The following is a 56,210-nucleotide window of genomic DNA, read 5'->3' on the forward strand; positions in this document are numbered from 1 at the left end:
CCGGAGTGATGCTCCGGTCGCCCTTTTGCTTTGAGGCCTTTGGTTACTTCACCACCGCCTCGACCCACACGACAATCCGCTGCGCCAGGAAAGCCGTGGTCGATGGCGACAGCGCGTCACCCGCAATGACGTGGTTGTCGGGGTCGCCGGTATCGTCGACCGGCACCAATTCATGTGCGGCGCCCCAGCGAGCCGCGATTTCGCGGGTGCGATCTGGTCGTACCACCTTGTCCGAATCCGAAAAGATGAACAGGGCAGGGATGGACGTCTTCTCCACCGGCGCGCCGTAGGCAAGCTCTGTCAGCGCCGCCATCGGCAATGTCGCGGCGATCGGGTAGCGTTAGGTCCAGAACCTTTCATGCAGCGCGTTGCGTGGCACGAAGCTACGCTCCTTGCCGGCGACGAGCTCGACGATCTGTCTGCCCCACGGTAGGGTCAGCAATTCGGCGCCGGAAGCCTTGACGCCGAAATTCGGCGAGATGAATGCGATCGCCGCGACGCTGTTCGATGCGCTTGGCTGCGTCGCGGCCCACGCCGCCAGCGAGCCGCCGGTCGAGGTGGCTATGACGATCACCTTGTCGCCGATCGCTCGGCCGATAGCGAGCGCTTCCTCGTAGTCGTTGATCCAGGCACCGACGCTGCCTTGCGTCATCGCGGCGCCATCCTGTCCATGTCCCCTCAGGCGCGTGTAGAAAAGATTGGCGTCAAGCTGGTCGGCCACCTCGTCGGGCAATGGACGAATCTCGCCCTTCGACGCAGAAAAACCGTGGATGTAAACGATCGCGAATGGCGTCTTGGCATGGACCATCGGGTCGGCCCAGATGATTTCCTTGTCCAGCCCGTCGCGGATGCCGGGCACGGCCGCCTCCTGGCGCGCCAGATAGGCCTGCGGATCGTCGCCGATCACTGAGGGATCGAAACGGATTGTGGTTTCGACGAGGACGCGCGGACCAAGCGCCAAGGCCAGGACAAGGATGAGGACAAGCCCCAGCACCGCAAGCATGATCCGTCGGCCCATCACGGATCCTATTCGACCGGTGGCTTGCGGTCGAAATTCAGCGGCCGCGCATTCCAGCGGGTGACCGTGCTGATCACCCATCGGCAGAACGGCCTCGGCAGTATCCTGAGCAGCTTCAGTGTCCAGCTCAGGCGGCGTGGGAAAGTGACTTCGAAGCCACCGCATTCGATGCCTCGCGCGATGCGGCGCGAGGCCAGATTGACCGGCATCAAGCCCGGCATCGGCAGGAAGTTCTTCTCGGTCAGCCGCGTGTCGACAAAGCCTGGATTCATCACCTGGATGCGGACGTTCATCTTGTCGAAATCATATTTCAGCGACTCGGCCAAGATATTGACTGCCGCCTTGGTGCCGCCATAGGCGGCGGTGGTGGGCCAGCCGAAATAGGCGGTGACCGAACCGATCAGCACGACATGGCCGCGCGAGCGCACGCGCATGCGTTCGATGACCGGCAGCAGGCCATTGATGATGCCGAAATAATTCACTTCGAAAGACCGACGGAAATTGCGCGCGACAAGATCCTCGCCCGGCGTTGCGATATAGCTTCCCGCGTTGAACACTGCCAACACGATCGGACCGAGATCTTTCTCGATCGCTGCAACCGTCTTTGCCATGCGTTTTTCGTCGGTCACGTCGCAGGGAAAGGCTACGACACGGCCCGCCATCTGCGCCGTTTCGACGATGAGCGTATCGATCGGATGGTCATCGGGCGCAGTCACTGCGACGACATAGCCCTGAGCGGCAAGATCCTTGGCCAGCGAACGGCCGATACCGCTGCTGCCGCCCGTAATCCAGGCGACGCCATGCTTCGGATTGGCCCGATAGAGTGTCATGCTGCGCCCCGCCGGCTCTTCTTAGCCTGTGCTCTAGCGGTGAAGAAATCGAATGAAAAGAGTGCTTTTCGGTACATGGTTGAAATGAATGCCGGCCGGGCGCTCCTGGCTGCAGCAATTGCAGTGTGCGAAATGCGACTGGACCAGGCAAATTCTTGCCTTGAAACCGAAGCGTCGGGTTTCTAGGGTTTCGCCGCACCCACAAAGGAATCTCCATGCCCCGTTCTGTGATCGACGTGATCGGCAACACGCCCCTGATCCGCCTCAACAAGGCCTCGGAAGCAACCGGCTGCGAGATTCTGGGCAAGGCCGAATTCATGAATCCCGGGCAGTCGGTCAAGGACCGCGCCGGCCTGTTCATAATCCGCGATGCGGAACAGCGCGGGCTGCTGCGGCCCGGCGGCGTCATCGTCGAAGGGACGGCCGGAAATACCGGCATCGGATTGACACTGGTTGCCAAGGCGCTCGGCTACCGCACGGTGATCGTCATTCCCGATACCCAGAGCCAGGAGAAGAAGGATACGATCAAACTGCTCGGCGCCGAGCTGATCGAAGTGCCAGCCGTGCCCTACAAGAATCCGAACAACTACGTGAAGCTGTCGGGCCGGCTGGCCGAGCAAATGGCGAAGACCGAGCCGAACGGCGCGATCTGGGCCAACCAGTTCGACAATGTCGCCAACCGCGACGGCCATATCCGCACCACAGCCGAAGAAATCTGGAACCAGACCGGCGGCAAGGTGGATGGTTTCGTGTCGGCGGTCGGTTCCGGCGGCACGCTGGCAGGCGTTGGCTTCGGGCTGAAGGCCAAGAACAGCCAGGTCAAGATCGCACTGGCCGATCCGCTGGGGGCTGCGCTCTATTCCTTCTACACCAGCGGCGAGTTGAAATCCGAGGGCAGTTCGATCACCGAAGGCATCGGGCAGGGGCGGATCACCGCCAACCTCCAAGGCTTTACACCCGATTTTGCCTTCCAGATCCCCGACGAGGACGCACTGCCGATCGTATTCGACCTGATCCAGGAGGAGGGACTTTGCGTTGGCGGTTCGACCGGTATCAACATTGCCGGCGCCATTCGCCTGGCGCGCGAGCTAGGCCCCGGCCAAACCATCGTGACCATGCTTTGCGACTACGGCACGCGCTATCAGTCGAAGCTGTTCAATCCTGAATTCCTGCGCGAAAAGAAGCTGCCGGTGCCGGGCTGGATGGAGCAACGGAGCACGATTTCGGTGCCGTTCGAAAGGGTCGCGTGATGGCGCACAAGACCGAAGCGCTGTTTCGTGACGACGCCTATCTGGGGACGGCCGACGCCACCGTCGTCGCAGTCAACGATCGCGGCGGCATCATTCTGGACCGGACCGTGTTTTACGCCACATCGGGCGGGCAGCCGGGCGACACTGGCAGCCTCGAACGCACCGACGGCACCGGCATTGCGATTGCCGCTACGATCACCGGCGAAACCAAGGACGAGATCATCCATGTGCCGGCGCCGGAGCAGGCGGTTCCACGGTTGGGCGAGCGGATGAGGCTCGCCATCGACTGGCCGCGGCGGCAGCTGCTGATGCGGATGCACTCGGCCTGCCATCTGCTTACCGTCGTCTGTCCGTTCCCGATCACCGGTGCCGCGGTTTCCGAGGACGACAGCCGTATCGATTTCGACATCCCGGATGCCGGCTTCACCAAGGAAGACGTGACGGCCAGGCTGATGGAACTGGTGCGGGCCGACCACCCGATCTTCACCCGGCTGATCTCCGACGAGGAGCTGGCATCCAATCCAAGCCTGGTGAAATCCAAGAATGTGCGGCCGCCGGCCGGCACGGGAAAGATCAGGCTGGTCTGCATCGGCGAGAATGCTTCGGTCGACAGCCAGCCTTGCGGCGGTACCCATGTGAGGAGCACCGGCGAAATCGGCGAGATCCATATCGGCAAGATCGAGAAGAAGGGCCGCGAGAACCGGCGCTTCCGCATTCGCTTTGGCCCGATGCCGCCAGCCTGATATAGGACTGGGACAGGCGGGACAGGAGAGAAAAGATGGCCGACGACAGTCCTTTCACCATCGATGCCGATTGGTTGCAGAAGCGGCTCGGCGAGCCTGGGCTGACGATCGTCGACGCGTCCTGGTATCTGCCGGCGCAAAAGCGCGACGCGCGCGCCGAGTATGACGCAGCGCATATTCCAGGCGCCCGCTTCCTAGACCAGGATGCGGTTTCGGACCCCGACGCGGCTCTGCCTCACACGCTGCCGTCGCCGCAGCATTTTGCCCAATATGTCGGCGCGATGGGCATTTCGGCCGACGACACGATTGTTGTCTATGACGGGCCAGGGTTCTTTTCTGCACCGCGCGCCTGGTGGTTGTTTCGCGTTATGGGCGTGTTCCAGGTCTATATACTCGACGGCGGTTTCGATCGTTGGAAAGCCGCCGGACGGCCGGTGACGGCGGAGCCGACGAAGATCGCGCCTTGCGTGTTTTATGCCAACTTCGATGCCGCCCGCGTCGCCAGCCTTGCCGACATGCGCCGGATCGTCGAGACGGGGGAGAGCCAGATCGCCGACGCACGCTCGCCTGGCCGTTTTGCCGGCACCGAGCCGGAGCCGCGCCCCGGCATCCGCTCCGGCCACATGCCGGGCGCGCACAACGTGCCGTTTTCGGCGCTTTCGGAAAACGGCGAATTGCTGCCCAAGGACAGGCTGCGCAAAGTGATCGAGGAGGCCGGCATCGATCTGTCGAAGCCGGTCGTCACCTCCTGCGGTTCGGGGGTCACCGCGGCAGCCATCACGCTGGCCCTGGAGACGCTTGGCCATGCCGAAAACAGGCTTTACGACGGGTCATGGACGGAATGGGGTGGGCTTTCCGACACGCCCGTCGTGACGGGCAAGGACCGACGGTGATGAAAAACGGAGCGCTGGAAGACATCGACGTCACCGTGACATTTCTCGAAATGCATGTGCCGCCTGCCTATTCGCCGCCGCTGCCGTACAACCGCCAGATCGCGCTGCTCAAGACCAAAGACATTCCGCTGCATTTCTACCGCTATTTGATGGATCGGGTCGGCCGCAAATGGCACTGGGTCAACGTGCTGAGACTGAATGACGAGGAGCTTGCGGCGGGCATCCATCGCGAGGACCGCGACATCAGGGTGCTTTATCTCGACGGCGCGCCGGCCGGCTTCTTCGACCTCAAGCCGCATCTGCCGGAGGAAGTGGAACTCGCTTATTTCGGCATGATGGAGCACGCGACCGGGCAAGGCATTGGCCGCTGGTTCCTCGGTGCGGCAATCGCCGCAGCCTGGGCGCACGGACCCAAGCGGGTGACGGTGCAGACCTGCACCCTTGATCACCCAGCAGCCTTGCCGCTTTATCAAAAACTCGGCTTCACGCCGGTGGCGCAAAAAAAGGAGGTCGTACATCCGATGCCTTTTGCCGAGCGCGCGGCCAGCGTCATGCGGCCCTGATTTTCAGGCTCGTTCATCCAAGCTTCAGCTAGTCTTTGCCATCTTGTCGGCATCACAATGCGGCCGAGGGCCGAAGGAGAAAAGACATGCTGACCCGACGCACATTTGCCGCCGTGCTGGTTGCGGCACTCGCCATGCCGACCCTTGCCGTTGCCCAGGCGACCACGCCTTCGGCCGCCACGATCGAGCGCCAGCTTGAAGCCGCGCCCCGGGTGAAGCTGCGCCCGAATCAGCGCGTCACCATCCGCGAATTCAAGAAGCGGCCGGACTTGCGGCGCATGGTCCGCTCTATCGATATCCAGTCGATCAATTTCGCCTTCGGCTCGGCTGCCATTTCCGAATCGCAATACGCCAAGATCGAAAACATCGCCGATGCACTTCAGCGCGTTCTGCGGCGCGATCCGGGTGCCCGCGTGCTGATCGAAGGCCATACCGATGCTGTGGGCTCCTTCCAGTCGAATCAGATTTTGTCCGAACAACGTGCCGCCTCGCTGAAGCGCACCTTGCTGCGTGAATTCGGTGTGCCGGGCTATGCGCTCGAAACCGTCGGCTACGGCGAGGAGTTCCTGCTCGTGCAGACGCAGAATGAGAACTGGCGAAATCGCCGGGTGACGCTGCGCCGCTTCGACGACTTCATCCGTTAAAATGATCTAGCCGTTCAGGGTCTGGATCAATATTCAAAGGCGAGCCCGACTTGAATGAGCCGGGCTCTTTCCATATCGCTGTCGTCTAAAAACCGATGGTGATGGAGGATCGCACGATGGCAATTCGCGTGGTAATGGCCGGCGCGACCGGTTGGGTCGGCAAGGCGCTGGTTCCGGCGATCGGGGCGCAAGGTGACATGGCGCTGGCCGGGGCTGTGTCACGTAGCGGCGCGGGGCAGGATTCCGGCCTGCTGGTTGGCATGCCGGCTAATGGTATCTCCGTTTCGGCCTCGCTGGCCGAGGCGCTGGAGGCGCCGTCGGACGTACTGGTCGACTTCACCAAGCCACATGTCGTGAAAGACCATGCGCTGCTCGCCATCGACAAGGGACGGCACGCTGTGATCGGCACATCGGGACTGGGTGCTGCCGACTATGCCGACATCGACGCCGCGGCGCGCGCCCACGGCGTCGGCGTCGTTGCCGCCGGCAACTTTTCCATCACCGCTACGCTGATGAAGCGGTTTGCACTTATGGCGGCAAAATACGTGCCGGATGTCGAGGTCATCGATTATGCCAGTGCAAAGAAGCCCGACGCGCCCTCCGGTACCGCGCGGGAACTTGCTGAAGCGCTGGCCGACATCCGCAAGGCTTCGACGGCAAAGCCGGTCTCCGAGGTCTCCGGCGTGCCGGCTACACGCGGTGCTGCGGTCGGCGCGGGCGAGGGGGTGCAAGTGCACGCGCTTCGCCTGCCGTCCTACATCCTGTCCTGCGAGGCGTTGTTCGGCCTGCCAGACGAGCGGCTGACCATCCGCCACGATGCCGGCTCGTCCGCGGCGCCTTACGTGGCGGGCACGCTGCTCGCCATCAGGCGGGTACAGCAGATCAAAGGCCTGGTGCGTGGTCTCGACGCGTTGATGGACTGATCCATTTGGCAGGAATCGGGTGGGAAGCTCTGTCTTGCGAGCATAATTTCCGGTCAACGACACCGGAGATTTAGCCATGACGCTAAAATTCAAAGCCTTGCCAACCGATGCGGTTCGCGCGCTTCAGCGCGGCGGACCTGATGCTTATGACCTGAAGCCAGAGCGGCAGATTTCGAACGGCGACGGCGTGCCTTGCCGCCACTGCCTGAAGAATGTTGCTGTGGGAGAAACCTATCTTGTTCTGGCCTATCGGCCTTTTCCTGAGCTGCAGCCTTATGCCGAAACCGGGCCGATCTTTCTGCATGCGGAAGAATGCGAACGCGCCGCCGAGGGGGAAACGCTTCCCGATATACTCGAAAGCAGCGATTACATCGTGCGCGGCTACGGCAAGGACGACCGCATCGTCTACGGCAGCGGCGGCGTCATTCCGACCGATGCCATCGCGGCACGGGCGGAGACGTTGTTCGAGCGCGACGACATTGCTTACGTCCACATCCGCTCTGCACGCAACAATTGCTATCAGTGTCGGATCGACCGCGTGTAATCGGATCGGCTGCACCGGCTTGAGGCTGTCGTACTCCCGTCGCATACCTGCGGTAGAAAGCGACTGTCGATCGATTTGCCGACCGCGGATGAACCGGCGGGAATTCTCGACAACCGAGGAAGCGGGGCTTTGGCTCCGCTTTTTTGTGCCTGCATCGTCTGCAAAGAAAAAACCCGCCGGGATTAACCGGCGGGCTCGAACGATTTGCCTGGAGGGCCTTAGTTGAATTTATACTTCGCACCGATGCGGACGGTATGGAAAGAAGGAGTGGTGGTGAGGACATCGCCCGGCCCTCCAAACTCCTCCAGAATATCCTTCTCGGCAAACTGCGAATAGCGATATTCGAGACCGACAGTTACGTTGTTGGTCACGGCCGCTTCCAAACCACCACCGACCGAGAAGCCGCTAGAGCCCCAATCGATGATGTCGCCGATGGGTGAAGATGCGTTCAGATCGAAATGCTGCCAGCTGTAGCCGCCAAGCACATAGGCGAGGGTCGATTCGTTGACTTTCAAACCGACCCGGCCCAGCACATCGAAGCCATAGTCTGTGTCCAGATTGATGGATCCGCCGGGCACTTCCAGCTCCGTAGTCATGCCGGAGTAGCGAGCATCCACCATGACTCCCGCAACCCAGCTGCCGAAATCATGGTCGTAGCCCGCGTTCAATTCGCCAAATACGCCTTCGCCGCCGATACCGTTGAATTCCAGGTCGCCAAGCGGCGGCACATTGATCTGATGCACCGACGCACCCGCGCCGCCCGCACCACCGATATAGAAGCCGGTCCAGTTGTAGGCAGGCGCTTCAAAAGACGCAACGCCGCCATTCTGGGCGCCAAAGCGATAGTTGGCGGCAACCTGGAACGTATGCCGCGATGTGTCGAGGTTGAGTGCGCCATCTGGTGCGCCGAACTCGGAGAGGAGATCATCGTTGGTGCTGAATTGGGTATAACGATATTCGGTTTTGATGGTCCAGTTGCTGTTAATGGCCGTCTCAACGCCGGCTCCGACGAAATAGCCGTTCTGGTCCCAGTCGAAATCAAAGCCTGCGTTCGTGTCGAATTTGTATTTCTGCCAGGAATAGCCACCAAGCACGTAACCCAAAGTGTTTGGCGTGAAGAGGTAGCCTGCCCGCAAGCCAGCGTCGAAACCATAGGTTTCTTTGACCGACGCGTCGAATCCGGCAACATCGAGCGTGGTCTCGATATTGCCAACATGAGCGTCCAGAAGTCCGCCGATCAGGAAGCGCGGCGCCACCATATAGTCGTACCCAACGGTGAGTTCACCGTACACGCCTTCGCCACCAATGCCGTTGAACGACACCCCAGGAATGAAATCGCTGCTCAACTCGTGGACATTGGCCCCGGCGCCAACACCAAAGCCGACATAGAGTCCACTCCAGTTGAAGCCCGCCGTCTCAACCAGCGGTTCGACCACGTCGGCGGCGTGAGCAACCGACCCAAGCGCCAGAATGGAAACTGCGCCAAGAAGAAGAGATTTAGCGGATTTTCTGCTGATCATTTGCCCTACCTTTAATAAACCCTGCATCTGCGTAGCATCGGCTCATTGTGGCGGCTGTAACAAAAAAGCCACAGAAAGAGCACATTGCATCAAACGGGCACCAGATGCGGGAAAAATCCGCTGTAGACCGTGAAAATTGCCTGTGAACAAGCAAGCCGCCGACGGCATCGGCGACTCATCCGGAAAGAACGGTTGGAAATCAGGCCGCGAGAACGGCCTTTGATTCGACCAGCTCATAGCCGAGTGCTTCGGCCACTGCGCGATTCGTGATCTTGCCCTTGTGGACGTTCAGCCCGTTGCGCAGATGGTGGTCGTCTACCAGCGCCTTGAGGCCCTTGTCGGCGAGCTGCAGGCCATAGTGCAGCGTCGCATTGTTGAGCGCGTGGGCCGATGTGACCGGCACCGCACCCGGCATGTTGGCGACGCAATAGTGGATAACGCCGTCGACCGCATAGGTCGGCTCGGCATGGGTGGTGGCGTGCGAGGTCTCGAAGCAGCCGCCCTGGTCGATGGCGACGTCGACCAGCACGGCGCCTTTCTTCATGCCCGAGAGCATTTCGCGCGTCACCAGCTTGGGCGCGGCTGCCCCCGGGATCAGCACGGCGCCGACGACGATGTCAGCCGAAAAACATTCTTCCTCCAGCGCCTCGACGGTCGAGTAGCGGGTGTGGACGCGGCCGCCAAAGATATCGTCGAGCTGACGCAGGCGCGGGATCGAGCGATCGATGATGGTGACGTCGGCGCCAAGCCCGGCAGCCATCCGTGCAGCATGCAGGCCGACGACGCCGCCACCGAGCACAGTGACCTTGCCGGGCAGCACGCCGGGCACGCCGCCAAGCAGCACACCGCGGCCGCCATTGGCCTTTTGCAGCGCCGTGGCCCCCGCCTGGATCGACAGGCGGCCGGCAACTTCCGACATCGGTGCCAAGAGCGGCAGGCCGCCGCGCTCGTCGGTGACGGTCTCGTAAGCTATTGCGGTGACGCCGGAGGCCAGCAGGCCCTTGGTCTGCTCCGGATCCGGGGCGAGATGCAGATAGGTGTAGAGGATCTGGCCGTCGCGGAGCTGAACCCATTCGTTGGGCTGCGGCTCCTTGACCTTCACGATCATGTCCGACTTGGCAAACACGTCGGCGGCCGTCTTGGCGATCGTGGCGCCGGCGGCGCGGTACGCGTTGTCGTCGGCTCCGATGCCGGCGCCGGCGCCGGTCTCGATCAGCACTTCATGGCCATGCGCGACATATTCGCGGACCGAGCCCGGTGTCAGGCCGATGCGGTATTCATGGTTCTTGATTTCCCGGGGGCAACCGACGCGCATCTTTTTTCTCCTGATCCGGCCCTTTTAGGGCCTGTTCCCTGTCTAGAGATAGTGAACCACGAATCGTTCGGTAAGTGTTTGCGAATGCGCTTGCCTAAGAGGCTACTGTTCGATAATCGTTGCGCGAAACAGTAGAATTATCGCAGGAACCCGCAAAAATGCCGCTCGACAGGATTGATATCGCCATTCTCGAGACATTGCAGAAGGATGGGCGGATACCCAATGCAGCGCTCGCCGAAAAGGTCGGCCTGTCGCAGTCGGCCTGTTCGCGGCGGCTGGACAATCTGGAGAAATCCGGAACCATCCGCGGCTATCACGCCCGGCTGTCCAACGCTGCACTTGGGCACCAGATGACGGCGATCGTGCATATATCGCTGTCCGGGCAATTCGAGAAGACGTTGTCGGATTTCGAAGCAGCGATAAAGCGCTGCCCGAACGTCCTGTCCTGCCATCTGATGTCGGGCGAGTATGATTACATCCTGCGCATCGCGGCGAAGGATCTCGTCGACTACGAACGCATCCACAAGGAGTGGCTTTCGGCAATGCCGCATGTGACGAAGATCAATTCGTCCTTTGCCTTGCGCGAAATCGTCGATCGCACGGCCGTTGGAATGAAGCCTGAGCTAGCCTAGGCCCCAAACTCGCCTAAACGTTGAATGACTCGGTCACCACACGGTCCATCGGAATATCGTGCGGCTGCGGGTAGATGGTCACGATGCGCTGCAACTCGTAGCCGACGCCGACGACCAGCGGCTTGAACGGCATCGCGGCAAGCGTGCGATCGAAGAAGCCGCCGCCATAGCCCAGGCGAAAATGTCCGGGATCGATGCCGACGATCGGCGAAATGACGATGTCGGGCAGTACCGGATCGCCCTCGGCCGGTATCGGGATATTCCAGACGCCCTTCTCCAGCCGGTCTCCGTGGGTATAGGCGCGAAAGATAAGCGGCCGGTCTTTCTCCACGACAACGGGCAGCGCCGTGCGGCCACCTCGCGCGTTAACGGTTTCCATCCACGGGCGCAGGTCCGGCTCGCCGCGAAACGGCCAGTAGAGGCTGACCATGCGCCCGGCGATGTCGCCGATCACCGCATCGAGACCATCGGCAATGCGCTGCGACATGGCTGTGCGCATGTCGGCGGAAACGGCAAGGCGGGATGCGATCAACCGCTCGCGCTCGGCCCTGCGCCAGCGCCTGACATCGGTCCATTCGGACAGCGGCGCTTGGAACTCCGGATCGAGCTCGTGCATAAAACAAGGCGGCGAGGCGTACTGCCCTGAGCCTTCATCTTCATCCTTAGCCATGATTCACCTGCAATATACTGTTCCGACCAAGCCCTATCCGGGACGTAGGCTATATCCGGGAATGAGTCTGCAGCATGCGTATTCACGACATCAGGCGACGAGTCCCAGGCAGGTGCAGCGCAGGCATTGCTGCACTGCACAAGGATACTTACATCAGCCTTGGCGAGAGGGATGAGTGAGATGAACACAGCCAACCATCACGTCGTCGTCGTAGGCGCCGGATTCGGCGGCCTCGAATTCACCCGCGCACTTACTGGCGCGCCGGTGCGCATCACCATGATCGATAGGCGCAATCATCACCTCTTTCAGCCGCTACTCTACCAGGTGGCGACGACGGCGCTGGCAACCTCCGAAGTCGCCTGGCCGATCCGCCATCTCCTGCGCAAACGCAAGGACGTGACGACGCTGCTTGCGACCGTGACTGGCATCGACCGCACCGGCAAGCGCGTGCTGCTGCAGGATGGCGGAGCGGTCGCCTACGACACGCTGCTGCTGGCCACCGGTGCGCGGCACGCCTATTTCGGCCATGACGAATGGGAGCCGTTCGCGCCGGGCCTGAAGACGCTGGAGGACGCCACCACCATCCGACGGCGTATTCTTTTGGCTTTCGAGCAGGCCGAGCGGGAAACCGATCCCGCCAAGCGCCAGGCACTGCTGACGCTGGCGATCGTCGGCGGCGGGCCGACCGGCGTGGAATTGGCCGGCACGATTGCCGAACTGGCGCATGACACGCTGCGCGGCGAGTTCCGCAACATCGACACGCGCGAGACGCGTGTGGTGTTGATTGAGGCCGGCGACCGCGTTCTTGCCAATTTCGCGCCGGAGCTCTCCGATTATGCAATGAAGGCGCTCGAACGACTCGGCGTGACCGTCGAACTCGGCCGGGCGGTTACGCGCTGCGATGCTGAGGGTGTCGTCTTCGGCGACAGGCATTTGCCGGCCAGGACAATTCTTTGGGCGGCGGGCGTCGCCGCTTCGCCGGCCGCCGAATGGCTCGGCGCGGCAGCGGACCGCGCGGGCAGGGTGCTTGTCGAGCCCGACCTCACTGTGCCGGGAAACCCGGAGATTTTCGTCATCGGTGACGCAGCACACGTCCTGCGGCCGGATGGCCGGCTGGTGCCGGGCGTCGCGCCCGCAGCCAAGCAGCAGGGACGGCACGTCGCCGCGACGATCAAGGCCAGGCTCGCCGGCGACACAACGGTACGTCCGTTCCACTACAGGCATGACGGCGATTTGGCGACGATCGGCAAGCGCGCCGCGGCCATCGATTTCGGCTGGATCAAGCTCACCGGCCGGCTTGCCTGGTGGCTATGGGGCTTGGCGCATATCTACTTCCTGATCGGCTTCCGTAACCGGCTTGCGGTTTCCCTGAGCTGGCTATGGATCTACTTCACCGGTCAGCGCAGCGCTCGGCTGATCACCCAGGGCGACGACGACAAGGGCTGATTGTTCGCTGCCGGACATTCATCAGCGCGTCACCTCCTCTTGATGGAATCGACTTCTGGACTCGGCTGGATTTCGGCGCGAAGCTTTGCTTCGGGCAGGACTTGTCACGTCGTGGAAGAAAGAGAAACGAATGTCCCAATTGCGCCACCTCGTCTCACGCCGCGATTTCCTCGCCGGCGTCGCCGCCGGCGGAGCGATGATCATGCTGCACCCGTTCTCCGCCCGGGCTCAAGCCAATCAGGCGCATCTGAGGATTATGGAGACGACCGACATCCACGTGAATGTGCTGCCTTACGATTACTACGCCGACAAACCTAACAACACGATGGGGCTGTCGCGAACGGCATCATTGATTGAAGCCGTGCGCAAGGAAGCAACCAACGCGATGCTGATCGATAATGGCGACCTTCTGCAAGGCAACCCGATGGGCGACTACATCGCCTACGAGAGGGGCATGAAGGACGGCGATCTGCATCCGGTGATGAAGGGCATGAACCTGCTCGGCTACGAATGCTCGACGCTCGGCAATCACGAATTCAACTACGGCCTGTCGTTCATGGACAAGGTGCTGGCCGGTGCCAATTTCCCGTTCGTCTGCGCGAATTTGATCCGCGGCACGGAGCTTGCCGCGAACCCGCGCGACGACAAGCTTTATCTCAAACCTTACGTCATCCTCGACAGGAAGATCAAAGACGGGTCGGGCGCCGAGCAGCCGATCAGGATCGGCATCATCGGCTTCGTGCCGCCGCAGATCATGGTCTGGGATCTGAAAAATCTCGAGGGCAGCGTCAAGACGCGCGACCTCGTCGAGGCGGCCAAGGCGTGGGTGCCGCAGATGAAGGAAGAAGGCGCCGACATCATCATTGCGCTCTCCCATTCTGGCATCGACGTGAAGCAAGGCGACATGATGGAGAATGCCTCCTTCTTCGTTGCCGGCGTCGAAGGTATCGATGCTGTGTTCACCGGCCACCAGCATCTGGTCTTCCCTGGCAAGAAGGACTTTCAGTCGCTGGAAGCCGTCGATACGGCGAAAGGCACGTTGCAAGGTAAGCCCGCCGTCATGGCCGGCTTCTGGGGCTCGCATATGGGGCTGATCGATCTGTTGCTGGAGCGCGACGGATCGACATGGAAAATCGTCTCGGCGACCTCTGAGGCCAGGCCTATCTTTGAGCGGGTCGACAAGACGAACAAGCCGATCGTCGCTGACGACCAGCGCATCGTCGATGCGCTCAAACAGGACCACGAGGCGACGCTTGCCTATGTGCGTCGGCCGGTCGGCAAAACCTCGGCGCCGCTCTATTCCTATTTTGCGCTGGTCTCCGACGATCCATCGGTGCAGATCGTCAGCCAGGCGCAGACCTGGTACTTGAAGGACATCCTGAAGAACACCGAGTGGAAGGATATGCCGCTGCTATCGGCGGCGGCACCGTTCAAGGCGGGCGGGCGCAACGGCGCAGACTATTACACCGACGTGCCGGTGGGCGATATCGCCATAAAGAACGTCGCCGACCTCTATCTCTATCCAAACACGGTGCGCGCCGTCGAAATCACGGGGGCAGAGGTGAAGGAATGGCTGGAAATGTCGGCCGGCATCTTCAACCGGATCGAGCCGGGCAAAGCTGACCAGGCGCTCATCAACACCGACTTCCCGTCTTATAATTTCGACGTGATCGACGGCGTCACCTACCGGATCGACCTGTCGCAGCCACCGAAATATGATTCGAAGGGCGGGCTGGTGAACGCCGGCTCGAACCGCATCATTGACTTGATGTTCGACGGCAAACCAATTGATCCCATGCGGAAATTCGTCGTCGCAACCAACAACTACCGGGCCGGCGGCGGCGGCAATTTCCCGGAGATCAATGCCTCGAAGATCATCTACGAAGCGCCCGACACCAACCGCGACGTGATCGTGCGCTATATCGTCAGCAAAGGCACCATCAACCCGTCGGCGGATGCCAACTGGTCGTTTGCGCCGCTGCCGGAAACCAGCGTCGTGTTCGAGACCGGCGCCAAGGCGAGAGAATTTATTGCGCAAGTGAAGTCGCTGAAGATCGAGCCGGCGGGCGAGGGCGAAGCGGGGTTTTCCAAATACCGCATCACTCTTTGAGGCGAGGATTTGAGCGTCGGCTCGAAACTGTCTCAGCGTTAAGATACTGTCCCGATACGGCCGATCCGTTTGAGGCAGGCAGCCTCTTCAGGCAGGTGGTGCGAAACGCCGCTTGACGGCAGGCATGACCAGATCCAGCGCATCCGTCGAAATCCCACCGGAATAATCGTCCGGCAGTTGGTCGATCGAGGCGGGGTCGTCGAGGCCTTGTGAAAAGCCGCCGCCGGAATAGGGACCGAGCAGGTAGACGCGGCTGCCGACGCTTTCCATACGGTCGAGAAAACGGGCGGGCCAGCCCCACATCCACTTTGCGACATTGACGGGGATGAGCAAGGTGCCCTGGCGGCAGGCATCCGGAACGTAGCCACTCCAGCCGAGCGCAGCATAGCGAAGAATGCAGCGCGTCAGGGATGCGCGGCTCAGCGTATGCATGTCCGGCAACGCTGCCTTCACTGCTTCTATAGGCCTGTCGCCGCCATAGACCGTCAGATTGGCGCGCTCGGCCGGCGTCAATATGGCGAGCCAGGCGGCCAGCATCTCGCCTTCCTTGGGATCGTTGCTTTTGATGTTGATATTGAAACGCCGGTTCGGGAAGCGCTGCAAGACTTCATCCAGCGACGGCATGATGCCGACACCCTTGCCGCGAAACGGAAAGGTCTTGCCGCCATCGGCAGTGTAGCCATAACCGATATCGAGCGTCTTCAATTCGGACATCGCATGGCGGCGCGTTTCTCCCTTGCCGTTGGTACGACAATCCAGCGTCCAGTCGTGGAAGACGGCGAACGTGCCGTCCGTAGTGGGATGGACATCGAGTTCGAGCGCGTCCGCACCGAGCGCGAAGGCGGCTTCCATCGAGGGAATCGTGTTTTCGAGGAAGGAATGGCGCGGCGTCAGCATGCGATCGGCCGTGCATGTTTCCGATCCGAGGTTCGTACGGTCGAAATCCTGAGCCAGGCCGCGATGGGCAAGCACCGAAGGGGTGCCGGCCGGCCGGCTCGACAGCAGCGAGGTGTTGTTGAGCCAGATGCCGCCTGCAGCGACAAGAATTGCAACGAGGGAGATCGTCCGTTTGCGCATGGTATGATTCCTGAAGCGGTCGTCGAAGCCGAGCGGGGTTATCTTTCCAAGCCGCCGGCAGCGGTATCGCCAGTTCGGCCAGCAAGCATTGCGGCAGACAGACCAAAGGCCGTTAAAATTCGGGAAGGGTCCCAGCAGGGCCGGAATCACTATGGTTGCAACCACCCATATGCGCTAGTTTTAGCCATGCGTTATGTCATCGTCATCACGGCCGTCACCTTTTTCCTGATCTGGGACGGCATTTACAACCAAGGCCGCTACCTCGACAGGACCATCAGGGAGGTGACGCGCGTCGTGCACTATGTAACCAGTATGGTGTAGTTTCTCTTCTTCGCCACGGTTCGCCGACGCGACATCCTGCCGATTGACGGCACGCTCCCGCTGACACAAAAGAACGCCGGTCCAACGGTCGAGGAGGCTGGGTTGATCCGGCATATCGTTTTCTTCAGCGCGCGTCGTAAAGTGGACGTCGAGGCAGTGCGTACGGGTCTGCTGGCGCTCGGCAAGATACCCCACTCGCGCCGTTTCGAGGTGACGCTCAACACCAAGGTCGACCCGCTCTCGGATGAAATCGATGTGGTCGTCTACGCCGAGTTCGAAGACGAGGCAGCGCTCGCCGCCTACAAGGCGCATCCGCTCTATGCAGAGACCACCAGCCGGGTAAAACCGCTGCGCGAATTGCGTTATTCGGCCGATATAGTGGCAAGTTGACCGCCCTAAGGCAGATTTCACGTCGCGGAGCGGGGCCGCGCCGCAGCCCGATTCATTCCGTCTGAGCCGCGGAGGTCTCGGTCGGATCGACGCCCGGCCGCTTTGGCGCGTTCCAGATCAGCACGGCGATAACTGCTATCGCAATAACGGCCAGGGCAATGAAAAGGTCTCTTCCCCTGGCAATGAGCTAGGATGATTTTTGACGGCGGCAAGTCGGCTCCTCGCGGCCGGGCACTGCGATCGCCGCCGAGGTGCCGGCTAAGCCCTTGAACCATTTTCAGGAATGAGGCACACCGCGCGGGACATGACCGAGAACACCCCCGCAAGCCCTCATCCGCTCGATCACCTGGTGTTGCCGACCGCGAGCCTCGATGTTGCGCGGGCGCGCTTGACCTTGCTCGGCTTTACCGTTGCGCCGACGGGTATCCATCCCTTCGGAACGGAAAACTGTTGTGTCTTCCTCACCGACGGTACCTATCTCGAGCCGCTCGCGGTCGCCGACCGACAGGCCGTGGCAACGGCGATCGCGAACCGCAATGTCTTTGTCGCGCGGGATCACACCTATCGCGAAAGAAACGGTGATGAAGGATTTTCTGCCGTGGTGCTGGGCACCGAAAGCGCCGCCGCGGACCACGCGCGCTTCATCGAAGCCGGACTGTCGGCGGGAGACATGCTCAGCTTTTCGCGCGCCTTCGCTGATGCGACAGGAAAGAGCGACACCGCATCATTCAAGCTTGCCTTCGCGGCTCTAGGCAAGGCAACGGACGCTTTTCTCTTCGCCTGCGAACGGATCAATGCGCCGAAGGTCGACCGCACCGCTTTGCAGGCCCACGCTAATGGCGCAACCGGCATTGTCGAAGTCGTGGCAGTCAGCCGCGAACCTTCCGAACAAGGCCATGTGATTTCGATCGCAGCCGGGATGGAGGCGCAGAGCGGCACTGTCTATAAGCTGCCGAATGCCGCTGTGACCGTTCTGGATCCTGCAGCCTTTGCGGCACGCTTCGGCATTCCCGCCGGCGCGCCGTCTGAACTCCGCTTTGCTGGGATCGTCTTTTCGGTTAGGCACGGCGACACCGTCGCAAAGCTGCTTGCAGCCAATTCCGTCGAACACGACATACGCGGCGGTGATATCATCGTGCCGCCGGCGTCAGGGCAGGGCGCAGCCTTCATTTTCCGGGAGATCGCATGAACAAGCTCAATCCTGTGATGCCAAATTCTTCCGTTGCGATCGGCAAGGTCATTTTCGGCAACAGCGCGCCCCTATCGCTGATCGCCGGTCCATGCCAGCTGGAATCGCGGCAGCACGCTTTCGACATGGCCGGTGCGCTGAAGGAATTGACCGAAAGGCTCGGCATCGGGCTCGTCTACAAGACCAGCTACGACAAGGCCAATCGCACCTCGCTTGGCGGCACGCGCGGTGCGGGACTTGAAGCGGCAATGCCGATCTTCGACGATTTGCACAAGAATTTTTCGCTGCCGATCCTGACCGACGTCCACACTGAGGAACAATGCGCGATCGTCGCGCCGCATGTCGACATTCTGCAGATTCCTGCCTTCCTCAGCCGGCAGACCGATTTGCTGATTGCTGCGGCAAGAACCGGCAAGGTGGTCAATGTAAAGAAGGGCCAATTCCTCGCGCCATGGGACATGAAGAACGTCGTCGCCAAGATCACCGGCTCCGGCAACGCCAATGTCCTGGTGACCGAGCGCGGCGCATCCTTTGGTTACAACACCTTGGTGTCCGACATGAGGGCGCTGCCGATCATGGCCGAGATCGGCGCGCCGGTCATTTTCGATGCCACTCATTCGGTGCAGCAGCCGGGCGGGCAGGGCGGTTCGTCTGGGGGCGACCGGCGCTTTGTCGAGACGCTGGCGCGCGCGGCTGTCGCGGTTGGCGTCGCCGGCGTCTTCATCGAGACGCACCAGGACCCCGACAACGCGCCTTCCGACGGCCCCAACATGGTGCCGCTAAAGGATCTTCCCGCATTGCTTGAACGGCTGATGGCGTTCGATCGCATCGCCAAGAGCGTGGGTTGAACCAGCAGTTGCGCCACAGCAGCGTCGCCAAGAAAACTTTGAAGAATTTCGAACCTGTCTGGAACCTTAGCCCGCGGCCCTCATTGTCAAAATCTAATGTCAACGACGACGAGGAGCACACCATGACGACCCAGACGGGACACACCGAAGCCATTGCCGCTTCGCGGGTTATCGGCACATCGGTCTACAACACGGAAGGCACTCATATCGGCGACATTGAGGACGTCATGCTCGACAAATTGTCGAACGGAATCATGTTCGCCGTGATCGGTTTTGGCGGATTTCTCGGCATTGGCGAGAAATACCACGCCATTCCGTGGGCGAGCCTTGATTATGATGAGAACAGGGGTGGCTATGTCGTGCCGTTCACCAAAGACCAGCTGATGGCCGCTCCTTCCTACTCGATCAACGAGCTGACCGGCGCCGACGGCGAGGCTGCACGTGACGCCTCATACAACTACTACAAGGTCGAGCCTTACTGGCACTGACTAAGTCTCCTGGAATCAAAAAGGCCCCCGGGAAATCGGGGGCCTTTCGATGTGGCGGGATGCTACTGCGCAATTTGCAGGGCCGGCAAAGGCGACGATCCCTGCGGGGGTTGCTGATTGTCGCACGACGTCAGGAACGCAGCCGCAATCAGGAACAAACTCACAATACCGCTCAACTGGGACATGGCGAAACTCCTCCTGTTTCGCCCCGCGCGACAACAGCCATAAACCAGAAACCGGCATGCCGCGCATGACAAATGATGACAGCGCTTTGTGCTTCGTGAATCCCAAGAGCGGCAATGGGCGCACGGGCAATATTTGCAAGTGCCCCGATTGCGTTTTGCAGCGCTTTGGCTAAGAGGTGCGCGACGCTTCAATCGATCAATCGGGGACATCGCAATGACGGCCATCATCGACATTGTCGGGCGTGAAATCCTGGACAGCCGCGGAAATCCGACCGTCGAGGTCGACGTCGTGCTCGAAGACGGCTCAATGGGCCGCGCCGCGGTGCCGTCCGGCGCATCGACCGGCGCGCATGAGGCGGTCGAACTGCGCGACGGCGGCCCCCGCTATCTCGGCAAGGGCGTGCTCAGGGCGGTTGAGGCAGTGAACGGCGAGCTGTTCGAGGCGATCGGCGGCATGGAGGCCGAGAATCAGATCCACATCGACCTAACCATGATCGAGCTCGATGGTACGCCCAACAAGAGCCGGCTCGGCGCCAATGCCATTCTCGGTGTGTCGCTGGCCGTGGCCAAGGCCGCGGCCGAAGCGGCCGGCCTGCCGCTCTACCGTTATGTCGGCGGCACCAAGGCGCATGTGCTGCCGGTGCCGATGATGAACATCATCAACGGCGGTGCGCATGCCGACAACCCGATCGATTTCCAGGAATTCATGATTCTGCCGATCGGCGCGCCGACGCTGCGCGATGCCGTGCGCTGGGGCTCGGAGATATTCCACACGCTGCGGAAGAGGCTGAAGGATGCCGGCCATAACACCAATGTCGGCGACGAGGGCGGCTTTGCCCCCAACCTGAAAAGCGCGCCGGCCGCGCTCGACTTCATCATCGAATCGATCGAGAAGGCCGGCTTCAGGCCAGGCGAGGAGGTCGCACTCGGACTCGACTGCGCGGCGACCGAGTTCTTCAAGGACGGCAACTACGTCTATGAAGGCGAGAAGAAGACCCGCGACCCGAAGGCGCAAGCCAAATATCTGGCCAAGCTCGCTGCCGACTACCCGATCATCACCATCGAGGACGGCCTGGCCGAGGACGACTGGGACGGCTGGAAAATGCTGACCGACCTCATCGGCAAGCAAACGCAGCTGGTTGGCGACGATCTGTTCGTCACCAACACGGCGCGGTTGCGCGACGGCATCCGCATGGGTGTCGCCAATTCGATCCTGGTCAAGGTCAACCAGATCGGCTCGCTTACCGAAACGCTCGACGCCGTCGAGACCGCGCACAAGGCCGGCTATACCGCGGTGATGTCGCACCGCTCGGGCGAGACCGAGGATTCGACCATCGCCGACCTCGCCGTTGCCACCAATTGCGGGCAGATCAAGACTGGCTCGCTGTCACGCTCGGACCGCATGGCCAAGTACAACCAGCTCATCCGCATCGAAGAGGAGCTCGGCAAGCAGGCGCGGTATGCCGGCAAGTCGATCGTTAAAAGCTGATTTTCGACAGAAAATCCGAGCGAGCGAGGGCGGGGACATTCCCGCCCTTTTGCTTTCAGGGCTCCGAATCCAGCAATCCGTAACCGTCCATTAAGCACAATCGGGCGACAAAGGCGGCGCAGAGGATTCGGACCATGTGGACACGCCAGCACAAGCAAAGAAACACCGGCCGGCTGATCATCCCCTCGCTCTGCGTGGTGTTCCTGACCTATTTCGGCTTCCATGCCTATCATGGCGAGTTCGGCATCTATTCCAAGTATCGGCTCGAAGCCGAGACTGTCGAATTGCAGGGCAGGCTTGATGCCGTCAAGGCACGCCGGATCGACCTGGAGCGCCGCGTCCAGCTGATGCATGAGGGCACGCTCGAGAAGGACATGCTGGACGAGCAGGCGCGCAAGGCGCTCAATTTGTCCCATGTCGACGAGATCACCATCATGCTGCCGGTCGCAAGATAACGCAATTTCAGTTAATCGGCGATATTTGCAATGATTTTAGGCGCTTAGATGCATGACAGCCATGCGTTTTCGGCATGGCGAAAGCCTTCCCTGCATGTTAGCCTGCCTCAAATCGGTGGGAGAACTGATCTCCCTCGCTGTCCGCCAAGAGACGCCAACAGGGAGTGATGCATGGCCACCGCCGCCAGAAAAGCGCCTGCCAAATCCAAATCCGACGGCAAAACGATGGGCCTTTCCACCCCAAAGCCTGTTGAATTCACCAAAGACCAGGAGCTTGCCGCCTACCGGCACATGCTGCTCATCCGCCGCTTCGAGGAAAAGGCCGGCCAGCTTTACGGCATGGGCTTCATTGGCGGTTTCTGCCATCTCTACATCGGCCAGGAGGCGGTCGTTACCGGCATGAAGATGGCGCTGATCGATGGCGACCAGATGATCACCGCCTATCGCGACCATGGCCATATGCTGGCCATGGAGTTGTCGCCGCGCGGCGTCATGGCCGAACTGACCGGGCGCCGTAGCGGCCTGTCGAGAGGCAAGGGCGGCTCCATGCACATGTTCTCCAAGGAGAAGCATTTTTACGGCGGCCACGGCATCGTCGGCGCGCAAGTGTCGCTCGGCACCGGCATTGCCTTCGCCAACCGCTATCGCGGCAACAACAATATGACGCTGACCTATTTCGGCGATGGCGCCGCGAATCAGGGCCAGGTCTACGAAAGCTTCAATATGGCCTCGCTATGGAAGCTTCCGGTGGTCTACATCATCGAGAACAACCGCTACGCCATGGGCACCTCGGTCTCGCGCTCGTCGGCCGAGACGGATTTTTCGCATCGCGGCGCCTCCTTCAAGATTCCAGGCATCCAGGTCGACGGCATGGATGTGCGCGCCGTCAAGGCCGCCGGCGACCTCGCCGCCGAATGGTGCCGCGCCGGCAACGGGCCGCTCATTCTCGAAATGCAGACCTACCGCTACCGCGGGCATTCGATGTCGGATCCAGCAAAATACCGCTCCAAGGAAGAAGTGCAGAAAATGCGCTCCGAACGTGACCCGATCGAACAGGTCAAGGCAAGGTTGCTCGACAAGAAATGGGCAAGCGAGGACGAGCTCAAGGCCATCGACAAGGAAGTCCGCGACGTTGTCGCCGACGCTGCAGAATTTGCCCAGAACGACGCGGAGCCGGATCCGTCCGAGCTCTGGACCGATATCGTACTTTAACGAGAGGGCAAGGACATGCCGATCGAAATTCTCATGCCCGCCCTCTCGCCGACCATGGAAGAGGGTAATGTTTCCAAGTGGTTGAAGAAAGAAGGCGACAAAGTCGCAGCCGGTGACGCCATTGCCGAGATCGAAACCGACAAGGCAACGATGGAAGTCGAAGCCGTCGATGAAGGCACACTTGCCAAGATCGTGGTTCCTGCCGGCACCGAAGGCGTCAAGGTCAACACGCTGATCGCTGTGCTGGCCCTCGATGGCGAAGACATCGACGAGGCGGGCGAAGGCATTGGCGAGGAGGCTGTCGAGTCGCAAGCGGCAGCGCCCGCGGCTGCTCCGGCCCCCGCGGCTGCTCCGGCCCCCGCGGCTGCTCCGGCCCCCGCGGCTGCTCCGGCCCCCGCTGCTGCTCCGGCCAAGAGCGAAGCGGCAACACCTGTTGCCGCCGCGCCCAAGCTGGAAATTGCCGCCGATCCGGACATCCCGGCCGGCACCGAAATGGTCTCGACCACGGTGCGTGAAGCGTTGCGCGACGCAATGGCGGAGGAAATGCGCCGCGACGGCGACGTCTTCGTCATGGGCGAGGAAGTCGCCGAGTACCAGGGCGCCTACAAGATCACACAAGGCCTGTTGCAGGAATTCGGTCCGAGACGCGTGGTCGACACGCCGATCACCGAGCACGGCTTTGCCGGCGTTGGTGTTGGCGCGGCGATGGCCGGCCTGAAGCCGATCGTCGAATTCATGACCTTCAACTTCGCCATGCAGGCGATCGACCAGATCATCAATTCAGCCGCCAAGACGCTCTACATGTCCGGCGGCCAGATGGGCGCCCCGATCGTCTTTCGCGGCCCGAACGGCGCTGCTGCCCGCGTCGCCGCGCAGCATTCGCAGTGCTATGCCGCCTGGTACAGCCATATTCCTGGATTGAAGGTGGTGATGCCTTATACCGCCGCCGACGCCAAGGGTCTGCTCAAGGCGGCGATCCGCGATCCGAACCCGGTCATCTTCCTCGAAAACGAAATCCTTTACGGCCACTCCTTCGACGTGCCGAAGATGGACGATTTCGTGTTGCCGATCGGCAAGGCGCGCATTCACAAATCCGGCAAGGACGTGACCATCGTCTCGTTCGGCATCGGCATGACCTACGCGATCAAGGCGGAGGCGGAGTTGCGCGGCATGGGCATCGATGCCGAGATCATCGACTTGCGCACTATCCGCCCGCTCGACTTCGACACGATCATCGCCTCGGTCACAAAGACCAATCGCCTGGTGGTGGTCGAGGAAGGCTTTCCGCAGAACTCGGTCGGCGACCATATCGCCAATCAGGTCTCACAGCGCGCCTTCGATTTCCTCGACGCACCGGTCATTACCATTGCCGGCAAGGACGTGCCGATGCCCTATGCGGCGAACCTCGAAAAGCTGGCGCTGCCCAATGTCGGCGAGGTCGTCGAGGCGGTCAAAGCCGTCACGTATCGCTGAGCAGGGCGGGAGGACAAAATGCCGATCAACATCACCATGCCGGCGCTGTCGCCCACGATGGAAGAGGGCAATCTTTCCAAGTGGTTGGTCAAGGAAGGCGACAAGGTTTCGCCGGGCGACGTGATTGCCGAAATCGAGACCGACAAGGCAACGATGGAAGTCGAAGCCGTCGACGAAGGCACGGTTGCCAAGCTGGTGGTTCCGGCCGGCACTGAAGGCGTCAAGGTCAATGCGCTGATCGCGGTGCTGGCGGCCGAGGGCGAGGATGCTGCTTCTGCCGCCAAAAGCGGTGATGGCGCTGCGCCGGCAAAGGCTGAGGCTCCGAAAGCGGACGCCTCCAAAGCTGAAACACCAAATCCCGAAGCGCCGAAGCAGGAGCCTGCCGCACCTGCACCTAAAGCGGAACCGGCGGCGGCCGCCAACGGCCATGCAAACGGTGAGCGCATCTTCGCCTCGCCGCTGGCCCGCCGCATCGCCAAGGAAGCCGGTGTCGATGTGTCGGCGGTGACGGGCTCCGGCCCGCATGGTCGCGTGGTCAGGGCCGATGTCGAGGCCGCAATTTCCAGTGGCGGCGCCAAGGCGGCACCAGCAGCAAAAGCAGCGCCCGCCGGTGCTCCGGCACCTGCGGCAGCAGCACCCAAGCCAATGTCCGACGAGCAGGTGCTCAAACTGTTTGCCGAAGGCTCCTACGAGCTGGTCCCCCACGACAATATGCGCAAGACAATTGCGCGGCGGCTGGTCGAGGCCAAGACCACCATCCCGCATTTCTATCTGACGCTCGACTGCGAGCTCGACGCACTTCTGGCCCTGCGCACGCAGATCAATGCGGCCGCCCCGGTGAAGAAGACCGAGAAGGGGGAAACGCCGGCCTATAAGCTTTCCGTCAATGACATGGTCATCAAGGCTCTGGCCATGGCGCTGATGGCGGTGCCGGATGCCAATGCGTCGTGGACAGAAAACGCCATGGTCAAGCACAAGCATGCCGATGTCGGTGTTGCAGTGTCGATCCCCGGCGGCTTGATCACGCCAATCATCCGGCGTGCCGACGAAAAGACGCTGTCCGTTATCTCCAACGAGATGAAGGATCTTGCCGGCCGCGCCCGCAGCCGCAAGCTGAAGCCGGAAGAATATCAGGGCGGCACCACGGCAGTGTCCAATCTCGGCATGTTCGGCATCAAGGATTTTTCTGCCGTCATCAACCCCCCGCATGCGACGATCCTGGCGGTCGGCGCCGGAGAGCAACGTGCGGTGGTCAAGAACGGCGAGATCAAGATCGCCACGATCATGTCGGTGACGTTGTCGACCGATCACCGCGCCGTCGACGGTGCGCTCGGCGCCGAGCTGCTCGTCGCCTTCAAACGCATGGTCGAAAACCCGATGGGCATGCTGGTCTAAGAGAAGGGAACAGGGCGGTGCGGAAATTCTTCACCAGCCTTTTTGCCTTCTTTCTTTCCGGTTTGGCCGGCGGATTGGTGGCGCAGTGGCTCGCCGTCGCAACCAATGCCGACGTAGAGTACATCCTTGTGTTCATGATCTCGGCTCTCGTCACCGTCCTCGTGACGGTCGCGTTCTTCATCGCACAATTCATGTCGGACCCACGACGGGCAACAAAGCTGACGGCGACCATAGGGGTAGCGTTTTTTGTGCTCGTTGGAGTTTCCCTGATCGGCTGGACTTTCTCCCAGCCCCCAGGCAAGAGCCAATGGTCGGGCGATCTTCCCATAGTCGCGGGTCTCGTCCTGCCGGGCATCGCTACGGTGCTGGTCCAGTGGCTTTTCGTGCGCTGGCGATTGGCGCGCTCGCAACCAGGTTTCGGCGGGGCAGGCACATGAAGACGGTCCTCTGCTACGGCGATTCGCTTACTTGGGGCTATGACGCGGCAAACCTCGGCCGACATCCGCTGGAAGATCGCTGGCCGAGCGTGCTGCAGGCGGCATTGGGCAGCGGCGTCGAGGTCATCGCCGAAGGCCTGAATGGCCGAACCACCGCCTTCGACGATCACTTGGCCGGAGCGGACCGCAATGGTGCAAGGCTGTTGCCAACGATCCTGACGACTCATGCGCCCATCGACTTGATCGTCATCATGCTCGGCGCCAACGATATGAAGCCGTGGATTCACGGTAATCCGGTCGCGGCCAAACAAGGCATGCAACGCCTGATCGATATCGTGCGCGGTCATGATTACCCGTTCGATTGGCCGGCGCCGCAGATCCTGATCGTCGCGCCGCCCGGAGTCAGCCGCACGGAAAACGCCGAGTTCAAGGAAATGTTCGCCGGCGGAGATGACGCGTCAAAGCGGCTGGCGCCGCAATATTCCGCCCTTGCCGACGAGGCCGGCTGCGGCTTCTTCAATGCGGGCGCGGTGGCCGAAACGACGCCGCTCGACGGCGTCCACCTCGACGCGGAAAACACGCGGAATATCGGGCAGGCGCTGGCGCCGCTCGTGCGTGTCATGCTGGAATTGTGAAGGAGAAAAGCCGTGGCTGAGAACTACGACGTCATCATCATCGGCTCCGGCCCCGGCGGCTATGTCACTGCAGTGCGTTCGGCGCAGCTTGGCTTCAAGACGGCGATTGTCGAGCGCGAGCACTTGGGCGGCATCTGCCTCAACTGGGGCTGCATTCCGACCAAAGCGCTGCTGCGCTCGGCCGAGATCATGCACTATTCGGATCATCTGAAGGATTACGGCCTGAAGATCGACGGCAAGGTCAGCGTCGACACCGCCGCCGTCGTCGATCGCTCGCGAAAGGTCTCGCTGCGGCTCAACGGCGGCGTCGGCTTCCTGATGAAGAAGAACAAGGTCGACGTCATCTGGGGCGAAGCCAAACTGACGAAACCCGGCGAGATCGTCGTGTCGAAATCGTCGAAGAAGCCGATGGAGCCGCAGCCGCCGGCGCCAAAGGGCGTCAAGGGCGAGGGCACCTACACCGCCAAGCACATCATCCTGGCGACCGGAGCCAGGCCGCGCGCACTGCCCGGCATCGAGCCGGACGGCAAGTTGATCTGGACCTATTTCGAGGCGATGGTGCCAAAAGAGATGCCGAAATCGCTGCTGGTGATGGGCTCGGGCGCCATCGGCATCGAGTTCGCCTCGTTCTACCGCACCATGGGCGCGGAGGTGACGGTGGTCGAACTGCTGCCGGCCGTGATGCCGGTCGAGGACGCCGAAGTGTCGAAGTTTGCGCAAAAGCAGTTCGAGAAGCAGGGCATGAAGATCATCCTCGAGGCCAAGGTGACCAAGGTCGAGAAGGGCGCCAATTCGGTCACCGCGCATATCGAGATGAAGGACGGCAAAGTTGAGAAGATCACCGCCGACCGCATGATTTCAGCCGTCGGGGTACAGGGCAACATCGAAAATCTCGGCCTCGAGGCGCTCGGCGTGAAGACCGAGCGCGGTTGCGTCGTCGTCGACGGCTACGGCAAGACCAACGTGCCCGGCATCTATGCCATCGGCGATGTCGCCGGACCGCCGATGCTCGCCCACAAGGCCGAGCATGAGGGCGTGGTGTGTGTGGAAAAGATCGCCAATTTCCCCGGCGTGCATGCCATCGACAAGCTGAAGATCCCGGGCTGCACCTATTGCAATCCGCAAGTCGCCTCGGTCGGACTGACGGAAGCCAAAGCGAAAGCCGAGGGCAAGGACATCCGCGTCGGCCGCTTCCAGTTCGCCGCAAACGGCAAGGCGATTGCGCTGGGCGAAGACCAAGGCTTCGTCAAAACCATTTTCGACAAGAAGACCGGCCAGTTGCTGGGCGCCCACATGGTCGGCGCAGAAGTAACCGAACTGATCCAGGGCTTCGTCGTGGCTATGAACCTGGAAACCACCGAGGAAGAGCTGATGCACACAATCTTCCCGCACCCGACGCTGTCGGAGATGATGAAGGAGAGTGTTCTCGACGCCTATGGCCGTGCGCTGAACGCATGATAAATTGGCTGCGCGAGACTCACACATGTATGTCAAGGAACTCGACTGCAAGGTAATTCGTTTCCGGATGCATTCATCACCACAGGAGAGGGCATATGGACGTGAACGGCGTGGGCTGGGTAGCAGCCATCATCATCGGCGGTTTGGCAGGCTGGTTTGCCGAGATGTTCATGAAGAGCAACACCGGCATCTTGATGAACATCATTCTTGGCATCGTCGGCGCGATCGTGCTGAATGCCATCCTGCAGGCGCTCAACATCGGCGCCTTCGGCGCCGGCTGGATCGCCTATCTGATCACCGGGTTCATTGGTGCCTGCCTGCTGATCTGGGTAGGACGCATGGTGCGCCGTTAGTTGCTGAACTCTTGCCATGCGAAAACGGCGGTGGCGGCATGCGCCGCCGCGGCCTTTTTCTTTGCAGCGAAAAGTCCTAGATGACTTGGGAAAGCGAACGTCGGACAGGCGATCGCGAATGAACCGGATTTCATATGGTCACCGTCCTTGACACGATCGCCAATGCGCCGCGCCTGCGGCATCCCGAAAAGGCGCACAAGCCCGACCAGGATGTGCTGCGCAAGCCCGACTGGATCCGCGTCAAGGCGCCGATGTCGAAAGGCTATGCCGAGACGCGCGAGATCGTGAAGTCGCATAAGCTGGTGACGGTGTGCGAAGAGGCCGGTTGCCCCAACATCGGCGAGTGCTGGGAAAAGAAGCACGCCACCTTCATGATCATGGGCGAGATCTGCACGCGCGCCTGCGCCTTCTGCAACGTGGCTACCGGTATACCGACCGCACTCGATCCCGACGAGCCGGCGCGCGTCGCACACGCCGTCAAGCAAATGGGCCTAAGCCATGTCGTCATCACCTCAGTCGACCGCGACGATCTCGCCGATGGCGGAGCTCAGCACTTTGCCGAGGTCATCCGCGCCATCCGGGCGGCAACGCCTCTGACGACGATCGAAATCCTGACGCCCGACTTCCTGCGCAAGGACGGTGCACTGGAGATCGTCGTGGCGGCCAAGCCCGACGTTTTCAACCATAATCTCGAGACCGTGCCGTCGAACTATCTGACGGTTCGGCCGGGTGCGCGCTATTTCCACTCGATCAGGCTCTTGCAGCGAGTCAAGGAACTCGACCCCTCGATCTTCACCAAGTCCGGCATCATGGTTGGCCTTGGCGAGGAGCGGAACGAAATCCTGCAACTGATGGACGATCTGCGTTCGGCCAATGTCGACTTCATGACCATCGGCCAATATCTTCAGCCGTCGAAGAAGCACCATCCGGTGATCCGCTTTGTCACACCGGAGGAGTTCAAGTCTTTCGAGACGATCGGCCGGACCAAGGGCTTCCTGCTGGTGGCGTCGAGCCCGCTGACGCGCTCGTCGCACCATGCCGGCGACGATTTCGCCAGGTTGCGCGCGGCGCGCGAAGCGTTTCTCAGGAAGTCCGCCTAACAAACTGGTTTCATGCCACAATTCGAAGCCCATCGCCGCGTCGCGCATACGCCTGAACAGATGTTCGCTCTGGTCGCGGATATCGAATCCTATCCGCAATTCCTGCCGCTTTGCGAGGCACTTACGGTTCGTTCGCGCAAGGAACGCGACGGACGCACGCTGCTCATCGCCGACATGAGCATTGGCTACAAGGCGATCCGCGAGACTTTCACCACGCAGGTGCTGCTGAAGCCTGACGAGAACGCCATCGACGTCAAATATATCGACGGCCCGTTCAAATATCTGAGCAATGTCTGGCGCTTCGACCCGGCGGACGGCGGTGGTTGCAACGTCTGCTTCTTTATCGACTATGAGTTCAAGAGCCGCATTTTGGGTGCGCTCATGGGAACCATGTTCGACCGCGCCTTCCGCATGTTCTCCGAGGCGTTCGAGAAACGCGCCGAAATCATCTACGGCACGCCATCGGCGGCCTGATCCGCAGCGAGCGCGCGCAGACCCAGTTCAAGCGCATGCCGGACCGTCTCCCGGCGGATGAAATCACGGCCCTTGTCGCCGAACAGCTGGCATTCGCTGACCACCGGTCGGCCAGCCACGGCAACGCCGAACCAGACCAGGCCGACAGGTTTTTCCGCTGAGCCACCCCCCGGACCGGCGATGCCGGTCACCGCGAGCGCAAGCCCGGCGCGCGAATGGGCCAAGGCGCCGGCCGCCATCTCCACCGCAGTCTCGCGCGAGACCGCGCCGTTCGCCTCGAGTGTAGCGGCCGAGACGCCGAGCATCTCGGTCTTGGCCTGGTTGGAATAGGTGATGAAGCCGCGATCGACCACAGTGGAAGAGCCGGCAATGTCGGTCAGCGTGGCGATGATCATGCCGCCGGTGCAGCTCTCGGCCGTCGCCAGCATGATGCCGCGCTGCTGGCAGGCCTGAAGCAGGGCATCTGCGAGATCGCTATTGCTCATTCGGGGACATCCCCTGGAAACACAACGCTGGCGGTCGCGATGGCCGCTATGCCTTCCTCACGGCCGACGAAGCCGAGCTTCTCATTGGTTGTCGCCTTGATCGAGATGCGGTCGCGCGAAATTCGCAACATTGCGGAAAGCGTTTCGGTCATGGCCTCGCGATGCGGGCCGACGCGCGGCGCCTCGCAAACCAATGTGATGTCGGCGTTGGCGATGCGCCCGCCGCGCTCGCGCACCAGCTTCGCCGCGTGTTCGACGAAGATGCGTGAAGCGGCCCCTTTCCACTGCGGGTCGGAGGGCGGGAAATGCGTGCCGATGTCACCGGCGCCGCAGGTGGCGAGCAGGGCGTCGGTCAAGGCGTGGAGACCGACATCGGCATCCGAATGGCCGGACAATTTCCTGTCGTGCGGAATAGCGACACCGCACAGGGTGACATGGTCGCCGGGCTCGAAGGCATGGACGTCGTAGCCGTTGCCGGTTCGGATGTCCGGAAAACGTGAGGCGCTGGAAAGCCGCTGATCCGCCATCGCAATATCCCGTGCCCAGGTCAGTTTGACATTGTCTGGCGAGCCGGGAACGATCTTCACCGGAATATGCGCCCATTCGGCGATTGCCGCATCGTCGGTGAAATCCGCCTTGCCCAATTGATGAGCCTTTTCGTGCGCGGCCAGGATCGGCCAGAACGGAAAGCCTTGTGGTGTCTGTGCGGCATGGAGCCCGGCCCTGGACACTGTTTCGCCGCTCATGCCTTCGGCCGTTTCGCGCTTCAGCGTATCGGCAACGGGCAAAGCAGGCAGCGCTCCCTGGCGCTCTTCAATGGCGGCGATCGTGCGATCTATCAGTTCCGCATCGACAAACGGCCGAGCCGCATCATGGATCAGGACCCGGCCCGGCGCATGGCTTCTCAACGCCAGCAGTCCAAGCCGGACGGACTCCTGCCGTGACGTACCGCCGATCACAGCGACGACACGGTCGGCGTTCGCGCCGGCGGCGCGGCGGAAAAGCGCGCCGTCTTCGGCATGGATAGCAACGACGACAGGTCCAATTTTCGGATGCGTCAGAAAGGCGTCGAGCGTGCGTGCGATAACGGCGCCGCCGCCAATCTGCTGGTACTGCTTCGGCCCATTGGCCTGCCCCGCGCGCGCGCCGCGCCCGGCAGCAACGATGACCACGGCGACCTTGTCGTCGGCAGCTGGCTTTTCGCTGACATGTCTCATGCCGAGACGCTTAGCGCATGATCCTGAAAAGTGGTATCGCTTTCACAAGACCTAGGATTGATGCCGTCCGGCGATCCATATTTTTCCCAAATGCGCCTTAATGTCACGACATTGCGCGTTGCACATTGCCGTCGTTCTGGCTAGAGAATGTGCAGCAATCGAAGGTGCTTGGTTTTTGTGCATGCCTGATGTGACCAAATTGGCTTCGCCGCTGGAGGTGGGTGGCGTGAGAATCCGCAACCGCGTGTTTCTCGCGCCGATGTCGGGCATTACCGACGAACCGTTCCGGCAACGCGCCCATGCGCATGGCGCCGGGCTGGTTGTATCGGAAATGGTGGCGAGCGGTGAGCTTGCAAAGGGCAGGGCTGGCTCGGGCCTGCGCATCCGTCATTCCGGGCTGCCTGTCCACATGGTCCAGCTTGCCGGCCGCGAGGCGGTGCACATGGCCGAGGGCGCACGAATCGCAGCCGGCGAAGGCGCCGACATCATCGACATCAACATGGGCTGTCCGGCCAAGAAGGTGACGGGCGGCTATGCCGGTTCGGCACTGATGCGAGACCTCGACCACGCGCTGTCGCTGATCGAAGCGGTAGTCGGCGCGGTCGACGTGCCGGTCACGGTTAAGATGCGGCTTGGCTGGGACGAGAGCGCGCTCAACGCGCCGATGCTGGCGCGACGCGCCGAGCAGGCCGGCGTCAGGATGGTGACGGTGCACGGCCGCACACGTTGCCAGTTCTATCAGGGCACGGCCGACTGGCGTGCCATCGCACGCGTCAAGCAGGCCGTCTCCATCCCTGTGGTTGCCAATGGCGATGTCGGCTCGCCGGCAGAGGCAGCCTTGATCCTCGACCAGTCCGGCGCCGACGCGGTGATGATCGGCCGTGCGCACTATGGCGCGCCGTGGACTGCCGGCAGCATTGTAGCGGCCGCGCTGGCCAAGCCAGTATCCGGCATGCCGGACAGCCCGCAAGCGCTGACCGACTACGTCATTGCCCATTACGAAGACATGCTGACGCTCTATGGCGTCGAAAGCGGATTGCGCAAGGCGCGCAAGCATCTCGGCTGGTATCTCGACCGCCATGCCGTCACAAGCGATGACTGGCGCAAGGCCATCCTCACGTCTTTCGAGCCTGGGCGGGTCATTGCCTTGCTGCGCGACATGTTTTCAAGCGCTCCCGAAGCGCCGAATCTGCGGAGTGCGGCATGAACGCCACCGTCACACAGAGCACGGACATGGCGGACGCCGCGCATATTGTGCTCAACACAATTCGTCGGCCGGTGATCATGGTCGATCCGCAAGGCTTCATCACCTTCGCCAATGCCGATGCCGAGGATTTTTTCCGCTCGAGCGCCACGATGCTCGCCCGCAACACGCTGCACAAGCTCATTCCTTTCGGCAGTCCGCTGCTGACGCTTGTCGACCAGGTGCGCGAGCGCCGTGCGCCGGTGAACGAATACCGGGTGGACGTGTCGTCGCCGCGTCTCGGCATCGAGAAGGTGGTCGATCTCTACGTCGCGCCGGTGACGGAATTTCCAGGCTCCGTCGTGGTGATGTTCCAGGAACGCTCAATGGCCGACAAGATCGACCGGCAGATGACGCATCGCGGTGCGGCGCGCTCGGTCACCGGCCTTGCCGCGATGCTTGCCCATGAGATCAAGAACCCGCTGTCCGGCATTCGTGGCGCCGCGCAGCTGCTAGAACTGTCGGCGTCCGATGAGGATCGCGCGCTGACGCGTTTGATCACCGACGAGACCGACCGCATTGTCTCGCTGGTCGACCGCATGGAGGTGTTTTCGGACGAGCGGCCGATCGACCGCTACCCCGTCAACATCCATGTCGTGCTCGACCATGTCAAAGCAATCGCCAAGAACGGTTTTGCCAAGCGGATCAAGATATTAGAGGACTATGATCCATCATTGCCTCCGGTTTTTGCCAATCGCGACCAGCTCATCCAGGTGTTCCTCAATCTGGTAAAAAATGCCGCCGAGGCGATCGGCAGCGATCCGCAGGGCGAGATCATGCTGTCGACTGCCTTCCGCCCGGGCATCCGTGTTTCCGTGCCCGGAACGCAGGACCGGGTGTCGCTGCCATTGGAATTCTGCGTGCGCGACAACGGTTCGGGTGTCTCCGAGGATATCCTGCCGATCCTGTTCGATCCCTTCATCACCACCAAGCCGAACGGCTCCGGTCTCGGTCTGGCGCTGGTCGCAAAGATCGTCGGCGAGCATGGCGGCATCATTGAATGCGAATCGACGCCGCGCGGGACCACCTTCCGCATCCTGATGCCGGCGTGGAAAGAAACCCAGTTTGCCGACGACGACGGTGAAGGAGACCGCAAATGACCATTCGCGGCAATATTCTCGTCGCCGACGACGATGCGGCCATCCGCACTGTCCTCAACCAGGCGCTTTCGCGCGTCGGTCACGACGTGCGCGTCACCTCCAATGCCTCGACGCTGTGGCGCTGGGTGGCCGCGGGCGAGGGGGATCTGGTCATCACCGACGTTGTCATGCCTGACGAGAACGCCTTCGACATGCTACCGCGCATCAAGAAGGCGCGACCGGAACTGCCGGTCATCGTCATGAGTGCGCAGAACACGTTCATGACGGCGATCCGGGCCTCCGAAACCGGAGCCTATGAATATCTGCCAAAACCGTTCGACCTGACGGAGCTGCTCAACATCGTCAATCGGGCGCTTTCCGAGCCGCGGCGGCCCAAGATCGATACGCGTGCCGACGAGCCGCCTGAAACGATGCCGCTGGTCGGCCGCTCGGCGGCCATGCAGGACATCTACCGCATGCTGGCGCGGATGATGCAGACCGACCTGACGGTAATGATCTCAGGCGAATCGGGTACCGGCAAGGAACTGGTGGCGCGCGCGCTGCATGAATATGGCCGTCGTCGTGGTGGCCCCTTCGTCGCGATCAACATGGCGGCGATCCCGCGCGACCTGATCGAATCGGAACTATTCGGGCACGAGAAGGGCGCCTTTACCGGCGCACAGAGCCGCTCCACTGGCCGTTTCGAGCAGGCCGAAGGCGGCACGCTGTTCCTCGACGAGATCGGCGATATGCCGATGGAAGCGCAGACGCGGCTTCTGCGTGTGTTGCAGCAGGGCGAATACACCACGGTCGGCGGCCGCACGCCGATCAAGACCGACGTGCGCATCGTCGCTGCCACCAACAAGGACCTGCGCACGCTGATCAATCAGGGGCTTTTCCGCGAGGACCTGTTCTACCGCTTGAACGTTGTGCCGCTCAGGCTGCCGGCGCTGCGCGAGCGATCGGAGGACATTCCGGACCTCGTCCGGCACTTCTTCAAGCTCGGCGCCAGTGAAGGCCTGCAGACCAAGCGCATTTCCACCGGCGGCATCGAGCTGATGAAGCGCTACCCATGGCCTGGCAACGTGCGCGAACTCGAAAACCTCATCCGCAGGCTGGCTGCACTGTATTCGCAGGACGAGATATCCGCCGAGATCATCGAGGCGGAGTTGAAGACTGGCGAAAGGCCTGTCGTTCCAGGTGGCGGCAACCTCATTCCCGACGACCTTTCCATCGGCCAGGCGGTGGAGCATTTCCTGCAGCGCTATTTTGCCTCGTTTGCCGGCGACTTGCCGCCGGCCGGCCTCTATCAGCGAATCCTCTCCGAGGTCGAGTATCCACTGGTCCTCGCCTCTATGACTGCAACGCGCGGCAACCAGATCAAGGCCGCCGAACTGCTAGGACTCAACCGCAACACGCTGCGCAAGAAGATTCGCGAACTCGGCGTCAACGTCTACAAATCCTCCAGGCAGGTCTAGACGAACCCCTTACGAGCGCTTTCCGGGGGATCGATCGCCGAAAGATTTCCGTCTCGGCCACACTTGTTGCATAATCGCCACAATGCGTTGCATACATCCGACGCAATCACTGGCTCTAGACGGCGACATGGCTCTGCACGCACCGACACTGAGCAAACCGCTTTTCAGCACTTCCGGCGCGCGAGACGGTCGCCGGCTGCTTGCGCTGCCCGGCGTGGTCGCCATTGCCGGTGCGCTGGTGACGGCGGCGATCTCCTTCGCCATTCTGGTTGGCGCCACGCCGATCACGCCCGACGCGCGGACGACGCTGGCGCTGATCGCGCTTAACGCCGCGTTCGTGCTGTTTCTGATCTTGCTGGTCGGCCGCGAAGTGCATCGCATCCTGATGGCACGCCGGCACGGCAAGGCTGCGTCGCGCCTGCATGTGCGCATCGTGGCGATGTTTGCGCTGGTCGCCGCCATCCCCGCGATCATGGTGGCGATCATCGCGTCGATCACGCTCGACATCGGCCTCGACCGCTGGTTCGAGATCCGCACCAAGACGATCGTCAATTCGTCGTTGTCGATCGCCGACGCCTATGTGCAGGAAAACGCACGAAATCTTCAGGGCACGACGTTGTCGATGGCTTACGACCTCGACGCCTCGCGCACGCTTTACGGCCTCGATCGGACCGGCTTCCTTGACCTCATGAACAAGGAGGCGGTTGGACGCTCCCTGGCACACGCAGCACTCATCAAGCCCGATGGTTCCTTCGTCATGAGCGCCAAGACCGACGCGGACTTTGCCATGCCGGAGCCGCCGGAGGGCGCCGTGGCAAGCGCTGCCAACGGCAAGCCGGTGCTGATCGAGCCGCGCACCCGTAACATTATGGGGGCCATCGTCAAGCTGCGCGAGATCGACGGGCTCTATCTCTACACCATTCGCCTCGTCGATCCCGAGGTGATCAAGGCACGACAGATCGTCAAATCCAACACCGCAGAATATCGCGGTCTCGAAGACAATCGCCGCACCTCGCAAGTGGCTTTCGCGCTTCCCTATCTGTCGCTGACGCTGATCATTATCCTGTCCGCCATCTGGACCGGCATTGCGGTGGCCGACCGCCTGGTGCGGCCGATTCGTCAGCTCATCGGCGCGGCCGACGAGGTCGCTACCGGCAATCTCGATGTGGCCGTGCCAGTCCGCCCCTCCGACGGCGACGTCGCCTCGCTCGGCGACACCTTCAACAAGATGCTGATGGAGCTGAAATCGCAGCGCAACGAGATCCTGTCGGCCAAGGATCTGATCGACGAGCGGCGGCGCTTTTCGGAGGCTGTGCTTGCCGGCGTCACCGCCGGGGTCATCGGCGTCGATCCATATGGCATCGTCACCATCGTCAATCGTTCGGCCGAAACGATGCTGGCCATATCCGCCACCGCGGCGCTTGGGCAGAACCTTTCCGCCGTGCTACCGCATGTCGGCCGCGTCTTCGAGATCGGCCGCAAGTCGGGCAAGCCGGTCTATCGCGAACAGGTCACCTTCTATCGTGCCGGCACCGAACGGACCTTCAACGTGCAGATCACGATTGAAGCCGGCGACGACGGTTCGGAGGATAAATCCTACGTCGTGACAGTCGACGACATTACCGATCTGGTCCAGGCACAGCGTTCCTCTGCATGGGCCGACGTGGCGCGGCGCATCGCCCACGAGATCAAGAACCCGCTGACGCCGATCCAGCTTTCGGCCGAGCGTATCAAGCGCCGTTACGGCAAGGTCATCACCGAGGACCGTGAGGTTTTCGATCAATGCACCGACACCATCATCCGGCAAGTGGAGGACATCGGCCGCATGGTCGACGAGTTCTCAGCGTTCGCCCGCATGCCGAAACCAGAAATGAAGGCCATCGATCTGCGCGATTCGTTGCGCGAGGCCTCGTTCCTGGTCGAAGTGAGCCGCGCCGACATCACCTTCGAGCGCGTCTTCGGCAATGAGCCGCTCAAAGGCACGTTCGACAGCCGCCTGATGGCGCAGGCTTTCGGCAACGTCATCAAGAATGCTGCCGAAGCTATCGACGGACTTGATGCAGAGGATCGTCCGCACGGCATAATCCGGATTCAAGCCGGGCGTCAGAATGGCGCGATTCGAATCGACGTCATCGACAACGGCAGGGGCTTGCCGCGCGAAAACCGGCAGCGCTTGCTCGAGCCTTACATGACGACACGCGAGAAAGGCACCGGGCTTGGCCTCGCTATCGTCAAGAAGATCGTGGAGGACCATGGCGGGCGACTCGAATTGCACGATGCACCAGCGGAATTCCACGATGGGCGGGGTGCGATGATCAGCATCATCCTGCCGGTTGCCGCCACCGTTCCGATACGCGGCGAAAGCAAGACGGAACACGAAAAAGAAACTGAAAAGGTCGGTAATGGCGTCTGATATTCTCATCGTCGACGACGAGGAAGACATCCGCGAACTCGTCGCCGGTATCCTGAGCGACGAAGGTCACGAAACCCGCACGGCGTTTGACGCCGACAGCGCGCTGGCGGTGGTTGCCGACCGGGCACCCAGGCTGATCTTCCTCGACATCTGGCTGCAGGGTTCGCGGCTCGATGGCCTCGCTTTGCTGGACGAGATCAAGACGATGCACCCGAACCTGCCGGTGGTGATGATCTCGGGCCACGGCAATATCGAAACGGCAGTCTCGGCCATCCGCCGCGGCGCCTATGATTTTATCGAAAAGCCGTTCAAGGCCGACAGGCTGATCCTTATTGCCGAACGGGCGCTTGAAACGTCCAAATTGAGACGCGAGGTTTCGGATCTCAAGCTGCGCAGCGGCGAGACTTTCGACCTCATCGGCATGTCGTCGGCAATGAGCCAATTGCGCCAGACCATCGAGCGCGTCGCGCCGACCAACAGCCGCGTCATGATTATCGGCCCCTCCGGCTCGGGCAAGGAACTGGCGGCGCGCGCCATCCACGCACTGTCGGCGCGCAAGAGTGCACCGTTTGTGACGCTGAGTGCCGCCAACATCACGCCTGAGCGTATGGAGATCGAGTTGTTCGGCACCGAATCGAACGGCGTCGAACGCAAGGTCGGTGCGCTGGAGGAGGCCCATCGCGGCATTCTCTACATCGATGAAGTGGCCGACATGCCGCGTGAGACGCAAAACAAGATCCTGCGCGTGCTGGTCGAACAGCAGTTCGAGCGGGTAGGGGGCACCAAGCGGGTCAAGGTCGACGTACGCATCATCTCGTCGACCTCGCAGAACCTGGAAGCCATGATCGCCGACGGCCGTTTCCGTGAGGACCTTTATCATCGCCTGGCCGTGGTTCCGGTCATGGTGCCGGGACTGGCCGAGCGTCGCGAGGACATTCCTTATCTGGTCGACAATTTCATGAAGCAGATCGCTCGCCAGGCCGGCATCAAGCCGCGCCGCATCGGCGACGACGCGCTGGCGGTGCTGCAGGCGCACAACTGGCCGGGCAACGTTCGGCAGTTGCGCAACAATGTCGAGCGCCTGATGATCCTGGCGCGCGGCGACGATGTCGATGCGCCGATCACCGCCGACCTCCTGCCAGCCGAGATCGGCGACGTCATGCCGCGCACTCCAACCAAGTCCGATCAGCACATAATGGCACTGCCGCTGCGTGAAGCACGCGAACAATTCGAGAAGGACTATCTGATCGCCCAGATCAACCGTTTTGGCGGCAACATCTCGAAGACGGCAGAGTTTATCGGCATGGAACGCTCTGCACTGCACCGCAAGCTGAAGTCGCTGGGCGTCTGAGAGCCAAACCAGCCGTGGCCCACGCAATTACCGGTTACGGCGGTCGTGGAATCGCATAAGAGCACTGCAGCGCCGCGCGTCTTTGGGACGCATAAAGGAGGCTGTAGCATTTTGATTTTTGCGCATGATCCTTTCCGAAATCGATTCCGATTTTCGGGCTCATGCGCTGACTTCTCCAGGGGTTATCCATGCCGCGCATTGCCTATGTGAACGGACGCTATGTCGCTCACGCCGAAGCTTCCGTGCACATCGAGGACCGTGGCTATCAATTCGCCGACGGCGTCTACGAGGTCTGCGAGGTGGCGCGGGGCTTCATCGTCGACATGCCGCGCCATCTCGCCCGATTGAACCGCTCGCTCACCGAACTCTCGATCGACTGGCCGATCACGCGCGGCGTGCTGCCGCTCGTCATGGGCGAGGTGGTGCGCCGCAACCATGTCGTCGACGGCCTGGTCTATGTCCAGGTGACACGCGGTGTCGCCAGCCGTGAGTTTTTCTTCCCGCCGGCGGGCACGAAGCCGTCGCTGGTGGTGACTGCCAAAAAAGCCGATCCTGCAGCTGCCGCGAAGCGGGCCGAGAGCGGGATCCGGGTTATCACGGTGCCGGAGAACCGGTGGGATCGGGTCGATATCAAGTCGGTCGGCCTGTTGCCGAACGTGCTGGCCAAACAGAAAGCCAAGGAAGCAGGCGCCCAGGAGGCGTGGTTCGTCGATGTTGACGGCACCGTCAAGGAAGGTGGATCGTCGAACGCCTGGATCATCACCAGGGACGGCGTGCTGGTGACGCGGCCGGCCGAGCATGGCATCCTGCGCGGTATCACCCGCACGACACTGTTCGATGTCGCCGCCAAGCTCGGCCTGAAGATCGAGGAGCGCGGCTTTTCGGTTGCCGAGGCCAAGGCCGCGCGCGAGGTTTTCATCAGCTCCGCGACCACGATCGCCATGCCGGTGGTGGCAATCGATGGCGCTCCCGTCGCCAACGGCCACCCGGGCTCGATAACAGTTTCACTACGGCGGGCCTTTTTTGACGTTGCGGAAAAAAGTCCAGCCTGATAACCGCACAGATGGAATGAACATCAATATATCTCGTTCTGCTTGTCGTTACTGACGGCAAGATGGTGTTTGCGTGCTTGACATGTGCCAGCTAATTTGGCGCATTGGCTTGCAAACCGAAGGGGATCGGCGAAAGACAAGAACAATGGCGGAACGATCGCAAAATCTTCAGGACCTGTTCCTGAATTCAGTTCGCAAGAGCAAAAACCCACTCACCATCTTTCTCATCAACGGCGTGAAGCTGACCGGCGTGGTCACTTCGTTCGACAATTTCTGCGTTCTGCTGCGTCGCGACGGCCATTCCCAGCTCGTCTACAAGCACGCCATTTCCACGATCATGCCGAGCCAGCCGGTTCAGATGTTCGATGGTGAGGAAAGCCAGGGCGCCTGATTGGCACGTGAGAAAGACGCGGACCGCAGCGTTCGCGGAAAACCAGCACATCAGACCGGGACAGAGGCCAACGGTCCGACCCGGGCGGTGGTCATCGTGCCGGTGCTTACCCGGCAGCCGCGTGGCAACGACGACACCAATCGCCCGCGCCTGACCCGTTCCGCCGAGGCCCGTCGCGACGAGGCGGTCGGCCTCGCCAGCGCCATCGACCTTGACCTGGTCCACACGGCAGTGGTGACCGTCAACGATCCACGCCCGGCGACCTTGCTCGGCAGCGGCAAGGTCGCGGAGTTCGCCGAGATCGTCAAAGAGGGGCACGCGGAAGTGGTCATTGTCGATCATCCGCTGACACCGGTACAGCAGCGCAATCTCGAAAAAGAGTTGAACGCCAAGGTGCTCGACCGCACCGGGCTGATCCTGGAGATTTTCGGCGAGCGCGCCCGCACCAAGGAAGGCACGCTGCAGGTCGACCTTGCCCATCTCAACTACCAGAAGGGCCGCCTTGTGCGGAGCTGGACCCACCTTGAGCGCCAGCGCGGCGGCGCCGGCTTTCTCGGCGGCCCTGGCGAGACGCAGATCGAGTCGGATCGGCGTGTGTTGCAGGACAAGATCACAAAGCTGAAGCATGAGCTCGAAACGGTGCGCCGCACCCGCGACCTGCACCGCGCCAAGCGCAAGAAGGTGCCGTTTCCGGTGGTGGCGATCGTCGGCTACACCAATGCCGGCAAGTCGACGCTGTTCAACCGGCTGACCGGAGCAGGGGTGCTGGCGGAAGACATGCTGTTTGCCACGCTCGACCCGACGCTGCGCCGCGTGCGCCTGCGGCACGGAACGCCGGTCATCCTTTCCGATACGGTCGGCTTCATTTCCGACCTGCCAACGCATCTGGTCGCGGCCTTCAGGGCGACACTGGAGGAAGTGGTCGAGGCAGACCTCGTCATTCATCTGCGCGATATCTCCGACCCCGATACGGCCGCACAGGCCGAAGATGTCGAGCGCATCCTTGCCGATCTCGGCGTTGATGCCCGCGATAGCAAGCGCGTCATCGAAGTGTGGAACAAGATCGACCGGCTCGACGAGGGCAACCGCGCGCGGCTGCTTGCCGATGGTGCTGACGGCAGGAAGGCGCCGCCTATCGCCATATCGGCGGTTACCGGCGAAGGCATCGATGCGCTGAAGGCGATCATCGAGACGATGATGTCGGGCGAACTGGAGACGTTCACGGTCACGCTCAAGGCCGACCAACTCGGCGTCGTCGACTGGCTTTACCGCAACGGCGACATCGTCTCGCGTGATGACAATGAGGATGGCAGCGTGACCATCGCGCTCAAGGCCACACACAGTGCTCGACAAGAGATAGAAAGCCGATTGCGACGTCAAAACAATGGGTAGGGCGTTTATTTCGCGCTTTTTGCCTGCTGCCAGAGCGCTTCCATCTCGTCCAGCGTCGCCTCTTCGAGGTTGTTTCCCGACGCTTGCAGCGCCTGCTCGACATGGTGGAAGCGCGACCGGAATTTTTCGTTGGTGCCGCTGAGTGCCGCTTCGGAATCGATTTTGAGGTGCCGGCCGAGATTGACGATCGCAAACAGCATGTCGCCGAACTCGTCCTTGATCGGTGCGCTGTCGCCTTTGGCCAGCGCTTCGCGTAATTCGCCGATCTCCTCCTCGATCTTTTCGAGGATCGGTGCCGCCTCGCTCCAGTCGAAGCCGACGCGGGCGGCCTTTTCCTGCAGTTTGAGGGCCCGGGTCAGCGCGGGCAGGGCGACCGGCACGCTGTCGAGAAAGCCCTTGCCATGGTCCTCGGGGTCGAGCCCTCGGACGAGGCGGGCGCTGCGCTTCTCCGCTTTTTCCTCCGCTTTGATCTTTTCCCACATGCCCTTCGCCATGCCGGCGCTGCGCGCCTTTTCGTCGCCGAAAACATGCGGGTGGCGGCGGATCATTTTTGTGGTGATGGCCTCGACCACATCGCCGAATGAGAATTCGCCGGCCTCCTCGGCCATTTGCGCGTGGTAGACCACTTGCAACAGGAGATCGCCGAGTTCATCGCGCAGATCGTCCAGGTCGCCCCGCGCGATGGCGTCCGCCACTTCGTAGGCTTCCTCTACCGTGTATGGCGCGATTGTCGAAAAGTCCTGCTCGATATCCCACGGGCAGCCGGTTTCCGGCGCCCGCAGCGCTGCCATGATCTCGATCAGCCGGGAAATGTCTTTCGAGGGTTTCATCTGGGAAACGCTATCCTGTACACGGCTGTGCGGCCAACAGCTTCAGCCGGTGAGGGCGCCTTGTCCACAGATCGGCGGCCAGACCATGATCGTGGAAGCCGGTTTTCGGAAAAGATCATGGTCAAGCAAAAAGTATCAGTCGAGCACGGAGACAATCGCCTTGGCGAGCGCGTCCATGCCGTCCTCGGGCAGGCCGGCAACGTTGATGCGGCTGTCGCCGACCATGTAGATGCCATGCTCGGCGCGCAGCCGCTCGACTTGCGCTTCCGACAGGCCAAGCCGGGAAAACATGCCGCGATGGCTGGCGACGAAATCGAAACGGTCGGAGTTGGACTGCCGCCGCAGCGCTTCGGCGAACTGGACGCGCAGCCGCAGCATGCGCAGGCGCATCTCTTCAAGCTCTGCTTCCCAGTCGGCCCGCAACGTAGCGTCCTCGAGCACCATGCGCACCGCAGCCGCGCCATGGTCCGGCGGCATCGAATACATGGCGCGCGCCGCCGACAGCATCTGGCCCATCGCCATATCCGCCTGCGCACCGTCTTTCGCCATGATCAGCGCTGCACCAACGCGGTCGCGATAGACGGCAAAGTTCTTCGAGCAGCTCGAGGCAACGACCATTTCCGGAACTTTCGCCGCCAGCAGGCGCAAGCCGGCGGCATCCGCATCAAGCCCGTCGCCAAAGCCTTGATAGGCGATGTCGACAAAGGGCAGCAGACCACGCTCAACGACGAGATCGGCAACGGCAGCCCATTGCGAGATGTCTAGATTGGCGCCCGTCGGGTTATGGCAACAGCCATGCAACAGCACGACGTCGCCGGGATTCGCGGTTCTCAACGCATCCAGCATGTCGTCGAAGCGAACCGCACCAGAAGCAACGTCGAAATAGGGGTACTCGCGTATCTGCAGGCCAGCGGCGCGCATCACCGGCATGTGGTTCGGCCATGTCGGATCCGATAGCCAGACCGTCGCGTCGGCGCGGGTCCTTTTCAGCAGCTCTGCCACCAGCCGCAGCGCGCCGGAGCCGCCGGGCGCCTGTGCCGCACGAATGCGCGTCATGTCGGCTTTTGGGCCGAACACCAACCTAGCCATTGCCGCGTTGAAGGCGGTATCGCCGGCAAGGCCGAGATAGGTCTTGGTGTCCTGGCCTCGCAGCAGCCGCTTTTCGGCTTCGCGCACCGCGCGCATCACCGGCGTCTTGCCGTCGCGATCCTTATAGACGCCGACCCCAAGATCGACCTTGTCGGGACGCGGGTCGGCGCGATAGAGCCCGATCAAGGCAAGGATCTTGTCGGCGGGCGCGGGCTGGAGATTTTCGAACATCGATAAGGTTCCGTTGGCGGCGGAGTGATACGCAAACCGGCCGTGCTTTGCCAGCGGTTTCATATGCGCCAACTCGGCGCCGGTTTGCCTCGAGGGCGGCCGATACTATCTGCCGGGCGAGGGCAGGCCCGAGATCTCCCAGGACGAGAGCGCGGCGAGCCGAAAAAATTCGGGGAGAGCGGGATTAAAACCCCGACCTGCTCCGTAAACAGGACATGAAACGGCCGATGCCACGCTTCGATATTCTGGGACAGCTCGGTTCGCTGCGCCGCTACGCACGCTCGCTGACGCGCGACAGCGCCGATGCAGAGGATCTGGTGCATGATGCGCTGGTGCGTGCCTATGAGCGACGCGGCAGCTTCCGCTCAGGCGGAAATCTTCGCGTATGGCTGCTGTCAATCGTCCACAATGCGTTCATCGACGGCTTGCGATCCCGCAAATCCGAAGCGGTGCGCATCGAACAGGCCGGCCATCTCACCGAGGCCAGCGTCCAGGCTCCGCAGGAACATTCCGTCCGGCTGGCACAGGTGCGCGACGCTTTTTTCACATTGCCGGAAGAGCAACGTTGCGCGCTGCATCTCGTCGCCATCGAGGGGCTTAGCTACAGCGAGGCGGCCGAGGTTAGCGGCGTGCCGCTTGGCACGCTGATGTCGCGCATCGGCAGGGCGCGTGCGGCACTCCGCGAGATGGAGGACGCGGCACCGGCACGCACGAAAAGCCATCTGAAGATCGTCGGAGGTGGATCATGAACCAACTGCGCGATCCCGTCACCGACACCGATCTCGACGCCTATGTCGACGATCAGCTGGACGTTGCTCGTCGCATCGAGGTCGAGGCGTTCCTTTCGGCTCGCCCGGAAGCGGCCGCGCGGGTGATGACTGATCTGAGGACGCGTGACGAGCTGCGCGTGGCGCTTGCCGGATCGAAAGGCATGGCGCGGCCGGCGACGGCTGATGCGGCACGGCGGCTGGAGCGGGGGTTAGCGCGCGGCCGTGTCCTTGGTGCTTTGCAGCGCGCGGCGGCTGTCGCTGTTTTCGTCGCCGCCGGCTGGCTTGCGAACGGGCTCATCGGACCGATATCGGTGACGGAAGTCGTCGCTTCGACCCATCCGCCCGCCTATGTGGAGGACGCAGTCCGGGCGCATCGGACGACGCTCGTGCGCGAGGCGATGTCGTCACAACTCGAGGCGCCCGGCTACAATGCCGACGAAATCCGCGCCGCCACGGCGATCGTCATGCCATCGCTGCCAACGGACTGGACGGTCCGTGACGTGCAGATCTACCCATCGCAGTTCGGCCCGAGCGTCGAGATGGCTGTCGAGACAAAAGAGATGGGGCTGCTCTCGCTGTTCGCCATCCGGCCCGGAACATTCGACGTCGTCAAGCCGACTGTCGTTCCGTCGGGCGAGGTTTCCTCGGCCTATTTCCAGATCGGCGAGGTCGCCTACGCAGTCGTCGCACGTAGCGATGTCCGCGGCCTCGATCGCACGGCCGAAGCGCTCGCCAAAACACTCTACTGATCGACTACCTCTAAGAAGGAGAACCAAATGAACAATCTGGGATACATTGGGACCAGAGCCCGAGCCGGAGCCGTCTACGACGAAGGCCTGCGCCGGCACATGCTGCGCGTCTATAACTACATGGGCCTTGGCCTCGTCGTTACGGGCGTGATCGCCCTCGTGGTGGCCTCCACGCCCGCCCTTTACGTGCCGATCTTCTCCACCCCGCTGAAATGGGTGGTGATGCTGGCGCCGCTGGCCTTTGTGCTGCTGTTCTCGTTCCGTATGCAGACGATGTCGGCGGCCGGGGCCCAGGCAATGTTCTGGGCGTTCTGCGCGGTCATGGGTCTGTCGCTGGCTTCCGTGTTCCTGGTCTTTACCGGCACCAGCATCGCCCGCACCTTCTTCATCGCCGCCACCATGTTCGGCGCCACCAGCCTTTATGGCTATACAACCAGTCGCGACCTGACGCAGTTCTCGTCCTTCCTGATCATGGGCCTGATCGGCGTGGTGATCGCCAGCATCGTCAATATCTTCCTGGGTTCGACAGCGCTGCAGTTTGCGATCTCGGTGATCGGCATCGCCGTCTTCGTCGGGCTCACGGCCTGGGACACGCAGACGATCAAGGAGCAGTACGCCGAAAACTTCGGCGCCGAAACACAGCAAAAGCTCGCCGTTTTTGGTGCATTCTCGCTCTATCTGAACTTCGTCAACATCTTCCAGCTGTTGCTGAACTTCACCGGCGAGCGCGAATAGCCGCGTCGGACCGAGACCGGAATAGTACATCATGGACAGAAACGACCAGCAGGCGATCGGACAGCTCTTCGAGAAGCTCGCAAATGTCGAGCGCCAGGCGCCGCCGCGCGATGCCGAAGCGGAACGCTTGATCCAGGACCAGATCACCCAGCAGCCTGGGGCGCCATACTACATGGCACAGACGATCGTGGTGCACGAGCGGGCCCTGAACGCAGCGCAGGCGCGCATCGAAGAGCTGGAGGAGCAGGCGCGGCAGCCTGCCGGCGGTGGACCGCTCAGTGGCTTCTTCGGCCGCAGCGGCGGCAGGCGCTCAGGCTCGGTTCCGCGGGTAGGGCGCACCGCCTCTGCTGCCGCGGAGGAGCCACAAGACCAGTCACAGCGGGCCGGCGGCGGGTTCCTTGCCGGCGCCGCGCAGACCGCGATGGGGGTGGCAGGCGGCGTGCTGCTCGGCAATGCGATCGCCGGCATGTTTGGCGGCAGCGAAGCGCAGGCAGCCGAACGGCCGGCACCGCAGCCGGACGAAGCCGACCAGGCAGACGATGCCAGCTCCGATAATGGCGGTGACTTCGGGGATATGGAATTCTGACGAGCGACCCAGCCTGTGCCGGCGCTCGTGACGATTGCCGGTCACCGGGTAGGCGGGGGCAGCATCCGGCAAGCGAGCCCTCGCCGGCGGCTAATAGCCCAAGCGCTTCAATTCAGCCTTGACCGCCCTGATCGTCTTGAAACGGAAACGCTTCGTCGTGCCGTCGCGCCATCCGCAGTCGCAGGTGGCGTCGAACTTTTGACTCACTTTCAATTGCGTCAGCGCCTTCTGGCCCGGTTTGGGGGCGTCGAAGATGCGAACTTCGTAGAGCGTCCCCGAAACGTCGTAGTGCGAAACAGGCCAGGCAAGTATGACAGTCAGTTCCTTTGCCGGATCGTGATCGGCGTTGACGAGGCCGAGCGCTGTAATCTCTGGCGTGCCGCCTTCGTGTTCGCCAAGCGTGACCTGGATTGTACGGTACCGTCGGGTTGCTGCTGTAGTGCGACGAGTGGGCGTTCCGGATATTCCTCAGTGGTCTGGTAATCGACGAACAGTGTCTGGAGGCCGTTCCAGGTCACGGCTGTGGTGTGCGGATCAGCGTTGTCCGCGAACCCAACCACGCGTTTCGCGAAAGCCAGGTCATTCTCGCCTGGCGCACGATCAAAGTCCTGCGCTCGCGCGTCAGTGAATGCGCATGTGAGGGTGAGGGCAAGACTTGCAAGCAGTGTGTTCATGATTCGCAACCCTAGCACGTCGTTGCCCCACAAATGCTGTCTCGCTGCCAAGGGACGCTACAGGCTTCAGTGGACGCTACAGGCTTCAGTCGCATAAGATAGATTATGGAACTGACATGGCCGATAGGACGTGGCGAAGATAGCATAAGCGAGCCGCTGGGCGGTTTGGAGCGAACTCTGTAACCCAGCTATGAAAACCTTGGTCCTTTACGCTGATTTGTAAGGGATTTCGATCGTCATGCCATCATAGGCAGGCTCGACGTTGGCCGGCGTCTCGGCCATTACCGTGGCGTAGTCGAGCGGCACATGCATATGCGTCAGCACCGCGTTCTTCGGCGCCAGTCTTTCGATCCAGCCGAGCGCCTGGCCAAGCGACAGATGGCTCGGATGGAAGGTGTATTGCAGCGCATCGATAACCAGCATGTCCAGCCCGCGCATACGCTCGGCTGTCGCTCCCGGAAAGTCGCTGATGTCAGGGCAATAAGCGAGATTGCCGATACGAAAACCCAGCGAGATGATGTCGCCGTGGATTTGCGGCAGCGGTTCGAGGGTGAGGGCGCCGCCCTCGCCTTCGATCACCACCGGCCTGTTGTGGTCGATGATATGGGCGTTGACGATCGGCGGATACGAACTGCCTTTCGGTGTTTCGAAACAGTAGCGGAACGCTTCCCTCAGCCGCAGCATGGTAACCTGATCGGCATGGATGTCGATCAGGTGGCGCTGCTCGAGCACGAAGCCGCGCAAATCGTCGATGCCGTGGATGTGGTCGGCATGCGGATGCGTATAGACGACCGCATCGATGCGCCTGACCGATGCCAGCAGCATCTGCTCGCGAAAATCCGGGCCGGTGTCGATGACGACCGTGGTCCTGGCGCCATTCGCCGCGATCCGCTCGACGAGCGCTGCGGTGCGCATGCGCCGGTTCTTTGGGTTGGTCGGATCACAATTGCCCCAGTCGCCGGTGATGCGTGGCGTGCCCGGCGATGAGCCGCAGCCGAGGACGGTAAGACGCAACCGATCGCTCATGCGTCAGGCGCCCGGCGCGCTCGGGCGCGGCATTTTCCTGAACAACCGGAAGAAATTGTCGGTGGTGATAGCAGCGATCTCGGCCTCGCTGACGCCGATCGTGTCGGCCAGCACCTTGGCTGTATGCGCGACATAGGCAGGCTCGTTGCGCTTGCCGCGAAACGGGGTCGGCGCAAGGTATGGCGCGTCGGTTTCGACCAGCAGACGGTCGCGCGGCACATCGGCGGCGACGGCGCGCAGCTCGGCGGAGTTCTTGAAAGTCAGGATGCCGGAAAACGAAACGTAGCCGCCGAGCGCCACGCCGATCTCGGCCAGCCGGCGCCCCGATGAAAAACAGTGCAAGATGAAGGGGAAGGCGCCCTTCCCTGTTTCTTCTTCGAGGATATCAGCCATGTTGTCGTCGGCGTCGCGTGAATGGATGACCAGCGGCAGACCGGTCTCACGAGCCGCGGCGATGTGGGTGCGAAAGCCCTGCGCCTGTGCATCGCGCAGCGCATGATCGTAGAAATAATCGAGCCCGGCCTCGCCGATCGCCACCACCTTGTGATGATCGGACAGCCGCATCAGATCCTCGACAGTCACCTCAAGCTCTTCGGCCGCATTGTGCGGATGGGTACCGACCGAGCAATAGACCTCATCGAAAGTCTCCGCAATCTCAAGCACTTGTTGAAACCGCTTCACCCGCGTCGAGATCGTCACCATGCGGCCGACACCGGCCGCAAGGGCGCGGGCGACGATGGCCGCCCGCTCCTCGGCGAAATCCGGAAAGTCGAGATGGCAGTGACTGTCGACCAGCATCAGGCGCTTGTATCCGTTTGCTCGACATAGCGTGGAAATACCGGTTCCGGCGCCGGCAGTGCCGTGCCGGATACAAGCGCGTGAGCCTCGGCGACATTCGCGAAATCGCGGCTGTCCGCCGGCACCGCCAAAAGGTCGAGCAGCTTTGCCGCCGACTCCGGAATGAAGGGCTGGCAGAGCAGCCCGACACGCCGGATCACTTCAGCCGTCGTCCACAGCACCGTTTCCATGCGTGCCGGATCGGTCTTCTTCAGCGCCCATGGCTCCTGGCCGGCGAAATAGCGGTTGGCTTCCGCCACCACGCCAAAGATCGCCGCCAGCGCCAGATGGATGCCCTGGTCGGCCATCGTCCTGCGCGCCGTGACAAGGGCGGCATTGGCCTGATCGAGGATCGCCTTGTCGGCATTGCTCAATTCGCCGCGCTTAGGCACCACGCCGCCGCAGTTCTTGGCGATCATCGACAGCGAGCGCTGCGCCAGATTGCCGAGATCGTTGGCAAGATCGGCATTGGTGCGGTTGACGATGGCATCGTGACTGTAGCTGCCGTCCTGGCCAAACGGCACTTCGCGCATGAAGAAATAGCGCACCTGGTCAAGGCCGTAGTGCTCGATCATCGCGAACGGATCGACGACGTTGCCGACCGACTTCGACATTTTCTCGCCACGGTTGAACAGAAAACCATGCGCGAACACGCGCTTCGGCAATTCGATGCCAGCCGACATCAGGAATGCCGGCCAGTAGACCGCGTGGAAGCGGATGATGTCCTTGCCGATGACGTGGGCGTTTGCCGGCCAGAAAGACCATCTCTCATTGGCCGGATCCGGATAGCCGGCGGCGGTGATGTAGTTGGTTAGTGCATCGACCCAGACATACATCACATGCTTCTCATCGCCGGGCACCGGCACGCCCCATTTGAATGTGGTGCGCGAGATCGACAGATCCTTCAGGCCGGATTTGACAAAGCTGATGATTTCGTTGCGCCGCTCCGCCGGTCCAACGAATTCGGGGCTGTTCTCGTAGAGCGCGAGCAGTCTGTCCTGATAGGCGGAAAGGCGGAAGAAATAGCTCTCTTCCTCGGTCCATTCGACGGGCGAGCCGAGTGGTTCGCGGCGCACGCCGTCGTCACCGACCTTGGTTTCGGCCTCGTCGAAATAGGCTTCCTGCCGCACCGAATACCAGCCGCTGTAGCGGTCGAGGTAGATGTCGCCATTCTCAGCCATGCGCGTCCAGATCGCCTGGCAGGCCTTGTAATGACGCTCCTCGGTGGTGCGGATGAAAACGTCGTTCGAGCAACCGGTCGCTTCGAGCATCGAGCGGAAGATCGCCGAGTTGCGATCGGCAAGCGCTTTCGGCGCTAAGCCTTCGGCGTCCGCCGTCTGCTGCATCTTCAAACCGTGCTCGTCGGTTCCCGAGACGAAGAAGACGTCCTTGCCGTCGAGCCGCTGGAAGCGGGCCAGCGTGTCGCTGGCGATGACATTGTAGGCATGGCCGATATGCGGCTTGCCGTTCGGATAGAAAATCGGCGTCGTGACGTAGTATTTTTCGCGTGCCATGGATGAGCCGTCATGAATGTCTGAATGAAAGATGTCGCGGTGAGATATCGCATCGAAACGGCAATTGCCATCCGACGCCAATGTGGTGGCTTCGAAGTTCCTGCGATTGATTGGGATCAAAACTCAGGGGCTTCAAAGCCACGCCAGCGGCCGTCACATTCGCATTGCAGAATTCAGGCGGTCGATCATGGTCAGGGCGTGCTGCTTCTTGTCGAGATTGTAGGTCTCGGTTTCAGATATAGCGTTCAAAGCCTCGTGCCAAGTATCCGACAGCGTTTTGGCCCGCGCCAAATCGCCGGCCAGCGCGGCCTGGCTGGCGCCGGCCGACAGAAGATCAAGTGCGCGGCGATTGAATATCTCGAACGGGATCGCCTGGTCGCGGCCGGCGACCGCCTCGGCAAGACGGTAGGCGCCGGCGACATCTGTCTTTTTGGCCATCACCAGGGCGTCGAGGGTGGCGGCGATTTCCAGCCCGCCATATTGCGTCAGCAGGATCGCATTGCGGGCGCTGCCCCCTGCCCGTTCCGCCAGCGCCGCGCGCGCCGCAGGATCCTCCGGTGGCGGTGGCTCGATGCCCTCCAGAACCGTCATCAAGCTCTCGGCATCGAGCGGCGCCAACCGCACCATCTGGCAGCGCGACCGGATCGTCGGCAGCAGGCTGCCCGGCGCATGGACGATGAGGATGAACAAGGTGCGCGCCGGTGGTTCTTCAAGATTCTTCAGCAAGGCATTGGCAGCATTGGTGTTCATGTCGTCGGCGGGATCGACGATAACCACCCGGTAGCTGCCGTCATGCGAGGTCAGCGACAGAAAGCGGCTGACCTTGCGGATCTCGTCGACGGTGACCACGGTCTTGAAGCTCTTGGTCTTGTCGTTTGCGGGGCGCGTAAGATGCAGCACCGAAGGATGCGCGCCGGTGGCGATCTGACGAAACAGCGACGATGCCGGATCGGGAACGGCAAGGCTTTCCGGCGCCTGCCCGAAGGCCGGGTGCTTCAACAGGTGATGCGCCAGGTGAAAGGCCAGCGTCGCCTTGCCGATGCCGACCGGCCCGGCAAAGATCAGCGCGTGCGGCAGCTTTCCCGAGCGATAGGCGGCGGCAAGCATATCGGCGGCCTGAAGATGTCCGACGAGACGCGGCGTCTCGGATGGCTCCGGCACCCCGTCCAGCGTATCGTGCTGTTCGGGTGCGATGCGTTCGAAAATCATGCCGGCGCCGCCTGTCTGCTTTGCGCCGGCATCATCTTCTCGAGAGCCGCGAAGACGGTGGCGGTAACGACATCCTCCACCGTGTCCGGGTCTGCTGATGCATCGACGACGACGCAGCGTTCGGGTTCAGCCGCGGCGATGGTCAGAAACGCCTCGCGGCGGCGCTGGTGGATGGCCAATGTTTCCTTCTCGAAGCGGTCCGGGCCGTCACTGCTGCCCCGTCGGGCGGTAGCGCGCCTCAGTCCCTCGGCGGGGTCGATGTCGAAGATCAGCGTCATGTCCGGCACCATGCCGTTGATGGCGACCTTCTCCAACGCGTCCATGAATGCCGGGTCGAGGCCTCCGGTGACGCCCTGGTAGACGCGAGAGGAATCCATGAAGCGGTCGCAAAGCACGACCGAGCCGCGCTCGACTGCCGGCCGGATGACCTGTTCGACATGGTCGGAACGCGCGGCGGCGAAAAGCAGCGCTTCCATCTTGGGGCCGAACGGCTCGGCTGCGCCTGAAAGCAGGACATGCCTGACCGCCTCCGCGCCCGGCGAGCCACCCGGCTCACGCGTCACCAGTACATCGTATTTCTTGGCGCGCATCTTCTTTGCCAGCCGCCCGATCTGCGTCGACTTGCCTGCTCCTTCGCCGCCTTCAAAAGTGATGAAAAATCCGCGCGCCAAAGCCTTTGTCCATACTTCGGGGACCGTATAGTCCCGGCGGGAAAAAAGGTCCACCGCGACGGTGCTAACGCAGCCAGCCGACGGCCAGTTCCTTGGCGGCATCGAGCGCGCGTTGCGGCAACGAACCGACACCGATCGACTCGGCGGCAAAAAGCGGCGTCTCCTGGCTCAGCGTATCGCCGATCCAGACGCGCAGCGTACCCACCGGCTGCCCCTCCTCCACCGGCGCTGCCACCGGTCCGTCATAGACAATCCTGGCGGTGAGCTTGTCGCGGTTGGCGATCGGTAGGAAGATCTCCACGGGTCCATTAGCCTTTAACGCGACGCCGGATTTGGAGCCGCCAAAGACCTGGGCTTCGCCAACCACTTCGTCCTTGGCGAATATCTCCGTCTTCTCGAACGAGCGAACGCCCCAGTCGAGCAGCTTTCGCGCTTCCTCGGCGCGCTCGCGGTCGTTTGCCAGTCCGCTCATTGCCGCAATCATCCTTGTTCCATTGTGGCTGACCGAGCCGACTATGCCGAATCCGGATTGCTCGCTGGCGCCGACTGCAAGGCCGTCGGCGCCTATATCCATGGCCAGCAACGGGTTGCGGTTCCTCTGGGAAATCTTGTTCCAGCTAAAATCCTTCTGGCCATAATAGCGGTAGAGATCCGGGTAGTTGCGCCAGATATGCAGGGCCAGAAGCGCAAGCTCGCGAACGCTCGTTTGCTGCCCGTCGGCCGGCAGACCGGTGGAATTGACGAAGGTCGATTTCTGCAAGCCGATCTGGCGGGCGCGCTCGGTCATCTGCGCCGCGAAATTCGCTTCGGACCCGGCCATTCCTTCAGCGATGACGATACAGCCGTCATTGGCCGCCTGCACGGTCACGCCCTGGATCAGGTCCTCCAGCCGGATCGTCGACTTGAGTTTCGCGAACATGGTCGATGTCCCCGAAGGAGCGCCGCCCTTGCGCCAGGCGTTCTCGCTGACCACGAAAGTGTCGTCGAGCGTCATGCGCCCTGATTTGATGGCGTCGAAGACCACTTCCATCGTCATCAGCTTGGCCAGCGAGGCCGGCGGGATCAACCTGTCCGCATCCTTGGAAAACAGCACGGTGCCGGTTTCGGCGTCGATCATGAAGGCCTGCGCGGCCTTGGTCTCGAAAAGCTGTGCTGAGACCGGCACAAGCGAGAGCAGCAGCAGGCCGAGCGTCATGAGCCCGGTGGAAGGACGGAAAAATTTCATCGGGTTCGACCAGTCAGCCGGCGCTCTTTTGCAAGTTGGCCGAAGCTAGCAGGCTTTTCCACGGCGGATCAATCGCGCACGAGAAAGCCAGGCGACCCGCCATCAGTTGCGTACGGCAAGCGCATCCGGCGCACCATGCGACCACGCGGCCTGCAGCATCTCGTCCAGGCTGCCATGGCCGTCGGCATAGAGGTTGACCGAGTACCAGCCTTTGCCGTCGAGTTCGGAGCGCTGGATCTCGGTCTTGCCGAAGCTGGAAAGTTTGGCCGCCACCCGCTCGGCTTCGGCGGCATCCTCGAACGAACCCGCCGCGACATAGTCCGTGGGCGACCCGGCTGGAGGAGCTTGCCGTTTCCAGGATTGAAGAATCTCGGCGGGCGACATGCCGACGCCATCCAGCGCGGCGAAGGCGTTGGAGGCGCGCTGCACGCGCTCATTGGCATAGGACAGCGACGCCACAGTGAATGGCGATTGCGCCGGCAGGTTGATTTCCGGACGCTCCGGCACGATCGGTCCAAATTCGGGCAGCGTCACATCGCCGGAGGCCGGTGCCTGCGTCGCAACGACAGCTTCCGATGCCTGCCCGGAATTCGTCAGCTGACCGGGGAACGGCACCACCGCGGCGCTTACCGGCAGGCTCGGCGACGGCCCATTCATGGCGACCATGACACCGCTGGGCAGACCGTCCGATGGATCCGGTGCCCTGTTGCCGGGATGGTACGAGGCCATCAGATATTGACCGTCATTGCCTTCGAGCGGCGCACGGCCGACATATTCGACCTTCACCTCGGCCGTACCGATATTGGCATAATCGAGCATTTCAGCAGCGCGCTTAGACACATCGATGATGCGTCCATCATGATAGGGTCCGCGATCATTGACGCGCACGATCACCGAGCTGCCGGTCTTCATGTTGGTGACACGCGCATAGCTCGGCAGCGGCATGGTCGGATGCGCCGCCGTCAGATCTGCCATGTCGTAGACTTCGCCGTTGGCGGTCAACCGGCCGTGGAAGGCCTCACCATACCAGGATGCGAGGCCAACCTTGGCGTAACGCTTGTCTTCCTTTGGATAGTACCACTTGCCGCGCACCTGATAGGGTCTGCCGAGCTGATCGCGTCCGCGAGACGTCTTGAACATCACGCGCGGGCTGGCTTTCACACCGTATTCGGCTTCGGAAAAATATTCCTTGGAGCGTGGTTTCTTGTTGACCATCGCCTTTTGCTGCGGCCCGGCACATGCCGCAAGAAAGGCTGCCGACAAGGCAAACAGCGCGAAAGCGGAAGCGCGACGAAGACGCGGGCGCGCCGTAGTCTGCATTTTCGATTGTCCCCTACAGTCTCGACGAAGGCACCGCAGCTTTAACGTTGGCGGTGCCAAAGCACCCACTCCAGAAACGCCGGCGACTCCCAACCCCAATCCTTTTGTGCGCAGGAATTGTTTATCACCGTATTAACCGATTGTGGTCGGAACCGGGCGAGATTGTGGCACGACCGTCTCGCCGATCGGCATGAAAATCATCGCGTATCGATCACCAGCGCCATTCGTGCCCGCACGCTTTGCTGCCCGGCGTTGGCATGTCTCCGAGCGCAGATTCAGGGACCGAATATCACAAGCTCGGTGAACGTCAGATCTCCAAGTGCGGGTGGTCTGGGGCCCTTGAAGTATTTCAGCCCCTTGTTGGCGCGGTACCACCCCAACAAACCTGGAATCGGCTCCTTGGCGTCGACAAAGCAAACCAGGATTCCCCTTCGCAAGAGAAAGCGCCCCACGGCACCGGCGCACCGGCTTAAATCCGCGAGCGAGCGGCAATAGATGATCTGATGGCATCGGATAAGACCGTGCAACATTCGGCGCGGCATCAACACCAAGGGAAACGCTGC

Annotated in this window: 56 protein-coding genes and 1 pseudogene (1 of these 57 running past the window's edge); 38 read left to right on the top strand and 19 right to left on the bottom strand. The window is 61.8% G+C overall.

The window, feature by feature from the left end:
- Positions 1 to 43 precede the first annotated feature (43 nt).
- Positions 44 to 1,018 (bottom strand): annotated as a pseudogene (locus NKH91_RS03250) (alpha/beta hydrolase).
- Between the two features lie 8 nt (positions 1,019 to 1,026).
- On the bottom strand, positions 1,027 to 1,848 hold the full coding sequence (locus NKH91_RS03255) for an SDR family oxidoreductase (protein WP_352482520.1): 822 nt from the start codon (positions 1,846 to 1,848) through the stop codon (positions 1,027 to 1,029).
- A gap of 215 nt (positions 1,849 to 2,063) precedes the next feature.
- On the opposite strand from NKH91_RS03255, the gene NKH91_RS03260 reads away from it, so the two are divergent.
- The 7 genes from NKH91_RS03260 (at position 2,064) to NKH91_RS03290 (ending at position 7,408) form a co-directional block, all read left to right on the top strand.
- A complete protein-coding gene (locus NKH91_RS03260; protein WP_023717544.1) occupies positions 2,064 to 3,098 on the top strand; it encodes a cysteine synthase A in 1,035 nt (344 codons plus the stop codon).
- Positions 3,098 to 3,841, top strand: coding sequence for an alanyl-tRNA editing protein (locus NKH91_RS03265; protein ID WP_352496515.1), 744 nt, complete (start codon positions 3,098 to 3,100; stop codon positions 3,839 to 3,841). The genes NKH91_RS03260 and NKH91_RS03265 overlap by 1 nt, the downstream gene beginning before the upstream one ends.
- Positions 3,842 to 3,876: 35 nt before the next feature.
- Positions 3,877 to 4,734, top strand: a complete 858-nt coding sequence (gene sseA / locus NKH91_RS03270; protein ID WP_023717546.1) for a 3-mercaptopyruvate sulfurtransferase — start codon at positions 3,877 to 3,879, stop codon at positions 4,732 to 4,734.
- Complete coding sequence (locus NKH91_RS03275) at positions 4,734 to 5,297, top strand: GNAT family N-acetyltransferase (RefSeq protein WP_023717547.1); 564 nt, start codon at positions 4,734 to 4,736, stop codon at positions 5,295 to 5,297. The genes sseA and NKH91_RS03275 overlap by 1 nt, the downstream gene beginning before the upstream one ends.
- Before the next feature lie 86 nt (positions 5,298 to 5,383).
- Positions 5,384 to 5,941 (top strand): OmpA family protein, encoded by a 558-nt coding sequence (locus NKH91_RS03280; RefSeq protein ID WP_352847999.1) that lies wholly within the window; start codon positions 5,384 to 5,386, stop codon positions 5,939 to 5,941.
- Between the two features lie 116 nt (positions 5,942 to 6,057).
- Positions 6,058 to 6,864 (top strand): 4-hydroxy-tetrahydrodipicolinate reductase, encoded by an 807-nt coding sequence (dapB, locus tag NKH91_RS03285; RefSeq protein ID WP_352847996.1) that lies wholly within the window; start codon positions 6,058 to 6,060, stop codon positions 6,862 to 6,864.
- 76 nt (positions 6,865 to 6,940) lie between these two features.
- On the top strand, positions 6,941 to 7,408 hold the full coding sequence (locus tag NKH91_RS03290) for a DUF1203 domain-containing protein (protein WP_352847993.1): 468 nt from the start codon (positions 6,941 to 6,943) through the stop codon (positions 7,406 to 7,408).
- 218 nt (positions 7,409 to 7,626) lie between these two features.
- Here the strand turns inward: NKH91_RS03290 and NKH91_RS03295 are convergent, their stop codons facing one another.
- Complete coding sequence (locus NKH91_RS03295; protein WP_352847990.1) at positions 7,627 to 8,928, bottom strand: outer membrane protein; 1,302 nt, start codon at positions 8,926 to 8,928, stop codon at positions 7,627 to 7,629.
- 199 nt (positions 8,929 to 9,127) lie between these two features.
- Entirely contained in the window at positions 9,128 to 10,243 is a 1,116-nt protein-coding gene (gene ald, locus NKH91_RS03300; RefSeq protein ID WP_352847987.1) for an alanine dehydrogenase, read from the bottom strand.
- 158 nt (positions 10,244 to 10,401) lie between these two features.
- Between ald and NKH91_RS03305 the strand changes: the two genes are divergently transcribed.
- The gene (locus NKH91_RS03305) at positions 10,402 to 10,875 is read left to right on the top strand and encodes an Lrp/AsnC family transcriptional regulator (protein WP_023675099.1); all 474 of its coding nucleotides are present in this window, start codon (positions 10,402 to 10,404) and stop codon (positions 10,873 to 10,875) included.
- Between the two features lie 13 nt (positions 10,876 to 10,888).
- On the opposite strand, the gene NKH91_RS03310 is transcribed toward NKH91_RS03305, so the two are convergent.
- Positions 10,889 to 11,545, bottom strand: a complete 657-nt coding sequence (locus NKH91_RS03310) for a 5-formyltetrahydrofolate cyclo-ligase (RefSeq protein WP_023717552.1) — start codon at positions 11,543 to 11,545, stop codon at positions 10,889 to 10,891.
- A 180-nt stretch (positions 11,546 to 11,725) separates the two neighbouring features.
- Here NKH91_RS03310 and NKH91_RS03315 point away from each other — a divergent pair, with 180 nt between their 5' ends.
- Positions 11,726 to 12,991, top strand: coding sequence for an NAD(P)/FAD-dependent oxidoreductase (locus NKH91_RS03315; protein WP_352847983.1), 1,266 nt, complete (start codon positions 11,726 to 11,728; stop codon positions 12,989 to 12,991).
- A 130-nt stretch (positions 12,992 to 13,121) separates the two neighbouring features.
- Positions 13,122 to 15,101 (top strand): bifunctional 2',3'-cyclic-nucleotide 2'-phosphodiesterase/3'-nucleotidase, encoded by a 1,980-nt coding sequence (locus NKH91_RS03320; protein WP_352883401.1) that lies wholly within the window; start codon positions 13,122 to 13,124, stop codon positions 15,099 to 15,101.
- Positions 15,102 to 15,188: 87 nt separating this feature from the next.
- On the opposite strand, the gene NKH91_RS03325 is transcribed toward NKH91_RS03320, so the two are convergent.
- The gene (locus NKH91_RS03325; protein WP_352847980.1) at positions 15,189 to 16,178 is read right to left on the bottom strand and encodes a glycerophosphodiester phosphodiesterase family protein; all 990 of its coding nucleotides are present in this window, start codon (positions 16,176 to 16,178) and stop codon (positions 15,189 to 15,191) included.
- Positions 16,179 to 16,364: 186 nt separating this feature from the next.
- On the opposite strand from NKH91_RS03325, the gene NKH91_RS03330 reads away from it, so the two are divergent.
- The 16 genes from NKH91_RS03330 to NKH91_RS03405 all read left to right on the top strand — a co-directional run bounded on the left by NKH91_RS03330 (position 16,365) and on the right by NKH91_RS03405 (position 30,080).
- Positions 16,365 to 16,499, top strand: a complete 135-nt coding sequence (locus NKH91_RS03330) for a hypothetical protein (protein ID WP_352482532.1) — start codon at positions 16,365 to 16,367, stop codon at positions 16,497 to 16,499.
- Positions 16,500 to 16,601: 102 nt separating this feature from the next.
- On the top strand, positions 16,602 to 16,889 hold the full coding sequence (locus NKH91_RS03335; protein ID WP_023717556.1) for a Dabb family protein: 288 nt from the start codon (positions 16,602 to 16,604) through the stop codon (positions 16,887 to 16,889).
- Between the two features lie 304 nt (positions 16,890 to 17,193).
- Positions 17,194 to 18,078 carry a VOC family protein gene (locus NKH91_RS03340; RefSeq protein ID WP_352847977.1) on the top strand — a complete coding sequence of 295 codons (885 nt, stop codon included), beginning with the start codon at positions 17,194 to 17,196 and terminating at the stop codon, positions 18,076 to 18,078.
- Entirely contained in the window at positions 18,075 to 18,926 is an 852-nt protein-coding gene (gene kdsA, locus NKH91_RS03345; protein WP_352847974.1) for a 3-deoxy-8-phosphooctulonate synthase, read from the top strand. Before NKH91_RS03340 ends, kdsA begins: the two co-directional genes overlap by 4 nt.
- Before the next feature lie 122 nt (positions 18,927 to 19,048).
- Positions 19,049 to 19,414, top strand: coding sequence for a PRC-barrel domain-containing protein (locus tag NKH91_RS03350; protein WP_023717559.1), 366 nt, complete (start codon positions 19,049 to 19,051; stop codon positions 19,412 to 19,414).
- A 399-nt stretch (positions 19,415 to 19,813) separates the two neighbouring features.
- The gene (gene eno, locus NKH91_RS03355; protein ID WP_352847972.1) at positions 19,814 to 21,088 is read left to right on the top strand and encodes a phosphopyruvate hydratase; all 1,275 of its coding nucleotides are present in this window, start codon (positions 19,814 to 19,816) and stop codon (positions 21,086 to 21,088) included.
- 134 nt (positions 21,089 to 21,222) lie between these two features.
- Complete coding sequence (locus NKH91_RS03360; RefSeq protein ID WP_352847969.1) at positions 21,223 to 21,543, top strand: FtsB family cell division protein; 321 nt, start codon at positions 21,223 to 21,225, stop codon at positions 21,541 to 21,543.
- 171 nt (positions 21,544 to 21,714) lie between these two features.
- Positions 21,715 to 22,755, top strand: coding sequence for a pyruvate dehydrogenase (acetyl-transferring) E1 component subunit alpha (gene pdhA / locus NKH91_RS03365; RefSeq protein WP_502895946.1), 1,041 nt, complete (start codon positions 21,715 to 21,717; stop codon positions 22,753 to 22,755).
- A 15-nt stretch (positions 22,756 to 22,770) separates the two neighbouring features.
- A complete protein-coding gene (locus tag NKH91_RS03370; RefSeq protein ID WP_352883407.1) occupies positions 22,771 to 24,228 on the top strand; it encodes a pyruvate dehydrogenase complex E1 component subunit beta in 1,458 nt (485 codons plus the stop codon).
- A gap of 18 nt (positions 24,229 to 24,246) precedes the next feature.
- Positions 24,247 to 25,623, top strand: coding sequence for a pyruvate dehydrogenase complex dihydrolipoamide acetyltransferase (locus NKH91_RS03375; protein ID WP_352847965.1), 1,377 nt, complete (start codon positions 24,247 to 24,249; stop codon positions 25,621 to 25,623).
- Positions 25,624 to 25,640: 17 nt separating this feature from the next.
- A complete protein-coding gene (locus NKH91_RS03380) occupies positions 25,641 to 26,060 on the top strand; it encodes a hypothetical protein (RefSeq protein WP_023717565.1) in 420 nt (139 codons plus the stop codon).
- Entirely contained in the window at positions 26,057 to 26,695 is a 639-nt protein-coding gene (locus NKH91_RS03385; protein WP_352847963.1) for an SGNH/GDSL hydrolase family protein, read from the top strand. Before NKH91_RS03380 ends, NKH91_RS03385 begins: the two co-directional genes overlap by 4 nt.
- 12 nt (positions 26,696 to 26,707) lie before the next feature.
- Complete coding sequence (gene lpdA, locus NKH91_RS03390) at positions 26,708 to 28,153, top strand: dihydrolipoyl dehydrogenase (protein WP_352847961.1); 1,446 nt, start codon at positions 26,708 to 26,710, stop codon at positions 28,151 to 28,153.
- 95 nt (positions 28,154 to 28,248) lie between these two features.
- Positions 28,249 to 28,506, top strand: a complete 258-nt coding sequence (locus tag NKH91_RS03395; protein ID WP_023717568.1) for a GlsB/YeaQ/YmgE family stress response membrane protein — start codon at positions 28,249 to 28,251, stop codon at positions 28,504 to 28,506.
- A gap of 134 nt (positions 28,507 to 28,640) precedes the next feature.
- Complete coding sequence (gene lipA, locus NKH91_RS03400; protein WP_023717570.1) at positions 28,641 to 29,606, top strand: lipoyl synthase; 966 nt, start codon at positions 28,641 to 28,643, stop codon at positions 29,604 to 29,606.
- 12 nt (positions 29,607 to 29,618) lie between these two features.
- The gene (locus tag NKH91_RS03405) at positions 29,619 to 30,080 is read left to right on the top strand and encodes a type II toxin-antitoxin system RatA family toxin (protein WP_023717571.1); all 462 of its coding nucleotides are present in this window, start codon (positions 29,619 to 29,621) and stop codon (positions 30,078 to 30,080) included.
- Here NKH91_RS03405 and NKH91_RS03410 read toward each other — a convergent pair.
- On the bottom strand, positions 30,056 to 30,565 hold the full coding sequence (locus NKH91_RS03410) for a CinA family protein (RefSeq protein ID WP_023717572.1): 510 nt from the start codon (positions 30,563 to 30,565) through the stop codon (positions 30,056 to 30,058). The two genes, NKH91_RS03405 and NKH91_RS03410, sit on opposite strands and share 25 nt — an antisense overlap.
- Complete coding sequence (locus NKH91_RS03415) at positions 30,562 to 31,782, bottom strand: bifunctional 2-C-methyl-D-erythritol 4-phosphate cytidylyltransferase/2-C-methyl-D-erythritol 2,4-cyclodiphosphate synthase (RefSeq protein ID WP_023717573.1); 1,221 nt, start codon at positions 31,780 to 31,782, stop codon at positions 30,562 to 30,564. Before NKH91_RS03415 ends, NKH91_RS03410 begins: the two co-directional genes overlap by 4 nt.
- A 181-nt stretch (positions 31,783 to 31,963) precedes the next feature.
- Here NKH91_RS03415 and dusB point away from each other — a divergent pair, with 181 nt between their 5' ends.
- The 8 genes from dusB to hflX all read left to right on the top strand — a co-directional run bounded on the left by dusB (position 31,964) and on the right by hflX (position 42,181).
- Positions 31,964 to 32,989, top strand: coding sequence for a tRNA dihydrouridine synthase DusB (gene dusB / locus NKH91_RS03420; protein ID WP_352847959.1), 1,026 nt, complete (start codon positions 31,964 to 31,966; stop codon positions 32,987 to 32,989).
- The gene (locus NKH91_RS03425; protein WP_352496544.1) at positions 32,986 to 34,125 is read left to right on the top strand and encodes a two-component system sensor histidine kinase NtrB; all 1,140 of its coding nucleotides are present in this window, start codon (positions 32,986 to 32,988) and stop codon (positions 34,123 to 34,125) included. The genes dusB and NKH91_RS03425 overlap by 4 nt, the downstream gene beginning before the upstream one ends.
- The gene (ntrC, locus tag NKH91_RS03430; RefSeq protein WP_023717576.1) at positions 34,122 to 35,582 is read left to right on the top strand and encodes a nitrogen regulation protein NR(I); all 1,461 of its coding nucleotides are present in this window, start codon (positions 34,122 to 34,124) and stop codon (positions 35,580 to 35,582) included. Before NKH91_RS03425 ends, ntrC begins: the two co-directional genes overlap by 4 nt.
- A gap of 127 nt (positions 35,583 to 35,709) precedes the next feature.
- On the top strand, positions 35,710 to 37,995 hold the full coding sequence (locus NKH91_RS03435) for a sensor histidine kinase NtrY-like (RefSeq protein WP_352641853.1): 2,286 nt from the start codon (positions 35,710 to 35,712) through the stop codon (positions 37,993 to 37,995).
- Positions 37,985 to 39,346 (top strand): nitrogen assimilation response regulator NtrX, encoded by a 1,362-nt coding sequence (gene ntrX, locus NKH91_RS03440; protein ID WP_352482545.1) that lies wholly within the window; start codon positions 37,985 to 37,987, stop codon positions 39,344 to 39,346. The genes NKH91_RS03435 and ntrX overlap by 11 nt, the downstream gene beginning before the upstream one ends.
- Positions 39,347 to 39,534: 188 nt before the next feature.
- Positions 39,535 to 40,398 carry a D-amino-acid transaminase gene (locus tag NKH91_RS03445; RefSeq protein WP_023717579.1) on the top strand — a complete coding sequence of 288 codons (864 nt, stop codon included), beginning with the start codon at positions 39,535 to 39,537 and terminating at the stop codon, positions 40,396 to 40,398.
- A gap of 145 nt (positions 40,399 to 40,543) precedes the next feature.
- Entirely contained in the window at positions 40,544 to 40,789 is a 246-nt protein-coding gene (hfq, locus tag NKH91_RS03450) for an RNA chaperone Hfq (protein ID WP_006202172.1), read from the top strand.
- Positions 40,790 to 42,181, top strand: a complete 1,392-nt coding sequence (gene hflX / locus NKH91_RS03455) for a GTPase HflX (protein WP_023717580.1) — start codon at positions 40,790 to 40,792, stop codon at positions 42,179 to 42,181.
- A gap of 5 nt (positions 42,182 to 42,186) precedes the next feature.
- Here the strand turns inward: hflX and mazG are convergent, their stop codons facing one another.
- Positions 42,187 to 43,011 carry a nucleoside triphosphate pyrophosphohydrolase gene (mazG, locus tag NKH91_RS03460; RefSeq protein WP_023717581.1) on the bottom strand — a complete coding sequence of 275 codons (825 nt, stop codon included), beginning with the start codon at positions 43,009 to 43,011 and terminating at the stop codon, positions 42,187 to 42,189.
- Positions 43,012 to 43,146: 135 nt separating this feature from the next.
- Positions 43,147 to 44,331, bottom strand: coding sequence for an amino acid aminotransferase (locus NKH91_RS03465; protein WP_352847956.1), 1,185 nt, complete (start codon positions 44,329 to 44,331; stop codon positions 43,147 to 43,149).
- A 215-nt stretch (positions 44,332 to 44,546) separates the two neighbouring features.
- Here NKH91_RS03465 and NKH91_RS03470 point away from each other — a divergent pair, with 215 nt between their 5' ends.
- From NKH91_RS03470 to NKH91_RS03485, 4 genes are read left to right on the top strand one after another with little or no spacing between them, the layout of a single operon-like run.
- On the top strand, positions 44,547 to 45,080 hold the full coding sequence (locus tag NKH91_RS03470; protein WP_023717583.1) for a sigma-70 family RNA polymerase sigma factor: 534 nt from the start codon (positions 44,547 to 44,549) through the stop codon (positions 45,078 to 45,080).
- Positions 45,077 to 45,850: an anti-sigma factor family protein gene (locus NKH91_RS03475; protein WP_023717584.1), complete on the top strand. Its 774-nt coding sequence runs from the start codon at positions 45,077 to 45,079 to the stop codon at positions 45,848 to 45,850. Before NKH91_RS03470 ends, NKH91_RS03475 begins: the two co-directional genes overlap by 4 nt.
- Before the next feature lie 27 nt (positions 45,851 to 45,877).
- Entirely contained in the window at positions 45,878 to 46,585 is a 708-nt protein-coding gene (locus tag NKH91_RS03480) for a Bax inhibitor-1/YccA family protein (RefSeq protein WP_023717585.1), read from the top strand.
- Between the two features lie 31 nt (positions 46,586 to 46,616).
- Positions 46,617 to 47,171 carry a DUF2076 domain-containing protein gene (locus NKH91_RS03485; RefSeq protein ID WP_352847953.1) on the top strand — a complete coding sequence of 185 codons (555 nt, stop codon included), beginning with the start codon at positions 46,617 to 46,619 and terminating at the stop codon, positions 47,169 to 47,171.
- Positions 47,172 to 47,488: 317 nt separating this feature from the next.
- Here NKH91_RS03485 and NKH91_RS03490 read toward each other — a convergent pair whose 3' ends face one another.
- From NKH91_RS03490 to NKH91_RS03530, 9 genes are all read right to left on the bottom strand, one after another.
- Entirely contained in the window at positions 47,489 to 47,845 is a 357-nt protein-coding gene (locus NKH91_RS03490) for a hypothetical protein (protein ID WP_352847950.1), read from the bottom strand.
- A gap of 207 nt (positions 47,846 to 48,052) precedes the next feature.
- A complete protein-coding gene (locus tag NKH91_RS03495; RefSeq protein WP_352482553.1) occupies positions 48,053 to 48,871 on the bottom strand; it encodes an MBL fold metallo-hydrolase in 819 nt (272 codons plus the stop codon).
- Between the two features lie 3 nt (positions 48,872 to 48,874).
- The gene (locus tag NKH91_RS03500; RefSeq protein ID WP_352847947.1) at positions 48,875 to 49,669 is read right to left on the bottom strand and encodes a TatD family hydrolase; all 795 of its coding nucleotides are present in this window, start codon (positions 49,667 to 49,669) and stop codon (positions 48,875 to 48,877) included.
- A complete protein-coding gene (gene metG, locus NKH91_RS03505) occupies positions 49,669 to 51,255 on the bottom strand; it encodes a methionine--tRNA ligase (protein WP_352482677.1) in 1,587 nt (528 codons plus the stop codon). Before metG ends, NKH91_RS03500 begins: the two co-directional genes overlap by 1 nt.
- A gap of 120 nt (positions 51,256 to 51,375) precedes the next feature.
- On the bottom strand, positions 51,376 to 52,431 hold the full coding sequence (locus NKH91_RS03510) for a DNA polymerase III subunit delta' (protein ID WP_352494665.1): 1,056 nt from the start codon (positions 52,429 to 52,431) through the stop codon (positions 51,376 to 51,378).
- Positions 52,428 to 53,102: a dTMP kinase gene (gene tmk, locus NKH91_RS03515; RefSeq protein WP_352482558.1), complete on the bottom strand. Its 675-nt coding sequence runs from the start codon at positions 53,100 to 53,102 to the stop codon at positions 52,428 to 52,430. The genes NKH91_RS03510 and tmk overlap by 4 nt, the downstream gene beginning before the upstream one ends.
- A gap of 64 nt (positions 53,103 to 53,166) precedes the next feature.
- Entirely contained in the window at positions 53,167 to 54,297 is a 1,131-nt protein-coding gene (locus NKH91_RS03520; protein ID WP_036244342.1) for a D-alanyl-D-alanine carboxypeptidase family protein, read from the bottom strand.
- 132 nt (positions 54,298 to 54,429) lie between these two features.
- Positions 54,430 to 55,647, bottom strand: coding sequence for a septal ring lytic transglycosylase RlpA family protein (locus NKH91_RS03525; protein ID WP_023717591.1), 1,218 nt, complete (start codon positions 55,645 to 55,647; stop codon positions 54,430 to 54,432).
- Positions 55,648 to 55,922: 275 nt separating this feature from the next.
- Positions 55,923 to 56,210, bottom strand: partial view of a hypothetical protein gene (locus NKH91_RS03530; RefSeq protein ID WP_352847945.1) — the end only. Its footprint extends 459 nt past the window's final position; the window shows 288 of its 747 coding nt (coding positions 460-747); its start codon lies beyond the right edge, outside the window — the gene reads right to left on this strand; its stop codon occupies positions 55,923 to 55,925.

Source organism: Mesorhizobium sp. M0894 (assembly GCF_040319725.1).
GTDB lineage: Bacteria > Pseudomonadota > Alphaproteobacteria > Rhizobiales > Rhizobiaceae > Mesorhizobium.

What these genes read in the sequence shown, in the direction of transcription:
- dusB (WP_352847959.1), top strand. Translation starts at nt 31,964, where the DNA reads ATGCCTGATGTGACCAAATTGGCTTCGCCGCTGGAGGTGGGTGGCGTG.
- NKH91_RS03410 (WP_023717572.1), bottom strand. Translation starts at nt 30,565, where the DNA reads ATGAGCAATAGCGATCTCGCAGATGCCCTGCTTCAGGCCTGCCAGCAG.
- lipA (WP_023717570.1), top strand. Translation starts at nt 28,641, where the DNA reads ATGGTCACCGTCCTTGACACGATCGCCAATGCGCCGCGCCTGCGGCAT.
- NKH91_RS03375 (WP_352847965.1), top strand. Translation starts at nt 24,247, where the DNA reads ATGCCGATCAACATCACCATGCCGGCGCTGTCGCCCACGATGGAAGAG.
- NKH91_RS03360 (WP_352847969.1), top strand. Translation starts at nt 21,223, where the DNA reads ATGTGGACACGCCAGCACAAGCAAAGAAACACCGGCCGGCTGATCATC.
- NKH91_RS03495 (WP_352482553.1), bottom strand. Translation starts at nt 48,871, where the DNA reads ATGAGCGATCGGTTGCGTCTTACCGTCCTCGGCTGCGGCTCATCGCCG.
- NKH91_RS03490 (WP_352847950.1), bottom strand. Translation starts at nt 47,845, where the DNA reads ATGAACACACTGCTTGCAAGTCTTGCCCTCACCCTCACATGCGCATTC.
- ntrC (WP_023717576.1), top strand. Translation starts at nt 34,122, where the DNA reads ATGACCATTCGCGGCAATATTCTCGTCGCCGACGACGATGCGGCCATC.
- NKH91_RS03470 (WP_023717583.1), top strand. Translation starts at nt 44,547, where the DNA reads ATGAAACGGCCGATGCCACGCTTCGATATTCTGGGACAGCTCGGTTCG.
- NKH91_RS03405 (WP_023717571.1), top strand. Translation starts at nt 29,619, where the DNA reads ATGCCACAATTCGAAGCCCATCGCCGCGTCGCGCATACGCCTGAACAG.
- ntrX (WP_352482545.1), top strand. Translation starts at nt 37,985, where the DNA reads ATGGCGTCTGATATTCTCATCGTCGACGACGAGGAAGACATCCGCGAA.
- ald (WP_352847987.1), bottom strand. Translation starts at nt 10,243, where the DNA reads ATGCGCGTCGGTTGCCCCCGGGAAATCAAGAACCATGAATACCGCATC.
- NKH91_RS03260 (WP_023717544.1), top strand. Translation starts at nt 2,064, where the DNA reads ATGCCCCGTTCTGTGATCGACGTGATCGGCAACACGCCCCTGATCCGC.
- NKH91_RS03315 (WP_352847983.1), top strand. Translation starts at nt 11,726, where the DNA reads ATGAACACAGCCAACCATCACGTCGTCGTCGTAGGCGCCGGATTCGGC.
- NKH91_RS03395 (WP_023717568.1), top strand. Translation starts at nt 28,249, where the DNA reads ATGGACGTGAACGGCGTGGGCTGGGTAGCAGCCATCATCATCGGCGGT.
- NKH91_RS03265 (WP_352496515.1), top strand. Translation starts at nt 3,098, where the DNA reads ATGGCGCACAAGACCGAAGCGCTGTTTCGTGACGACGCCTATCTGGGG.
- pdhA (WP_502895946.1), top strand. Translation starts at nt 21,715, where the DNA reads ATGGCCACCGCCGCCAGAAAAGCGCCTGCCAAATCCAAATCCGACGGC.
- NKH91_RS03480 (WP_023717585.1), top strand. Translation starts at nt 45,878, where the DNA reads ATGAACAATCTGGGATACATTGGGACCAGAGCCCGAGCCGGAGCCGTC.
- NKH91_RS03320 (WP_352883401.1), top strand. Translation starts at nt 13,122, where the DNA reads ATGTCCCAATTGCGCCACCTCGTCTCACGCCGCGATTTCCTCGCCGGC.
- NKH91_RS03520 (WP_036244342.1), bottom strand. Translation starts at nt 54,297, where the DNA reads ATGACGCTCGGCCTGCTGCTGCTCTCGCTTGTGCCGGTCTCAGCACAG.
- NKH91_RS03330 (WP_352482532.1), top strand. Translation starts at nt 16,365, where the DNA reads ATGCGTTATGTCATCGTCATCACGGCCGTCACCTTTTTCCTGATCTGG.
- NKH91_RS03500 (WP_352847947.1), bottom strand. Translation starts at nt 49,669, where the DNA reads ATGCTGGTCGACAGTCACTGCCATCTCGACTTTCCGGATTTCGCCGAG.
- NKH91_RS03435 (WP_352641853.1), top strand. Translation starts at nt 35,710, where the DNA reads ATGGCTCTGCACGCACCGACACTGAGCAAACCGCTTTTCAGCACTTCC.
- sseA (WP_023717546.1), top strand. Translation starts at nt 3,877, where the DNA reads ATGGCCGACGACAGTCCTTTCACCATCGATGCCGATTGGTTGCAGAAG.
- NKH91_RS03325 (WP_352847980.1), bottom strand. Translation starts at nt 16,178, where the DNA reads ATGCGCAAACGGACGATCTCCCTCGTTGCAATTCTTGTCGCTGCAGGC.
- NKH91_RS03305 (WP_023675099.1), top strand. Translation starts at nt 10,402, where the DNA reads ATGCCGCTCGACAGGATTGATATCGCCATTCTCGAGACATTGCAGAAG.
- NKH91_RS03275 (WP_023717547.1), top strand. Translation starts at nt 4,734, where the DNA reads ATGAAAAACGGAGCGCTGGAAGACATCGACGTCACCGTGACATTTCTC.
- NKH91_RS03350 (WP_023717559.1), top strand. Translation starts at nt 19,049, where the DNA reads ATGACGACCCAGACGGGACACACCGAAGCCATTGCCGCTTCGCGGGTT.
- NKH91_RS03415 (WP_023717573.1), bottom strand. Translation starts at nt 31,782, where the DNA reads ATGAGACATGTCAGCGAAAAGCCAGCTGCCGACGACAAGGTCGCCGTG.
- NKH91_RS03475 (WP_023717584.1), top strand. Translation starts at nt 45,077, where the DNA reads ATGAACCAACTGCGCGATCCCGTCACCGACACCGATCTCGACGCCTAT.
- NKH91_RS03280 (WP_352847999.1), top strand. Translation starts at nt 5,384, where the DNA reads ATGCTGACCCGACGCACATTTGCCGCCGTGCTGGTTGCGGCACTCGCC.
- mazG (WP_023717581.1), bottom strand. Translation starts at nt 43,011, where the DNA reads ATGAAACCCTCGAAAGACATTTCCCGGCTGATCGAGATCATGGCAGCG.
- NKH91_RS03425 (WP_352496544.1), top strand. Translation starts at nt 32,986, where the DNA reads ATGAACGCCACCGTCACACAGAGCACGGACATGGCGGACGCCGCGCAT.
- NKH91_RS03445 (WP_023717579.1), top strand. Translation starts at nt 39,535, where the DNA reads ATGCCGCGCATTGCCTATGTGAACGGACGCTATGTCGCTCACGCCGAA.
- NKH91_RS03255 (WP_352482520.1), bottom strand. Translation starts at nt 1,848, where the DNA reads ATGACACTCTATCGGGCCAATCCGAAGCATGGCGTCGCCTGGATTACG.
- NKH91_RS03290 (WP_352847993.1), top strand. Translation starts at nt 6,941, where the DNA reads ATGACGCTAAAATTCAAAGCCTTGCCAACCGATGCGGTTCGCGCGCTT.
- NKH91_RS03385 (WP_352847963.1), top strand. Translation starts at nt 26,057, where the DNA reads ATGAAGACGGTCCTCTGCTACGGCGATTCGCTTACTTGGGGCTATGAC.
- NKH91_RS03340 (WP_352847977.1), top strand. Translation starts at nt 17,194, where the DNA reads ATGACCGAGAACACCCCCGCAAGCCCTCATCCGCTCGATCACCTGGTG.
- NKH91_RS03485 (WP_352847953.1), top strand. Translation starts at nt 46,617, where the DNA reads ATGGACAGAAACGACCAGCAGGCGATCGGACAGCTCTTCGAGAAGCTC.
- NKH91_RS03465 (WP_352847956.1), bottom strand. Translation starts at nt 44,331, where the DNA reads ATGTTCGAAAATCTCCAGCCCGCGCCCGCCGACAAGATCCTTGCCTTG.
- NKH91_RS03295 (WP_352847990.1), bottom strand. Translation starts at nt 8,928, where the DNA reads ATGATCAGCAGAAAATCCGCTAAATCTCTTCTTCTTGGCGCAGTTTCC.
- hfq (WP_006202172.1), top strand. Translation starts at nt 40,544, where the DNA reads ATGGCGGAACGATCGCAAAATCTTCAGGACCTGTTCCTGAATTCAGTT.
- eno (WP_352847972.1), top strand. Translation starts at nt 19,814, where the DNA reads ATGACGGCCATCATCGACATTGTCGGGCGTGAAATCCTGGACAGCCGC.
- NKH91_RS03525 (WP_023717591.1), bottom strand. Translation starts at nt 55,647, where the DNA reads ATGCAGACTACGGCGCGCCCGCGTCTTCGTCGCGCTTCCGCTTTCGCG.
- NKH91_RS03310 (WP_023717552.1), bottom strand. Translation starts at nt 11,545, where the DNA reads ATGGCTAAGGATGAAGATGAAGGCTCAGGGCAGTACGCCTCGCCGCCT.
- dapB (WP_352847996.1), top strand. Translation starts at nt 6,058, where the DNA reads ATGGCAATTCGCGTGGTAATGGCCGGCGCGACCGGTTGGGTCGGCAAG.
- NKH91_RS03510 (WP_352494665.1), bottom strand. Translation starts at nt 52,431, where the DNA reads ATGATTTTCGAACGCATCGCACCCGAACAGCACGATACGCTGGACGGG.
- kdsA (WP_352847974.1), top strand. Translation starts at nt 18,075, where the DNA reads ATGAACAAGCTCAATCCTGTGATGCCAAATTCTTCCGTTGCGATCGGC.
- NKH91_RS03370 (WP_352883407.1), top strand. Translation starts at nt 22,771, where the DNA reads ATGCCGATCGAAATTCTCATGCCCGCCCTCTCGCCGACCATGGAAGAG.